We start from the raw sequence: 57,671 nt of genomic DNA on the forward strand, positions 1-57,671 counted from the left end.
GGGTCTCGACCGGGATGTACTCGACCTCGACCTTCGTGCCGTCGTGGGCCTTCTCGAAGGCCGTGACGACGGAGTCGACGACCTTCTCCTTCGGCTTGTTGCCGACTTCCTGGAAGAGCCAGACCCGCAGGGTGCCGGTCTTGTCGTCCTTGTCGGAGGAGGAGTTGGTGGAGGTCTGCGGGGCGCAGGCGGTGACGGCGAGGGCGGTGAGCAGTACGGCGAGTCTGGGGGCGAGCTTCATGGAGCGGTCCTCCGGGCGTGCGTTGCAACATATGCAATGACGGTTTCGCTCTGCACAACGCATCGGAGCCTAGGGACTGCGTGAACATGTCCACAAGAGGTCTCAACCACTTCGTGACACGCGAAGGCCCCCGGGGCGCGCCGAAACGCGCCCCGGGGGCCTTCGCCTTACGAACCTCAGGCCGAGGGGAGGACTACTTCTTGTCGCCGCCCTTGCCCTTGTCGTCGCCGCCGGCGCCCATGGAGTCGTAGATCTCCTTGCACATGGGGCACACCGGGTACTTCTTCGGGTCGCGGCCGGGCACCCAGACCTTGCCGCACAGCGCCACGACGGGGGTCCCGTCGAGGGCGCTCGCCATGATCTTGTCCTTCTGGACGTAGTGGGCGAAGCGCTCGTGGTCGCCGTCGCCGTGGGAAGTCTGCGGCGTGGGCTCGACGAGGGTCCCCGTACCAGTCCCGCGCTCGGGCTCGAGAGTGCTCATACCGCCAAGAGTACTGAAGCTCACACGCATCAGTTGAGCGAAGGGTCGTCCGGGTACGTGGCCACCATCGCGAGCTCGTTGCGCTGCCGGCGCAGGACCTCGCGCCAGAGTCTTTCCGGCGACGGCGAGGACACGTCACCGGGCTCGGACTCGACGACGTACCAGGCACCCTCCACCAGCTCGTCCTCCAGCTGGCCGGGTCCCCAGCCGGCGTACCCGGCGAAGATCCTCAAGGAGCCGACGGCCGAGGCGAGCAGTTCCGGCGGCGCCTCCAGGTCCACGAGCCCGATCGCGCCGTGCACCCGGCGCCAGCCCAGCGGTGCGCTCTCACCGTTCGCGTCACCGGGGATGACGGCGACGCCGAGTGCCGAGTCCAGGGAGACCGGGCCGCCCTGGAAGACGACACCGGGCTCACCTGCGAGGTCCGCCCAGCCCTCCAGGATGTCGCCCACGTCCACGGGCGTCGGACGGTTGAGGACGACACCGAGGGAGCCCTCCTCGTCGTGGTCGAGAAGGAGCACCACCGCGCGGTCGAAGTTCGGGTCCGCCAGGGCGGGCGTTGCCACGAGCAACCGCCCTGTGAGCGAGGACACCTCGGTCATGCCAGACATGATCCCGCATCTTCCCTTCGAGTGGGGAGGCAATGCCGGTTCGGGAGTGAATGCAGCTCAGGGCGGAAAGGAGCGTCCCCGGCGCACGAGGGGCGGCGGTGACCGCTCGTGCCCGACGGGGAACCGTTCGTGTTGTGACAGAGCTATGACGTTCCTGAGCCGTCCTTGGGCTTACTGAAGGGGGGTCGGCGGCGATTACCCTTTCCCTCCTGGCCCCTGCCCAACTCATCGGAACGCGAGATACATGACCGTCAACGACGATGTCCTGCTTGTCCACGGCGGAACCCCGCTGGAGGGCGAGATCCGTGTCCGCGGTGCGAAGAACCTCGTACCGAAGGCCATGGTGGCTGCCCTGCTGGGCAGCGCGCCAAGTCGACTGCGCAACGTGCCGGACATCCGTGACGTGCGGGTCGTCCGCGGTCTGCTCCAGCTGCACGGGGTGACGGTCCGTCCGGGTGAGGAACCGGGCGAACTGGTGATGGACCCCTCCCACGTGGAGAGCGCGAACGTCGCTGACATCGATGCCCACGCGGGTTCGAGCCGTATCCCGATCCTGCTCTGCGGTCCCCTGCTGCACCGCCTCGGGCACGCGTTCATCCCGGGCCTCGGCGGCTGTGACATCGGCGGCCGGCCCATCGACTTCCACTTCGAGGTGCTGCGGCAGTTCGGCGCCACCATCGAGAAGCGCGCCGACGGACAGTACCTGGAGGCTCCGCAGCGGCTGCGCGGCACGAAGATCCGGCTGCCGTACCCGTCCGTGGGCGCGACCGAGCAGGTCCTGCTGACTGCCGTGCTCGCCGAGGGCGTCACCGAGCTCTCGAACGCGGCCGTGGAGCCGGAGATCGAGGACCTCATCTGCGTCCTGCAGAAGATGGGCGCCATCATCGCGATGGACACCGACCGCACCATCCGCGTCACCGGTGTGGACAGCCTCGGCGGCTACACCCACCGCGCCCTCCCGGACCGCCTGGAGGCCGCCTCCTGGGCGTCCGCGGCGCTGGCGACCGAGGGCAACATCTACGTCCGTGGCGCCCAGCAGCGCTCGATGATGACGTTCCTCAACACCTACCGGAAGGTGGGCGGTGCCTTCGAGATCGACGACGAGGGCATCCGTTTCTGGCACCCCGGTGGCCAGTTGAAGTCCATCGCCCTCGAAACGGACGTGCACCCGGGCTTCCAGACGGACTGGCAGCAGCCGCTGGTGGTGGCCCTGACGCAGGCCACGGGCCTGTCCATCATCCACGAGACGGTCTACGAGTCCCGCCTCGGCTTCACGTCCGCCCTGAACCAGATGGGCGCCCACATCCAGCTCTACCGCGAGTGCCTCGGCGGCTCCGACTGCCGCTTCGGCCAGCGCAACTTCCTGCACTCCGCCGTCGTCTCGGGCCCGACCAAGCTCCAGGGCGCCGACCTGGTCATCCCCGACCTCCGCGGCGGCTTCTCCTACCTCATCGCGGCCCTCGCCGCCCAGGGCACGTCCCGGGTCCACGGCATCGACCTCATCAACCGCGGCTACGAGAACTTCATGGAGAAGCTTGTGGAGCTCGGGGCGAAGGTCGAGCTGCCGGGCAAAGCACTCGGCTGACACTGCCGAAATGCCGCTGGGGCGGCCACCCGAGTTCGGGTGGCCGCCCCAGCGGCGTTCAGTGCAGCGCCCCAAAGGGGCGCGGGGAACTGCGCGACCAGCCACAGTGGACCGGCAGACACAAGCGGCGCTCAGCCACCAACGGCGCCCAGTCCCCGGCGCTCAAAGCGGAGCGCTTACTTGCCCTTCGCGGCTTCCTTCAGCTTCGAGCCCGCGGAGACCTTCACGCTGTAGCCGGCCGGGATCTGGATCGGGTCGCCGGTCTGCGGGTTGCGGGCGGTGCGAGCGGCACGGTGGGTGCGCTCGAAGGTCAGGAAGCCAGGGATGGTGACCTTCTCGTCGCCCTTGGCGACAACCTCGCCGACGGTCTCGGCGAACGCGGCCAGCACGGCGTCGGCGTCCTTGCGGGTCACCTCGGCGCGGTCGGCCAGCGCGGCCACCAGCTCACTGCGGTTCATGTTGTTACTCCCGTGTTCATTTGCCTTGAGGCGTGCCACGCGGCGAGGCCGCATGTCGGGCACAGCGATGTCGATGCTGCCAGGGTCCTCGGTGAGACCCGGGACCCGGGTCCGTCGTCAGACCCTCGCGCCCAGAGACGCATCCTGCCCCTACCTGCGGCGGGAAAGCCAATCCGGCGCCCGGAGGAGTCGTGAGACAACCCTTGGGAGTCACACGAAGAGAGGGCCTGAGCTTGGCCGTCACGATAAACGGCGTCCCAAGGCCCCAGGTTCCACGACGCGCCGGTACAAGGGCTTGCCGTGGCGATCCTCACAGCCCGCTCACACTTCGCGGGCCGTGAGGCACTGATTCCGGATGACTACTCGCCCGCACCCGCGGTCGTGGCGGCCTTCGCGGCCTCGCGCACCGCGCCGGCGACCGCGCCCGCGACCTTGTCGTTGAAGACGCTCGGGATGATGTAGTTCGGGTTCAGCTCGTCCTCGGTCACCACGTCCGCCAGCGCCTTCGCGGCCGCGAGCATCATGTCGGTGTTGACCGTGCGGGACTGCGCGTCCAGCAGACCGCGGAAGACACCCGGGAAGACCAGCACGTTGTTGATCTGGTTCGGGAAGTCGGAGCGGCCGGTGGCCACAACTGCGGCCGTCTGACGGGCGATTGCCGGGTCGACCTCGGGGTCCGGGTTCGCGAGCGCGAACACGATCGCGTTCTCGGCCATGGCGGCCACGTCGTCGCCGTCGAGGACGTTCGGGGCGGAGACGCCGATGAAGACGTCCGCGTCGCGCACGGCCTCCTTCAGCGTGCCGGTCAGGCCCTCGGGGTTGGTGTTGTCGGCGATCCAGCGCAGCGGCGAGTCCGCGGGTGCCTCCCGCAGGTCCTCGCGGCCGGCGTGCACGACGCCGTGGATGTCGGCGACGACGGCGTTCTTCACACCCGCCGCGAGCAGCAGCTTGAGGATGGCCGTGCCGGCCGCGCCTGCGCCGGACATGACGACGCGGATGTTCTCAATCGCCTTGCCCGCCACGCGAAGTGCGTTGGTGAGGGCGGCCAGGACGACGATCGCCGTGCCGTGCTGGTCGTCGTGGAAGACGGGGATGTCGAGGGCCTCGCGCAGCCGGGCCTCGATCTCGAAGCAGCGGGGCGCGGAGATGTCCTCCAGGTTGATGCCGGCGAACCCGGGCGCGATGGCCTTGACGATCTCGACGATCGCGTCGGTGTCCTGGGTGTCCAGGCAGATCGGCCAGGCGTCGATGCCGGCGAACCGCTTGAAGAGGGCCGCCTTGCCCTCCATGACGGGCAGCGCGGCCTTCGGGCCGATGTTGCCGAGGCCCAGCACCGCCGAACCGTCCGTCACAACCGCAACGGAGTTGCGCTTGATGGTCAGACGGCGCGCGTCCTCGGGGTTCTCCGCGATCGCCATGCAGACCCGGGCCACGCCGGGCGTGTAGATCATCGAGAGGTCGTCACGGTTGCGGATGGGGTGCTTGGACGCCATCTCGATCTTGCCGCCGAGGTGCATCAGGAACGTACGGTCGGAGACCTTGCCGAGCGTGACGCCCTCGATGGTGCGCAGCTGTTCGACGATCTCGTCGGCGTGCGCGGTGGACGTGGCCGCGATGGTGACGTCGATGCGGAGCTTCTCGTGCCCGGAGGCGGTGACGTCGAGGCCGGTGACCGAGCCTCCGTGGGACTCGACGGCTCCGGTGAGCTGGGAGACCGCGGTTCCGCTCGCGGGCACCTCCAGCCGGACCGTCATCGAGTAGGAGACGCTGGGCGCCGTTGCCATGGCCGACTTCCTCTGCTTTCACCTGTGACGCTGGGTATGCCGTCCGATCGTCGCACCTACCGCCGAGTAGGAGTTAGCCGGGCTTGAATTGCGAACGTATTGTTCGCCACGTCTTCTCATGAAAAGGGACCCACGTCACTTGGTGACGTGGGTCCCTTCTCTACGTTCATGACACCGGCCCGCCATGCTCGCCTCGCGGCAAGTGGTCGCTCGTAGCGACGAAGGTTGGGCCCGGGGGCTTGGATCGAGCCGGTGCCACACCCAGGCTAACAAACGGATCCCATAAGGCCATTCCCGCACCGGGTGTTCATCCGAACCGGTCCGGCGAGTGGGCCGCCGGTCAGTCCCTGAGCAGGTCGGGCACCCCGGAGGCGTCCGGTTCGTCCCGCTCCCCCGACACCACCGTCAGCTGCTGGGTGGCCCGGGTCAGCGCGACGTAGAGCACGCGCAGTCCGGCCGGCGACTCGTCCGCGATCTCCGCCGGGGAGACGACGACCGTCGCGTCGTACTCCAGTCCCTTCGCCTCCAGGCTGCCGAGCGCCACCACCCGGTCGCCGAGCCCGGCGAGCCACTTGGCCGCCTCCTCGCGCCGCTGCATGGCGACGACGACGCCGACGGTGCCGTCGACTCGGTCCAGCAGACGCGCGGCCTCCTCGCGGACCGTCTGCGCGAGGGATTCTCGTACGACGGTGAAGCGGGGCTCGACGCCGGTGGAGCGGACGGCCGACGGCGAGGTCGAGCCGGGCATGGCCAGCGCCAGGACCTTCGCGGCCAGCTGGGCGATCTCGGCCGGGTTGCGGTAGTTCACGGTGAGCTGGAAGCGGCGGCGCGGGCGAGTGCCCAGCGCCTCGTCCCTGGCCTCGGCCGCCTCGTCGACGTCGGACCAGGACGACTGGGCCGGGTCGCCGACGACCGTCCAGGTGGCGTGGCGGCCCCTGCGGCCCAGCATCCGCCACTGCATCGGCGTGACGTCCTGGGCCTCGTCGACGATGACGTGGGCGTACTCGATGCGCTCTGCGGCCAGCCGCTCGGCGCGCTCGCGCTGCGACTCCTCGCGGACCGGCATCAGCTCCTCCAGGCCGGTGAGCTGGTCCAGCGGGTCGAGATCGCGCTTCTTCCTGGGGCGGGCCGGGGTGCCGAGGATCGCCTGGAGCTCGTCGAGCATGGCGATGTCGTGCACGGAGTACCCGTCCCGCCTGAGCGATCGGGCCACCTTGCGGACCTCGCCGGGGTTGAGGACACGGCGGGCCCAGCGTCCGAGGCGGCGCTCGTCGGCCATAGCGGCCAGGACGGCCCTCGGGGTCAGCTCCGGCCACCAGGCGTCCAGGAAGCCGATGAAGCTGTCCTCGGTGCTGACGTCCTCGTCGAAGGAGGAGCGCAGCTCGGCGGCGAGCTCCGGATCGCTGTGCCGGGTGGCGGCGCCCGACTGGGTCCACAGGGCGTCGAGCAGCAGCTTGCGGGCGCGCGGGCGCAGCAGGTTCACGGGTGCCGTGCCGCCGAGGGCGGTGCGGCGGATACGTTCCAGCTCGGCGGCCTCCAGTTCGAGGCGGCGACCGAAGGCGACGACGCGCAGTCGGGTGGGCGGTGCGGCGGGGGTCCGCGCGGGCGTGCCGGTGTCGTCGTCGCCGGGGTCGTCGCCGAAGGCGAGCTGGCCGGTCCGGTGCGCCGACGCGTCACCGGCGGCGGGTCGGCCCTGCGCGCTCCGGCCGCCCGGCCCGAGCTCCAGCGCGCCGCGCGCGGCCTTCCGCAGCACCTTGAGCATGCGGTACGAGCCCTTGGCGCGGGCCGTGGACGGCGCGTCGTACAACGTGGCCTCGGCGCCGTCGACCAGCGAGCCGATCGCCCGGATGGCGACCTGGCCCTCCTCGCCCAGCGACGGGAGCACGCCCTCGGTGTACGCGACGAGCAGCGGGGTCGGGGAGACGATCAGGATGCCGCCCGAGTACCGGCGGCGGTCCTGGTAGAGCAGGTAGGCGGCGCGGTGCAGGGCGACGGCGGTCTTGCCGGTGCCGGGGCCGCCCTCGACGTAGGTCACGGAGGCGGCGGGTGCCCGGATGACCAGGTCCTGCTCGGCCTGGATGGAGGCCACGATGTCCCGCATGGTGTGGCTGCGGGCCTGGCCGAGGGCGGCCATGAGGGCGCCGTCGCCGATGACGGCCAGCTCGTGGTCGCCGAGGAAGGCCTTGAGCTCGGGGCGCATGAGGTCGTCCTCGACGCCGAGCACGCGCCGTCCCTTGGAGCGGATGACCCGGCGTCGTACGACCCGCCCCGGGTCGACCGGGGTGGAGCGGTAGAAGGGCGCCGCGGCCGGGGCCCGCCAGTCGATGACCAGCGGGGCGTAGTCCTGGTCGAGCACGCCGATACGGCCGATGTGCAGGGTCTCGGCGATGTCGGCGGTGTTGTCCTCGCGGATCGCGCCCTCGGCGGGCTCGACGGCCGTGTACGCGCCGTCGGGCCCCTTCTTGCCGTCCTTGCCGAGGAGCAGGTCGATCCGGCCGAAGAGGAAGTCCTCGAACTCGTTGTTGAGCCGGTTGAGGTGGACACCCGCCCGGAAGACCTGTGCGTCGCGCTCGGCGAGTGCGCCGGGCGTGCCGACCTGGCCGCGCTTGGCCGCGTCGTTCATGAGGAACTCGGCCTCGTGGATCTTCTCCTCTAGCCGCCGGTACACCCGGTCGAGGTGTTCCTGTTCGACGCCGATCTCTCGGTCTCGCAGGGAGTCTTCGAGCGCGGTTTCCTGTTGCGCCTGAGCGGCCACCGGGCCCCCTTCTGACGTGCTGGGCAGCCGTCAACCGTACGCGAAGGGGACCCGGAAAAGCTACGGCGCGCTATACGTCGACCTCTGCGAGCTTGTTCCCGTCGAAGTCCATGACCTCCACGTGGTCCACGTCGTCGGGGGACATGGACACGCCGCCGCTGACGTAGAGCGGGTTCCTGGCCTGCTCGGTCTTGGCGTCCGGGATGCCGTAGCCCCACTTCGGGACGGACCAGGAGGCGGCCGTCTCGCGTTCGCCGTTCTTGCTGACGAAGATCAGGGAGCACTTGAGCGGTCCCTTGACGCCCTTGAGCTCCAGGGCCGTCTCGGTGCCCCAGAGCTTCTTTGACATGGCGACGGTCGCGCTGACGCCGGTCGTCGAGTCGTTGCCCGAGGCCTTGGTCCCGATGCTGTCGAACAGCTCCTTGGCGGGGTTGGCCGCCGCCACGGTGTTGCTCCCCCCGGTGCCACCACCACCGCCGCCGTCGCCGCCGCCGTTGGTCGCCACCGCCACGAACGGGCCGCCGACGATGAGCGCGGCCGCCGCGGCCACCATGTAGAAGCTGCGCCGGCGCTTCTGGGCGCGGCGCTCGGCGACCTCGTCGACCAGCTTGTTGACCAGGCGCGGGCTGGGCTTGGCGGACAGGGAGTCACCGATCGCGGGAGTGCCGGCGCCGGGCAGGTCCGCGAGCGCGGCCAGCATCGGCTCCATTCCGGCGAGCTCGTCCAGCTGCTGGGCGCACCATTCGCAGGTCGCGAGGTGAACCTCGAAAGCGGTTGCCTCGGCGTCGTCGAGGATCCCGAGGGCGTAGGCGCCGACGGTCTCGTGCTCGCTCGGGGCCGAATGTCCCTGCATGGGTCCAGACATACCCGAACCGCCCATCCCGAATCCCTGGTTTCCCCCGTAAACACTCATCACGCCGTCACCCCCCGCTCCTCCAGAGCCAGCTTCATCGAGCGCAGGGCATAGAAGACCCTGGAGCGAACGGTGCCGCTGGGTATGCCCAGCGTCTCGGCCGCCTCGTTGACCGTACGCCCCTTGAAGTACGTCTCGACCAGGACCTCCCGGTGGGCGGGGGTCAGGTCGTCGAGTGCGTCCGACAGCGTCATCAGCCACAGCGCCTTGTCGATCTCGTCCTCCGCGGGGATGACCTCCAGCGGCGACGGATCGACCTCCTGCGGCCGGGCCTGCCGGCTGCGGTGGCCGTCGATGACGATGCGCCGGGCGACCGTCACCAGCCAGGGGCGTACCGATCCGGTCGCTCGATTGAGCTGTCCGGCGTTCTTCCAGGCACGGATGAGCGTCTCCTGCACGACGTCCTCTGCTCGTTGCCGGTCACCGGCGACCAGTCGAAGGACATACGCGAGGAGGGGTCCGGCGTGCTCTCTGTACAGCGCACGCATCAGCTCCTCATCAGGTTCCGAGGGCTGGGACATGCGATGTCGGGCCCTCGATCCACGTTCATTGGCCACGACGGAATCCTTGCGCACGCCCACCTCCGATGTCCGGGGGTTCCCCCAGTCGGTCGCTCGACCACCCGTACGGAAGCGGCCCGTTGAGTGTTCAAACCGAGGCGACACTTTTCTTCGGAGTGACGTGACGAGCGGGACATGACAGCACATTCCCACCGTGCGATCTTTACATTTCCGTCACATCGACAAGATCGATCGAGGACTTCCCTACGGGTGCGTAGGTAAACGGCATGTAATCGAAATCACTTCGACAGCCGTTCCACAGAAGCCGCATAACGGACTGTCAGGCGCGCGCGAGAGCCGCCCGACGACGGTGCCGGGCCACTCTTTCCCGGTTCCCACAGACCTCACTGGAGCACCAGCGCCGCCTGCGCCCCCGGGACGTATCGACATAAACGATCGGGCAGTTGTCGCCCTCGCACTCCCGCAGCCCGGCCCGCGCGACGGGGTCGGTGAGCAGTTCGACGACGTCCCGGGCGACGGCACCGAGCAGGGCGGCGCACTCGGGCGGGTGATCCAGCTCGCGGACGAGGGTGCCGTCCCCGCCCCGTACGGCGCGGGGGGCCGGCGGCGCGGCGAGCGCGATGTCGTTCACCCGGCCGAGCGCGATGTCGTACGACGGCCAGGGCTCGGCACGGAGACCGCCCCGCACCAACTGTCCGACACGTCCGCGCAGTTCGCGGAAGTCGACGAGCCAGGAGGCGTCGGCGTGGCCGAGCGGGGTTCCCGCCGGAACCAGTCCGGCCCCCACTATCCAGGCGCACAACACCTCGACGGAGTCCAGATGTTCGTCGGGATGCGTGGTCGCCAGAAGATCCAGACAGAGCCGTCCCGCACCGAACCGCAACTCGTACGCGCCCGTGGCCGTACCCAGTGCCATGTGCCTGTCACCGCCTAGAGGTCACCCGCCGGGGGAACCGTTCCCTCTAACAGTGCCTGCCCGCTACCGGAGCCGGAACCCCTCGTACCCCAGCCCGTACGGAGTTCGAGGGGCGGCGCCCCTTCAGAGGATGGGACGGGTAAGGGCGGCGGGGGCGAGAAAGGGCGGGTCACACGTCCGCGTACTTGGAGTCCGCAGCGGGGTCCAGCGCCAGCCGGTACCCCCGCTTCACCACCGTCTGGATCAACTTCGGCACCCCCAGCGCCGTACGCAGCCGGGCCATCGCCGTCTCCACGGCATGCTCGTCCCGCCCCGCCCCCGGCAACGCCCGCAGCAGATCCGCCCGCGGCACCACCCACCCCGGCCGCCGCGCCAACGCCCGCAGCAGCGACATCCCCGCCGGCGGCACCGGCCGCAACACCCCGTCGACCAGCACGGCGTGACCGCGGATCTCCACCCGGTGCCCGGCGATCGGCAGCGCGCGCGCCCGACCGGGCAGCTCCTGGCACAGCAGCTGGACCAGCGGCCCGAGCCGGAAGCGTTCGGGCTGGACGGTGTCGACGCCGAGGGCCTGGAGGGGCAGCGCGGTGACCGGCCCGACGCAGGCCGGCAGGACGTCGTGGTTAAAGGCGGCGAGCAGCTCGGGAAGCAGGCCGCGTTCCTCGGCCCGCGAGAGCAGGGACGCGGCGGCGGGGGCGCTGGTGAAGGTGACGGCGTCCAGACCGCGGGAGACCGTGGCGTCCAGCAGCCGGTCGACCGGACCGATGTCCTCCGGCGGCAGCCACCGGTACACCGGCACCCCGAGCACCTCCGCTCCCCCGGCCTTCAACGACTCCACGAACCCGGGCAGCGGATCCCCGTGCAACTGGATGGCGACCCGGCGCCCGTCGACCCCCTCCTCCAGCAGCCGGTCCAGCACCTCGGCCATGGACTCGCTGGACGGCGACCAGTCCTCGGTCAGCCCGGCGGCCCGTACCGCGCCCTTGACCTTGGGCCCGCGGGCGAGCAGCTCGACGCCGCGCAGCCGGGCCAGCAGGTCCTCGCCCAGCCCCCACCCGTCGGCGGCCTCGATCCAGCCACGGAAGCCGATCGCGGTCGTGGCGACCACGACGTCCGGCATCCGCTGGATGATCTCCTTGGTGGCGGCGAGCAGTTCGCTGTCGTCGGCGAGCGGCACGATGCGCAGGGCAGGGGCGTGCAGCACGACGGCGCCGCGCCGCTGGAGCAGCGCCCCGAGCTCGTCGGCTCGGCGCGCGGCGGTGACGCCCACGGTGAACCCTTCGAGGGGCCCGTGTTCGGGTTGCTGCTTTTCGTCGTACATAACTCTCGTCCCGCACTCGAGTCGTGGTGCTTGCGCCAGGTGGTCGCATCGAGGGTGACCGGAAGCGGCTTTGATCGCACCCTTGGTGGTTACACCTGCATGCCGAGCGAGCCTGTCAACGGTGCGTGACAGGCTCGGTTCGGCTTGATGTCGGCAGTGTTACGTCACACCTCTGCATAGCTGAGCTGCGGTTTTGCCTCCGTCGCCACTGTGGCGTCGGTCTCGGAGGCCACCGGGCGGCGAAGGTATACGGCCCAGGTGACCAGGAAGCAGACGCCGTAGAAGGCGAGGAAGGCGACGAAGGCGCCGGTGCCGGAGCCCACGGTGAGGAAGGACTGGCGGAAGGCGAGGTTGATGCCGAGCCCGCCGAGCGCGCCCACCGCGCCGATGAGCCCCATGGAGGCACCGGACAGGCGGCGGCCGTGGGCGGCGGCCTCCTCACCGGTGAGCCCCTTGGCGAGGGCCTTGTTGTGGAAGATGCCGGGGATCATCTTGAACGTCGAGCCGTTGCCGAGCCCGCTGAGGACGAACAGGGCGATGAAGGCACAGGTGAACAGTGGCAGCGACTTCTGCATCGAGGCCACGATGATGACGGCGGTCGCGGCGGCCATGGCGACGTAGTTCCACAGCGTGATCCTCGCACCGCCGAACCGGTCGGCGAGCGAGCCGCCGACGGGGCGGATCAGGGAGCCGAGCAGCGGGCCGATGAAGGTGACGTAGGCGGCCTGGAGCGGCGTACGGCCGAACTGCGTCTGCAGGACCAGCCCGAAGGCGAAGCTGTAGCCGATGAACGAACCGAAGGTCCCGACGTAGAGGAAGGACATGATCCAGGTGTGGGCGTCCTTCACGGCGTCCATGGCGGCGCCGGTGTCGTTCTTCACGGACGAGATGCTGTCCATCTTCAGCCACGCGAGGACGGCGGCGATCACGATGAACGGGATGTAGATCCCCAGCAGCAGGCGCGGGCCACCGCTGGCACCGATCACCGCGAGACCGATGAGCTGCACCACGGGCACGCCGATGTTGCCGCCGCCGGCGTTCAGACCGAGCGCCCACCCCTTCTTGCGCAGGGGGAAGAAGGCGTTGATGTTGGTCATGCTGGAGGCGAAGTTCCCGCCGCCGATGCCGGCCAGCATCGCGCAGAACAGGAACGTGGTGAACGAGGTCCCCGGCTTCATCACGGCGAACGCGGCCACCGTCGGCAGGAGCAGCAGGCTCGCCGAGATCACCGTCCACATCCGGCCACCGAAGATGGCGATGGCGAAGGTGTACGGCACCCGGACGAGGGCGCCGACCAGCGTGGCCATGGAGACGATGGTGAACTTGTCCGCGGGGGTGAGCCCGTACTCCGGGCCCATGAACAGCACCATCACCGACCACAGGGTCCAGATCGAGAAACCGATGTGCTCGGAGAGGACGGAGAAGAACAGGTTGCGCTTGGCGACCTTCTCCCCGGTCTCGTTCCAGAAGGTCTCGTCCTCGGGATCCCAGTGCTCGATCCAGCGGCCTCCCCTGCTTGCGGCGGGGGCTGTGCTACTGGCTGTCATGACGCCTCCACGGTCTTCGGGCTCGGTCGCGTTACGGGTGACTGATCCCGAAGGTAGGGAGGGCTCGTTTCCGCACTGTGCCAACGAGTGACCGGAAAGGAACTTTGCTCTCACCCGGCGAGGTGGGTGGATGAGAGGTTTGCCGGCCGAGCCCTGTACAGGGGCGTGTGGAGGGGCCTTCCGAAGGGGCGCGCGTCAGTGCTGCGGGGGCGGCCAGTGGGGGTTCTGCTGCGGGTAGGGCTGGGGTTGGGGCTGGCCGTACGGCTGCGGCGGTGGCTGCTGGCCGTACGGAGGCTGCGGCTGGGGCGACTGGCCGTACGGAGGCTGCGGCTGGGGCGGCTGGCCGTACGGCTGCTGCTGCGGGACGCCGCCGTACGGGCCGGGCGTCCGGGGAGCGCTGTAGGGGCCGGGGGCCGGGGCGGCGTACGGAGCGGGCGGCTGCTGGCCGTGACCGGCGGGGGCGGCCGGGGGCTGGTGGCCGTAGGGCCCTGAGGCGAAGGGGTTGTGCTGCCCCGGCACCTGCGCGCCGGGCGGCAGATAGCGCACCCGCCCGCCCTGGTCGGTGATCGGCGTGAACCCCGCGGCCTGGAGGCGGGCCGCGAACTTGGCGTTGCGCTTACGGGTGACGGCGAAGCCGATGCCGACGATCGCCATGAAGAACGCCCAGGTGAGGAACGCGGCGACCCAGGCGGCACCGTCCGCGCCGAGCCGCAGCCCGAGGATCACGGCGCCGATGGTGAGACCGATCGCCGCGTAGCCCATCCGCTTCTCGGCGTTCTTGCCGGTGAGGTCGAAGTTGATCCGGGCCTTGAGCAGTTCGAAGGCGTCGGGGATCAGGGGCGGTACGGACACCCCGTCGGCGGCGTTCGGATACTGCGCCCAGTTCTGCCCGGCGCGGGCGCGGGCCTGCGGGCTGGGGTCGGGGGCGATCAGCATGACGAGCGCGTTGTTCCGCCCGGCGCTCTGCCGTACGTCCACGTACTCGTACCCGAACTGCTGGGCGATGAAGGCGAGCCTGGCGAGCTTCTTCACCGAGGCCAGGGCACTGGTGAGCTCGACCGGCTCCCCGCTCGCCATCAGCCGCAGCATCTTCTGCACCTGCCGCTTGCTCATCAGTCCTGCTCCCCACCGGCCACCAGGGCCGCCCCGTTCACTTCCGCAACGCGGTCAGTGTTCCACGAGGGTCTGACAGTCGGGTACGTCGGCCGGTGGGTGTTCAGGGTCGCCCGGCGCCCTTGGCCCTGCGGCCGCCCGTCCGCTTCGTGGAACCGTCCGGCCACAACTGCGGCCTCCTCTTCGCCGCCAGGTCCTCCGCCCAGCCGAACCACACGATGCAGCTTCCGATGAGCACCCAGGTGAGGGCCAGGACCGGCCAGGGGCTTTCCAGGAGCCACGAGAAGTGCATCCACATCATGTCGACGCCCCACAGCCGGTCCCACATCGTCGCGGCGACGAGGATGCAGGTGTTGTGCCAGAGGTAGATCGTCACCGCGCGGGAGTTGAGCAGGGTGATCAGTCGGTCCCAGCGGCGCAGGCGGCGTGGCCACTCGGACCAGGAGGGGCTGAGGTGGAGGAGGAGCAGGACCGTGCCGAAGGACCAGAGGGCCTGGGCCAGGGGCATGCGGTCCAGGTCGTTGCCTTCGCCGAAGTCGTGGTTGAGGGCGTACCAGAGCCCGACCGCGGCGAAGATCGGGGCGATCGACGGCACGACGTAGCGGGGCAGCCCGCGCAGTACGCCCTCCTGGTGTGCCATGCCGAGGATCCAGCAGGCGCCGAAGGTGCTGAAGTCCGTGAGGGCGGACGGGATCCGCTCGCCGGGGAGGCTGAGGTAGCCGAGTTCGAAGGCCGCCGACAGGGCGAGCGGCGCGAGGACGGTGGCCAGCGGCATCGCGCGCAGGGCCTTGAGCAGGAACGGGGAGAGCAGGACGTACCAGAGGTAGGCGCGGATGTACCAGAGCGGTCCGGCGAGGTCGGCGGCCCAGTTCTCGCCGACGAAGCCGTGGAGGCCGGGGAGGCCCTCGCCGTACGGCGGGTCGCTGAGCGGGACGACCCAGTAGGCGAGGTGGATCCACCACCAGCCGGGGTGGCCGTCGGCGTCCGGGCCCCAGCCCTGGATCACCATGCCGCTGACGCCGACCACGCCCAGCAGCCACAGCGGGGGCAGCAGGCGGCGTATGCGGCTCTTGATGACCTGGACGGCCGGGCGCTTCAGGGAGCGGGCCATGAGGTTGCCTGCGAGGGCGAACATCACGCCCATGGAGGGGAAGACCAGGGGGAGCCAGGCCCAGCCCGTCAGGTGGTAGAGGACCACGCGGAAGAGGGCGAGGGCGCGCAGGAGGTCGAAGTAGCGGTCGCGTGCCGGGGCTTCGCCGGCGGCCTGCTCGGGCGTCTCCGGCCGCGGCGGGGTGGTCGCCGTGTCGGACGACGGAGCGGTCGTGGGGGTGGGTGGGTTCATCGGACCGGCCTCTCGTCCGCGATCGGCCGACGCTGGGCCGGGACGGTCGGCGGGGCGGACACTCCGCCCTTGCGCCGCAGCTTCTGCCAGCGCAGCCGGCCGCCGGTGAGGGCGGTGATCCAGGACTGGAGCAGGACGACGTACATGAGCTGGCGGTAGAGGATCTGCTGGAGCGGGAGGGAGATCAGCGGGGTGAGGGGCTCGCGGTCCAGGACGAAGGCGTAGGCCGCGCAGACCAGCTGGATGGCGAGGACGCCGAACCAGGCCAGGATCGTCTTCTCGGTGGGGCCGAAGACCAGGCCGTAGACGAGGAAGACGTCGATCAGCGGGGCCAGCAGCGGGGCCAGGACCATGAAGAGGGAGACGAGGGGCAGGCCGACGCGGCCGAAGCGGCCCGACGGGCCCCGTTCCACGAGCGCCCTGCGGTGCTTCCAGATCGCCTGCATGGTGCCGTACGACCAGCGGTAGCGCTGGGACCACAGCTGCTGGACCGACTCGGGGGCCTCGGTCCAGGCCCGGGCCTTCTCGGCGTACACCACGCGCCAGCCGTCGCGGTGGATCGCCATCGTGATGTCGGTGTCCTCGGCGAGGGTGTCGTCGCTCATACCGCCGACCCGTTCCAGCGCCGAACGCCGGAAGGCTCCGACGGCGCCGGGGATGGTCGGCATGCACTGCAGCACGTCGTACATACGGCGGTCCAGGTTGAAGCCCATCACGTACTCGATGTGCTGCCAGGCGCCGATGAGGGTGTCCTTGTTGCCGACCTTGGCGTTGCCGGCGACCGCGCCGACGCGCGGGTCGGCGAACGGCTGGACGAGTTCGCGGACCGTGGACGGCTCGAAGACCGTGTCGCCGTCCATCATCACGATCAGGTCGTGCCGGGCGTTGGCCAGGCCGCGGTTCAGGGCCGCCGGCTTGCCCGCGTTGAGCTGGCGGATGACGCGGACGTTCGGCAGGCCGAGACCCTCGACGATCCGGGCCGTGCCGTCGCTGGAGCCGTCGTCGATGACGATGATCTCGACGGGGTGTTCGCTGCGCATCAGGGAACGCACGGTGTTCTCGATGCACTTGGCCTCGTTGTACGCCGGGACCAGCACCGACACCGGTTCGGTGACCGGCGCGTTCGGGCCCCAGCGGAAGTCGCGGCGGCGGGTGCGGCGGGCGTGGATGCCGGAGAGCAGCAGCATCAGGCCGAAGCGGGCGATGACGAGGGAGCCGATGACGGCGAGACCGACGACCAGGATCGCGGTGATGTTGTCGGAGGCGTCGACCAGGAAGACCCAGGCCTTGCCCTTCCACAGGTCGAGGCCGGTGACCCGGGTGTGCGCGCTGGGGGCGTCCAGGGCCTCGGTGAGGTTCTGGAACTCGTAGCCCTTCTCCTGGAGTCGGGGGATGAGCCGGTCCAGGGACCGGACCGTCTGGTGCCGGTCGCCGCCGGAGTCGTGCATCAGGACGATCGCGCCCTTGCCGGGCTTGGGCGTGGCGTTGCGGACGATGGCCTCGACGCCCGGCTTGCGCCAGTCCTCGCTGTCGGTGTCGTTGACGATCGTGATGTACCCGCGGCTGCCGATGTACTCGGTGACCGGCCAGGAGTTGTTGTCCATGCTCTCGGACTTGGACGAGTACGGCGGCCGGAACAGGGAGCTGCGGATGCCGACGGCGCCGGCGAGCGCGAGCTGGTTCTGGGACAGCTCCCAGTCGACGCGCTTCTTGGACTGGTAGGAGAGGTCGGGGTGGTTGAAGGTGTGCAGACCGATCTCGTGGCCCTCGTCCACCATGCGCTGGACGAGGTCCGGGTAGCGGGAGGCCATCGTGCCGGTGATGAAGAAGACGGCGTGCGCGTCGTTGCGCTTCAGGGCGTCCAGTACCTTCGGCGTCCACTCGGGGTCCGGGCCGTCGTCGAAGGTGAGGACGACGCTGTCGTCCGGCACCCGCAGCGTGGTGGCCTTTCCGCCGCGGGTGTCGATGACGGGGCCGCCCTTGAGGATGTCCTGCGGGACCTTGTCGTTGGCGGCGGCGGGCGCCACTCGGTAGTCGGCCAGGATCTCGCTGTGGACGTAGCCCCGCAGCATCAGCATCGCCATCAGCGCGACGAGGACGAGGCAGGGCAGCAGCAGGCGCATGGGTACGCGGCGGCGCCGGGAGCCGTCGGGGGCTCCCTTCGCGGGGCCGTGACGGCGGGTGCGGGATGCCATCAGAGGGTGTACTCCGGGGACGGGGCGGCGGGGGCGGAAGCGGTGTCGCCCGGTTCCTGGGCGATGGGCGACGGGTCGCTCGGACCGTCGGCGACCGTGCCGGTGCCGGGTTCGTCGGTGGTCGGGGTGTCGGTCGGCTCCTCGGTGGGGCCGCCGCCGTCCGTCGGGGTCGGTTCGGGGTCGGGGCCGGGATCGGAGGGCTCGACGGTCGGATCGGTGTCCCGGGTGGGGTCCGTGTCCGGTTTCACGGTGGGCTGCGTGGCGCTCGGCTTCGGGTCGGCGGACGCGGCCGGGCTGTCCACGCCGGCCGACGCGCCGGGCTCGGAGGCGCCGACGCCCGGGGACGGGGTCGTGTCGGCGCCGGCCGTCGGGGAGACGCCCGGGGAGACGCTGCCGGTGCCGGAGGGCACCGGTGCCGACTCGGCGGGCAGCGGCGGGGTGTCGACCTGACCGGCCGGCTGCTCCTTGGGTCCCTCCACGGGCAGCCACGGCGCGTCGGAGTTGCCGGACAGCACCGTGGCGACGATCACGACGGCGTACACCGCGCAGGCGAGGGCCACGGCCATGCCGATCCGGCGGAAACGACGACTACGACGCCCGGACTCGTCGACGAACACCGGCCCGTCGGACCCCTCGCCGCCCCCGCCCGGCGCGTCCTTGGCCGCGCGCAGCATGTTGTCCAGCTGTAGTCCGACGCCGTCGAGCTGGATGGTGACCTCGTGCGGGTCGTGGGTGGCACCGGGCGCGCCGGCCCCCGTTCCCGCCTCGGCCTCTGCCTCGGAGGACTCGTCGCCCTCGGCCCACGGGTCACGGACGGCGGGTGCGGCCCGTGTCTCACCGGGCGCCTGGAACGGGTCGTTCCGGGAAGCCGGGGACGCGTCGGCCCTGGCGGCCGGGGAGGCCGAGGACGCGTCGGCCCGGGAGGCCTGCGACGCGTGGCGCCCGGCAGCCGCGGACGCGCCGCTCCTGGAGGTCGAGTGCGCACCGCCGCCGGAAGCCCGAAAGGCACCGTTCCCGGAAGCCGACAACGACCCGTTCCCGGAAGCTCGGAACCCGCCGCTCCCGGAACCCGGGGCCGTCCCGTTCCCGGAAGCACCGAACACGCCACCCCCGGAAGCTGACGACGCGCCGCCCGTCGTGGCCGACGACCCGCCCCTCCCGGAAGCGGGAGACGGACCGCCGCCGGAAGCCGACGCCCCGTCGCCTCTCCGAGTCGGCGGGCGTCGGTCGAAGGCCGACCAGGGCTCCGTCTTCCCCGGGGGCCGAGCAGAGCCCGCCGCCGGTCTCCCGACCGCCGGAAGCACCGCGGTCTCGTCCACGTCGGAGGCGGACACACCGGAAGCGGACACACCGGAGGCGGATCCATTGAAGGAGGAACCGGAAGCGGACGAACCGGAACCGCCCCCCAGGACCCGCGTCTCGTCGGCGTCCGAGGACGCGCGTCCGCCATCGTGGAGTATCTCCGTCTCCCCTGCCTCGGACCGGGAGCGATGGCCCCGACCAGGGACCTCGGTCTCCCCGGTCGCCGGGAAGGCCTGGGTGTCACCCCGGGAGCCCCCCACGGAAGAGCCGCCTCCGGAGCCCCCAGCGATCTCGGGCCACTCCGGTTGGGCGTCTTCTCGCCACTTCTTCACACGCACGCACATCCCCCCACGGGACCGTTCTGGGTGCGCGTACGACACTGAGCACCCGTCGCCGTACCGAGCCCCCACCCGGCCGAGCGCCCCCCACTACCACACCGTGCTCAGGCCACGAATGTAGCGCACGCGGAGGTTTCGTGTTTGCGATGTGTCAATCCTGCGCGCCCATAGTGGCCGAATCCATGGCCGAAAGCCATCCCTCCGCGGGCCTTCGCAGCCAGCCCTCCTCGGCCGCGACCTGGGCCGCAGCCCGTCGAAGGGTGTCGAACGCGGGGTGCGCGAGCCCCTTTCGCCACACCAGGGAGACGGGTGACAGCGGCACCGGATCGATCAAGGGACGCAGCACCGTCCGGGGCATGGGCGGGAAGTCCACGACGACGAGCACCGGTGTCCGTGTCTTGGCCATGACCCGCTCGAACTCCTCGTCGCCCACGGCGAGCGGAGCGGGCGCGGCGACCTCGATGCCCCGCCCGTCGAACAGCCGGCGCGCGAGGTCGGTCCACTCCGGAGTACGGGGGTTCCCGGCGCCGGCGTAGACGACCTCCCCCGCGAGCGCGGCGAGCGGTACCGCCTCCAGCACCGCCAGCGGATGGTCCTCCGGGAGCAGGATCGCCATGGGCTCGTAGCGGACCGGCTGGTGGTCGAGCCCCGCCCGCAGCGCCGGGTCCAGCCCCGCGAACCGTCCGAAGGACGCGTCCAGCCGCCCCGCGACCATCTCACCGGCCGCCCACGTCAGGCCGCTCTCGTAGCGGGCCATCAGCTCGTACTCGGGGGCGAGTTCGCGGGCCCGGTGCAGGACCCGGCGCGGGGTGCCCAGGCCCGGCGAGTTGAGGTCCACCAGCAGGGCACGGGCCTGCCCGAAGGCGGCGAGCAGATCGTCCTGGGCCTGCAGGGCCCGGCGCGCGTACGGCACCAGCCGCTCGCCGTCGCCCGTCAGCGTGACCTGCCGGGTCGTCCGTACGAACAACTCGGCGCCCAACTCCCGCTCCAGCCGCCGCACGTCCCGGCTGAGCGCCTGCTGGGCGACGTACAGCCGCGCCGCGGCACGCGTGAAGTGCAGTTCCTCCGCGACGGCGAGGAACGCGCGCAGGAGCCGGGGGTCGAGGTGTGCGGGCATGCCGGGAAACATACAGCTCACGCCCGTCTCACAACACAGGTGCGTGAATCAGGGCCCAGCAGGTGTTGGACCCCGTGATCCACTGAGGGCGACGGTGGATCCATGCCGCAACCGTCGTACAGAGAAGCCCCGAAGACCCCGAAGAACCCGAACCTCCCGAACACGCCGAACAGCCCGAAAGCCCCCCTTCTCACCCTCACCGCCGACACGATCGTCGCCGTCGACTTCGGCAGCCGCACCAGGAACCGGCCCCCCGGCCCGTACCGCCGGCTCTTCACCCACCCCGGCACCCGCGCCTTCACCCTGGCGAATCTGACGGCCCGCCTGCCCATGGGCATGTTCAGCGTGAGCGCGGTCGTGATGATCGCCGGCACCCGGGGTTCGTACGCCCTCGCCGGCGCGGTCACCGCGACCGGTCTCGCGGCGACCGCGCTGGCCGCCCCCTGGACGGCGCGGCTCGTCGACCGGTACGGACAGGCCCGGGTCGCCGTGCCCGCCACGCTCTTCGCCGCACTCGGCAGCCTCGCGCTGCTGCTGTGCGTGCGCTACGACGCCCCGGCCTGGACCCTCTTCGCCGCGTACGCCGCCACCGCGACCACCCCCAACACCGGCGGGATGTCCCGCGCCCGCTGGGCGCACCTGCTGAAGGGCGACCCCGGGTCCCTGCACACGGCGAACTCCTTCGAGCAGGCCGCCGACGAACTGTGCTTCATGCTGGGCCCGGTGCTCGCGGCCTTCCTGTGCGGGACGTTCTTCCCGGAGGCGGGCACGCTGGTCGGGACGGTGCTCCTGGTGACGGGCGTGCTGGTCTTCGCGGCCCAGCGCGCCACGGAGCCGCCGCCCCGGGGACACATGGCCGGGAAATCGCCGCTGCGCGCCCCCGGCATGCCCTCGCTGCTGGCCGTCTGCCTCGCCATGGGCGCGGTGTTCGGCTCGACGGAGGTCGTCACCATCGCCTTCGCGGACACCTCGGGCCACCGCACGGCGGCGGGCGTGGTCCTCGCACTCCAGGCGGCCGGCTCCTGCGCGGCGGGGCTGCTGTACGGCCGGCTCAGGCTCTCGGGCCCCGCCGAGTACCGCTACCCGTGGTGCATAGCGGCGATGACCGCACTCCTGACCCTCCCCCTGCTGGCCGCCACCCTCACCGGCTCCCTGGCCCTGCTGGCCCTGGCCCTCCTGACAGCCGGCATGGCCACGGCCCCCACCATGATCACCAACATGGCCCTGGTCCAGCAACGCACCCCACCGACCCGCCTCAACGAGGGCATGACCCTCGCGGTGACCGCCCTCCTCGGCGGCATCGCCACCGGCAGCGCGATCGGGGGCTGGACAGCGGAGCACCTGACCCCGGCAGCCGCCTACGGAGTCCCCCTCACGGCAGCGGCCGTGGCCCTACTGGTCGCCCTCGCTGCAACGCCCTGAAGGGGCGCGGGGAACTGCGCGAGCGACCACGACGGCGCCGCAGACGACCAGGAACCCATCCCAAGGCCGCCCGCCCCCCACCGCTAAACCCGCGGAGCGACCCGCACGGCCGCCGGCCCCTTCGCCATCAACGTGATCCCCGCCCCGAGCGGCACCTCCCCCGCCCCCACCTCCTCGAACACGAACTCCCGCACCAACACGGCCAACCCCGACACCGACTCCAGCATCGACAGATGCTGCCCGATACACGCCCGCGGCCCTCCGCCGAACGGGAACCAGGCGTATCGCGGCCGCCGCGCCTCCGCCTCGGGAGTGAAGCGGGAGGGTTCGAACCGCTCGGCGTCCGGCCAGTGGTCGGGGTGGCGCTGGGTGACCCAGGGGCTGACCAGGAGGTCGGCCCCGGCGGGTATCCGTACGCCGTCGATCTCCGCCTCGGCCACGGCCCGGCGGCCGATCACGGGCGCGGACGGGTACAGCCGCATCGCCTCCTTCAGCACCATCGTCAGATACGGCAGCGCCTCCATGTCGTCCGCGGTGGGCTCCCGCCCGCCGGGGCCGCCGAGCGCCTGGTCGACCTCGTCCCGTACGCGCCGCTGTTCCTCGGGGTGCCGGGCGAGGAGGTGCAGGGCGAAGGCGAGTGCGGTGGCGGTCGTCTCGTGGCCGGCCAGCAGGAAGATGAGGACCTGTTCGCGGAGTTCCTCGGCGTCGAGGCTGCCGTCCTCGGCGTTCTCGGCGTGCACGAGGAGGGTGACCAGGTCCTCCCGGTCGTCCCGGACACGACGGTCCCGGCGGCCGGCGATGATCCCGTCGCACAGCGCGTGCAGTTCCGCCTGGAGGCGTCCGGCGCGGCGGTTGGCGGGGGTGGGCCAGGTGCGCGGCGGCTTCAGCGGGGAGAAGCCGCGCTTGAGGGAGTACTCCTGGAGGGCGGGCAGGGTGCGCTCGATGACCTCGAACGCCTGCTCCACATCCGTTCCGAAGAGGATCCGGCCGACGACGCGCAGCGCGAACCGGTGCATTTCACCGACCAGTTCGACGGTCCCGTAGCCGCCACCGTTGCCCGCCGTCCCCCGCCACGCGGCGGCCAACGCGGTCGCCTCCTCGGCCACCTGGCCGGCGTATCCGTTCACCCGGCGGCGGGTGAACAGCGGCTGCACGAGGCGCCGTTGACGCAGGTAGGCGTCGTCCTGGCTGGTGAGCAGCCCGTTGCCGACGGAGTGGCGCAGTTCCTCGTAGAAGGTGTTGTCCTTGCGGAAGTTGGCGGCCTGGGTGGCCAGCACCTGCTGGGCTCCCTCGGGTGAGAACACCGCGTAGATCTCGGACCGCAGTCCCGGTGGTCCGGCCCGGAAGCGCACCACGTCGCCGTGGTCGCGGCGGGCCCGCAGATAGGCGGCGAGAGGATCGTTCAGCAGGTCGCTCATCGAGCCGAGCAACGCGCTCCCCGTCACGATCGGCGCCTGGGCGGCCGTCGTCGTCATCGTCATGGTGCCCCCATTCCCGTGTCGCCCCATTGACTCACCCCCGGGTCGCACATACCTTCGCCAATCGAAGCGCTTCGACACTATTGATCGAAACGATTCGACAGAGGACCGAGGACCGGACGCTGCAAGGGATCCCCCACATGAAGTTCACCGACGGCTACTGGCTGCTGCGCGAAGGCGTCACCGCGGCCCACCCGGCCGAAGTCCTGGACGTCACCGAGTCGGGCGGCGCCCTGGAGATCCACGCGCCGACCCGGCCCATCCGCTCGCGCGGCGACCTGATGACGGGACCGGTCATGACGATCAACGCCCACACCCCGATGCCCGACGTCATCGGCCTCACTCTCACCCACTTCAGCGGTGAGCAGCCGCGCGGCCCCGAGTTCGAGGTCACTGAGTCGGCGGAGACGGTCCCGCAGATCTCGTACGACGACGAGCACGCCACCCTGACGTCCGGCGCCCTGTCGGTCCGGGTCGCCCGCGCCGGTTCCTGGCAGGTCGACTTCCTGGCCGACGGCCGCACCCTCACCTCCAGCGGCCCCAAGAGCATGGGCATCATGCGGGACGCGAGCGGGGCGCACTATCTGCGCGAGCAGCTGGGTCTCGGTGTCGGTACAGCCGTCTACGGACTCGGCGAGCGCTTCGGCCCGCTGGTCAAGAACGGGCAGGTCGTCGACATCTGGCAGGCCGACGGCGGCACATGCAGCGAGCAGGCGTACAAGAACGTGCCGTTCTTCCTGACGGACGCGGGCTACGGTGTCTTCGTCGACCACCCGGGCAAGGTCTCCTTCGAGGTGGCCTCGGAGGTCGTCTCCCGGGTGCAGTTCAGCGCGGAGACCCAGGAGCTGACGTACTACGTCATCTACGGCCCGACCCCGAAGGACATCCTCCGCAAGTACACGGCCCTGACCGGCCGTCCCGCGCTGCCGCCCGCGTGGTCGTTCGGCCTGTGGCTGTCGACGTCCTTCACCACGTCGTACGACGAGGGGACGGTGACGTCGTTCGTGGACGGCATGCGGGAGCGCGAACTGCCGCTGTCCGTCTTCCACTTCGACTGCTTCTGGATGCGGGAGTTCCACTGGTGCGACTTCCAGTGGGATCCGCGCGTCTTCCCCGACCCCGAGGGGATGCTGGCCCGGCTGAAGGCGAGGGACCTGCGGGTCTGCGTCTGGATCAACCCGTACATCGCCCAGCGCTCCCCGCTGTTCGCGGAGGGCAAGGAGCTGGGGTACCTGCTGAAGCGGCCGGACGGGAGCGTCTGGCAGTGGGATCTGTGGCAGCCGGGCATGGCGCTGGTCGACTTCACACTGCCGGCCGCCCGCGACTGGTACGCGGCGAAGCTGGAGGCCCTGCTCGCGCAGGGCGTCGACTGCTTCAAGACCGACTTCGGCGAGCGGGTGCCCGTCGACGTGGTGTGGTCGGACGGCTCCGACCCGGAGCGGATGCACAACTACTACACGTACCTCTACAACCGCACCGTCTTCGACGTGCTGCGCAAGCACCGCGGCGAGGAGGAGGCGGTGGTCTTCGCCCGCTCGGCGACGGCGGGCAGCCAGAAGTTCCCGGTGCACTGGGGCGGCGACTGCGAGGCCACGTACGAGTCGATGGCGGAGTCGCTGCGCGGCGGTCTCTCGCTGGGCCTGTCCGGGTTCGGGTACTGGAGCCATGACATCGGCGGCTTCGAGGGCACGCCGTCGGCCGCGCTGTTCAAGCGGTGGCTGGCGTTCGGGCTGCTGTCCTCGCACAGCCGGCTGCACGGGTCGTCGTCGTACCGGGTGCCGTGGCTGTTCGACGAGGAGTCGGTGGACGTGGCCCGCCACTTCATCCGCCTGAAGCTGCGTCTGATGCCTTATCTCTACGAGGCCGCCCGCACCGCCCACACCGAGGGCGTGCCGATGATGCGGGCGATGGTGCTGGAGTTCCCGGACGACCCCGGGTGCGCGCATCTGGAGCGCCAGTACATGCTCGGGCCCGACCTGCTGGTGGCGCCCGTGTTCAGCGACGAGGGGGACGTCTCGTACTACGTCCCCGAGGGCACCTGGACGGACTTCGTCGGCGGGCGGACGGTGACCGGGCCGCGCTGGGTGCGCGAGAAGCACGACTTTTCGAGCGTGCCGCTGCTGGTGCGGCCGGGTGCGGTGATCCCGGTGGGCGCGGTGGACGACCGGCCCGACTACGACCATGCCGACGGTGTGACGTTGCGGGCCTTCGGGCTGGAGCGGGGCGCACGGGTGACGGTGCGGGTGGGGGAGGTGGCCTTCACGGTCGTACGGGAAGGGGACACCTTGCGGGCGTCGTGCGGCGATCCGGCCGCGCCCTGGGGGCTGGCGGCGGGTGAGCGCGAGGTGCGGGCGCGGGCGGGGACCGGGTTTCTCTCCCTGGAGCTGGGCTGATGGTGAAGATCACGGACGTGGCACGGCATGCCGGGGTCTCCCCCAGCACCGTGTCGTACGTGCTCAGCGGCAAGCGTCCGATCTCCGAGGAGACCCGGCGCCGCGTCGAGGAGTCCATCCGCCTGCTCGGCTACCACCCGCACGCAGGCGCTCGCGCCCTGGCCGGCCGCAGGTCGAACGTGCTGGCCCTGGCGGTGCCGCTGCGGCCGGGCATCGACGTGCCGGTGGCGATGCGGTTCGCGGTGTCGGTGGTGACGACGGCCCGGCGCCACGGCCATGACGTGCTCCTGCTGACCCAGGAGGAGGGCGAGGAGGGGCTGCGGCGGGTCGTGGACACGGCGTTGGTGGACGGGCTGATCGTCATGGACGTGCAGCTGGACGATCCGCGGCCGGCGCTGTTACGCGGCCTGGACCGGCCGTCGGTGATGATCGGCTTCCCGGCCGATCCGGAGGGTCTGACCTGCATCGACCTGGACTTCAAGGCGGCGGGTGAGGCGTGCGTGGAGCATCTGGTGCGGCTCGGCCACCGGGCGGTGGCGCTGGTGGGGTCGCCGCCGGAGGTGTACGTCCGGGGCACGGCGTTCGCCCAGCGGGTGGTGCGCGGCTTCACCGCCGCCGCGGACCGGGGGCGGCTCGTCTCCGCCGTGCACCCCTGCGAGGCCTCGCCCACGGCGGCTCGCGCGCTCGCCGAGCGACTGCTGCGGGAGCAGCCCGGGTTGACGGGGGTCGTCGTCCACAACGAGGCGGTCCTGGAGCCCCTGATCGGGGCGTTCGAGGAGCTGGGCCTGCGGGTGCCGGCCGACCTGTCGGTCACCGCGATCTGCCCGGACGAGCTCGCCGCGTCGCTGCGGGTGCCGGTCACGTCGATCGCGCTGCCCGCCGACGAGGTCGGCGCGCGGGCCGTGGAGCTGCTGATGAGGAAGCTGGACGGGGCGGCCGTACCGGAGGCGACACTGCTGCCGCCGAGGATGACGGAGCGCGGGAGTACGGCGCCGCGGGCGGTCGCGTAAGGGTGGCTCTCAGGGAGCGCGCGTCGTCGCGATGAGTTTCGGGTGGGCCGGGAGTCTGGTGTGGTGACCGGCGTAGGACGGCTACGCCGGTGCCCGCGAAACGAGACGCCACGGAGGACGCCATGCCGACCACGCCGGACGAACCGACCACCGAGCTGCCCGGCCGCCCGCCCGTCGTCGACCTGGCCACCTGGCAGGCCGCCCGGGACGAGCTGCTGGTCCGCGAGAAGGCCCACACCCGCGAGGGCGACGCCATCGCCGCGGCCCGACGGCGGCTGCCGATGGTGGAGTTCGACGGGACCGTCGAGGTCGTCGGGCCCGACGGGCCGGTGCCGTTCCTGGACCTGTTCCAGGGGCGCGACGAGCTCGTGGTCTACAAGCACATGTGGTACGACGGCGCACCGCACCAGGGGCAGTGCGGGGGCTGCACCACCACGGCCTGGCACCTGAAGGACGCCGTCTACCTCGACGCCCGCGGTGTGTCGTTCGCCGTCCTGACCACGGGCCGCTGGGACGAGGTGGCCGCCTACGTCGAGTTCATGGGCTACACCCAGCCCTGGTACTCGGTGCGCGGCGTGGACGGGCCGGCCGGCGGCCACATGGGGTACCTCACCGGCTATCTGCGCGAGGGCGACCGCGTCTTCCTCACCTACTCCACGACGGGCCGCGGCAACGAACGGGTCAACGGCTCCCTCGGCCTGCTCGACATGACGCCCTACGGCCGCGGCGAGGCGTGGGAGGACAACCCCGAGGGCTGGCCCAAGGGCGGCAACGCGTGCTGGTCCTGGCGCTCGGACGCGGACGGAAACGCCACCTGGGGCCCGACCAGCCGCCCCGTCCCCCAGTGGACCCGCCCCGGCGCCACCCCTGTGGACACCCTCGGCCGGCGGGGCCACCACCACTGACGCGCCGGCGGCGCGGGCGCCCTACCTCTGTTCGCCCGCCGCGTCGAACTCCCGCCTGGCCCGCTCGACCTTCGGAAGGTGCTGCGCGGACCAGTCGGCGAGGTGGGCGAAGACCGGGGCCAGGCTGCGGCCGAGGTCGCTGATCTCGTACTCGACCCGCGGCGGCACCTCGGGGTGGTACGTGCGTACGACCAGGCCGTCGCGCTCCATCTGACGCAGCCGCTGAGTGAGGACCTTCGGCGTGATGGTGCCGATGGCGCGCTGGAGTTCGACGAAACGCTGCCGGCCGAACTCGTTCAGCGTCCACAGGATCGGCGTCGTCCAGCGGCTGAAGACGAGATCGACGACCGGGGAGATGGGACACGCCTGCTCCGAGTCACTGCCCATCAGGTCCCTCCCAGGGAAGTCACTTTCTTCTAGGTACCTACTATATCGAGGATGCTAGCGTCACGGCCATCGCTCAACTCCACCCGTTTTCCAGGACTTTGGGAGTACTCGTGATCGCTGTGACCGGAGCCTCCGGAAACGTCGGCCGTCCGCTCGTCGAGGCGCTCGCCCGCGCGGGCGAGAAGGTGACGGCCGTGTCCCGCCGTCCCCTCCTCCACGAACTCCCGGAGGGCGCACGGCATGTCCGCGCCGACCTCGCCGATCCCGCCACCCTGGGCCCGGCCCTGGACGGCGCGGACGCCCTGTTCCTCCTGCTCGCCGGTGAGCTGCTCGGCGGCGGGGCGCCCGCGGTCGAGGTGCTGGCGGCCGCCCAGGAGGCCGGCGTGCGGCGCGTCGTCCTGCTCTCCTCGCAGACCAACGGCACCCGCCCGGACGCCCTCTCGCACGTCCGGCTGCGGGAGTTCGAGGCGGCCGTACGTTCCTCGGGCCTGGCCTGGACGATCCTGCGCCCGGGCGGCTTCGCCTCCAACGCCTACGCCTGGAGCGAGACCGTCCGCACCCGGCGCACGGTCTTCGCCCCGTTCGCCCACGTCGCCCTGCCGGTCGTGGACCCGGCGGACATCGCCGAGGTCGCCGCCGCGGTCCTGCGCGACGAGGGCCACGCAGGACAGACGTACGTGCTGACCGGACCGGCCGCCGTCACCCCGCGGCAGCAGGCGGCGGCACTCTCCGCGGCGCTGGGCGAGCAGGTGGACTTCGTGGAGCTGACCCGTGAGCAGGCGCGTGAGCACATGGCGCGGTTCATGCCCGAGCCCGTGATCGACGGCACCCTCGACATCCTCGGCGCGCCGCTCCCCGCCGAACAGCGGGTCAGCCCCGACATCGAGAAGATCCTCGGCCGCCCGGCCGGCCCCTTCGCCCGGTGGGCCCGGCGCAACGCCCACGCCTTCGCATGACGCCGATGCGTCGCGTGTCTCAGCACTTCAGCGGCTTGCGCCATGAGCACTCGACGTCGGCCTTCGTGTCACTCCTGAGCGTGGCGGCCGGCGCCGCGGCCTCGGCGGTCGACCTGGCCAGCGTCACCACGATGGCGTCCTCCAGGGCCTTCACGGACGAGGCCAGATAGTTGTTCAGGACGATGCCGTAGACGAGTTCCCGTCCGTCGGCGCCGGTGACGTACCCGGAGAGAGCAGACGCCCCCGTCAACGACCCCGTCTTGGCGCGGGCGTTGAGCGCGGCGGGCGTGCCGCACATCCGTGAGCGCAGGGTGCCGCCGACGAACCGGTCGGGGTCGCAGGCGACGGGCAGCGAGCGGTACCAGTCGGCGTACCAGGGCTCGGCGCGCACGGCGAGGAGCAGCTCGACGAGTTGCCCGGCGGGGAAGTTGTCCATCCGCGAGAGCCCGGACCCGTCGACCTGCCGCACCTTTCCGGCGTCGACGCCGACGCCCTTGAGGTAGCCGCTGATCGCCGCCAGCCCGGCGCCCCAACTCCCCTGCCGCGAGACCTCGTACCCCATGGCCTTCGTGAGGATCTCGGCGTGCATGTTGTTGGAGAGTTTCATGAACGGGATGAGCAGTTCCCTCAGGGGCATGGACCGATGGGACGCCAACTCCACGGCCGCGCCGGGCGTCTGGCGCCCCAGCCGGGTGGGGCCGCTCACCCTGACCCCGTGCTCCGCGAGTGCGTCCCGGAACACGGCGGCGGCGTATCCGGTGGGCTCCCACACGGTGGCCCACTCCTTGGCACCGGCGCCGCCGACCGGGGTCGTCCCGCTGACCACGACCGTGTTCGTGCCGTGCTCCCGCTCGACGGTGAGATCGTTCGTCCCGCCGGCGGCGACGGTCGTGGCCCGTACGTCGATGTCGACGTAGTCGGTGTCGGGGGTGACGGACACGACCGGCTCGTCACCGGCCTCCTCCCCCGGCGCGACCGTGACGATCACGGTCCCGGTGTCGTAGTCGGTGTCGGGTGCCACGCTCAACGCGCTGATCTGCGCGGAGTAGTAGGAGGACTCGTCGTCGGCGGCCCAGGACCGCCCGAGCCGTACGTCGTCGAACCGGGTGTCGTCGGCGAGCAGCCGCCCGTCCACGCGTTTGATCCCGGCCGCGGCGATGCGCGCGGCCAGTTCGTCGTAGTCGTCGGCGAGCAGGGTCGGGTCGCCGGTGCCGCGCAGATACAGGTCGCCGCGGAGCACGGAGCCGTGCCGCCGTCCGGTGGCCAGCACATCGGTGGTGAACCGGTACTGCGGCCCGAGGATCTCCATGGCCGCCGCCGAGGTGGCGAGCTTGGTGTTGGAGGCGGGCATCAGCCGGGTCGAGGGCAGATGCTGGTAGAGGAGCTCACCGGTGCCGGCGTCCGCGACCACGACGCCCGCCACGCCGCCCTCCATCCGCGCGTCGCCCAGGATGGTGTCGACGGCCTCCGGCAGGCCGGTACGGTCCGCGTCCGCACCGGCCTGCGCGCCGGGCCCCAGGACGGCGGCGACGAGCGCCACCGCGACGGGCCAGATCCACGTTCTTCCACGGGAGTTGAAGCCTCTCCCGGACGTTCTCACGGGTCCGCTCATGCTTCAGCAGCATCCCGGACAACCGCCCCCGGCAACAGAGCGCCTCGGTCCCTCGGCCGGCTCAGCCCAGCCCCCAGGCCCGCCCCATCCGATACGCGCCGCACAGGTTCACGTCCAGGACATACGCCCCCGCGCTCCCGCACTGCTCGCTCCCGCTCCCCGGATCGACGGGCTGGCCGTGCCCCATCCCGGTGACGCCGTACGTCTCCACGACCGCACGCCCGCCCGCGTCGCGGAAGACCTGGTGCGGATACCCGGCGACGGTGTCGCTGACGTCGGCGGCCTGATCGGTCCCGTGCACCTCGGTCCACTGCCTCGCCAGGTCGGTCATGTTGACCGGCTTCACGGTGTGGTCGGCCGTGCCCTGGAAGGCGACGAGCGTGGGCCAGGGCCCGGTGAACCCGGGCCGGACGGCGCGCACCCGGTCGCCCCACTGCTTCGGGGTCTGCGTGGCCCCGACGTACATGCACACGTACGGCGACCCGGCGGCCTGCGCGCACCCGTACGGCAGCCCGGCGACGATCCCGCCCGACGCGAACTTCTCCGGGTACGCCGCCATCATCACGGCGGTCATCCCGCCCCCGGCGGACAGCCCCGTGACATACACCCGTGACCCGTCCCCGGTGGCGTCGGCGAGCTGCCGGTCGACCATCTGCGCGACGGACGCGGCCTCGCCCTGGCCGCGCGTGATGTCGCCGCCGAGGAACCAGTTGAAGCAGGAGGAGGCGTTGTTGGCGGTCCGCTGCTGCGGCAGCACGACGGAGAAGCCCCAGCGGTCGGCGAGCTGGAGCCATCCGCTGCCGGTGCCGTATCCGGAGGCGTTCTGGGTGCATCCGTGCAGCGCGACGACCACGGGCCGGCCGGCGGGCAGCCCGTCGGGGACGTACCGGAACATGCGCAGGGCACCGGGGTTGGTGCCGAACCCGGTCACCTCCTGGAGTGAGGCGGCCGTGGCCCGGCCGGGCGAGAGGAAGGCGGCGATCAGGGCGGCGACGAGAAGGGTCGCCCCCAGGAGGATTCGACGGCTTGCGGCTCTGGTCTGTGTCATGCGGAGGGACCGTAGAAGCACGAACGACCCGTCGATATGGAGTCGGACACCACAACCAACGCGTCCGCCATGGTGGTTCACTCGGTGAGCGAGCCGTCCTTACGGAACTGCCGCACGAACGTCCCCGGGTCGCGTACGACCTCCCACAGGCTGGCCCCGAGCAGCAGCAGGCTGCTGACGAAGCACACCCAGAACACGAACTGGGCGCCCGACGCGAGGTTGTCGGTGCCGCCGCCCTCATGGAGGCAGTACGCCTGCGGGGGAAACGCCTTGGAGACGCCGACACCGCCGTAGTACATCGAGCACGGGTCCTCGCCGGGATCCTTGGCCGTGTCGTCCGCCGTGACGACCACCAGCCAGGCCAGCGCCGCCACCGGGACCGTGACGAACACCGACATCTTCGTCCAGAGGGGCAGGCGCGGGTGGCCCAGTAGTCCGTTCAGTGCGATCAGTACGGCGACGAAGACCGCGCCGACGACCACGGCGGCGAACGTCTTACCGAGCACCGTGTGCAGCAGCCAGACCACCCCGGCCACGGGAGGCGTGGTGAGGACGACGACCTTGACGCCGGGCGGGATCCTCGGGTGCGCGAGCAGCCCCAGCGCGACCGCACACCCGAGGGCGAACAGGAAACCGGTCACCGGGGGCCGCGCTTCACGGGGAGGGGAAGGTCGGCGAGACGAGGGACGGAGGCGGCGGCGTCGGCCGCTCGGCGCCGGTGCCGGTCGCTCGGGAGGTCTCGTCCTTCTGCCACGGCCCGACGCCGAGCTGCCCCGTCGTCCCGAGGTCCAGCTCCGGCTGCACGATCACAGGGGCGGCACCGGACTTCGCCCGCACCCGGACGTACGGCACGTTCACCGGGTCGCCGACCCCGGCCTCGGTGGTGTTCCGCCAGGCGAGCGTCGACTGGGCGGCCTCACCGGGCCGCAGGGCCACGCGCTGCGGGCTTTCGCCCCCTCCGACGGCGGAGCTGATCCGACCGGTCCCCTGGAGGATCCGCACACCGTCCACCGAGCCGTGGCGCTCGTCGAGGAGTTCGAGCTCCGGGTAGCCGTTGAGCTCGTAGGTCTTGGTGCCGCAGTTGACGAGATGCAGTCCGACGACACGCAAGCCCATGGCGCCGTCCCCCTGGTCCGCGTAGACGTGCACGCCGGACGCGGGGCACGGCCCCGAGGCGGACGCCGCCTCGTCGGCGGGAACGCTGCGCACCTTGAGCACGTCGATGCCCGACACCTCGGGGGCGTGCGTGACCGACTGCCTCATGGCGACGGCTCCCTTGACGGTCCGCCCCGGTCCGACGGCCTGGACGGTCTGCTCGACGTTGTCGACCGCGCCGCCGGACGGCGAGAGGAAGGTGAAGGTCACCGTGTAAGTGACCGTCTTCGTCCCGGAGTTGGTGATCTCGAACGCGGCCGAGTAGTCGGCCTCGCAGCCGCTCCCCACGTCCCAGGCGTACAGGCCGGTGACCTGCACGCCGTCCTCGTCAGGACCGGTGGCAGAGGGCAGGGGCAGCGGCGTCGGCGTACCGGACGGGGTGACGGACGGGTCGTCCCTCACGGAGGACGGCAGGCTGCCGTACTGGGAGTAGCCCGAGGGGCACAGCGCGGCGGCGTTGACCGACACCCCGGAGCCGCGCGCCCCGGTCGCGTCATCCCCTTGCGTGGCGCTCTGGGAACCACACGCGGTGAGCAGCAGGACCCCGGCGAATGCGGCGGGGACGGTACGCGAGGCGGTAGGCATCCGCCCAGCTCACCAGGCTGGGGACGCCCAGGCTGTGACGGAAGCCATACCTCCGGTCACAGCGCTGTCACAGATCACGAAGGACACAGATCACGAAGGACACGGTCCGGGCGTGCCGGCCGAGGCCTGGCCCGGCCCCTGGCATGACAAAGGCCCCGCTGCCCGAAGGCGGCGGGGCCTTTGCCCACATGGGTGACTGGAGGTCCGAAAACCTCCTGATCGTGGAGATGGCGGGAATCGAACCCGCGTCCAACGGTGCAGAATCAGGGCTTCTCCGTGTGCAGTCCGCTGCGATTTTCTCGGCCCCGGCGATCACGCGAACAAGTCGCCGACGGGCCCAGTCACTGTTTGGTTTCCCTCTTCACCCCGTGACCGGGATCAAGGTTTAGTTCCCTAGCTGATGCCAGGATCCGGGTCGGGAACAGCCCCGGGCTGACACTTCGCAAGTCGTTACTTAGGCAACGAGGGCGAAGGAATCGCGCTTGGTATTGGCGATTATTTTTTGCGACATATGGTTTACGAGATCATTGCCGCTTCCTCGACACGCTTCCCCTGCTTCAACAGCCGCTGTCGAAACCGATCATCCCCATGTTGTTTTTTCAATCCTCCGGAGAACCGGAGGGGCGCGCACCCGCTGTGAGGTGCAGTGCCATCGTACGTGACCAACGCACGACGATGCCAGCGTATTCCCGGCGACCGCCCGCGGCCGCCTACTGGCCCCGCTGCCGCCGTTTCGCCGCCGCGATGGCCCGGTCCGACTCCCGCCGGTCCTGCTTCTCCCGCAGGGTCTGCCGCTTGTCGTACTCCTTCTTGCCTCGCGCGAGAGCGACCTCGGCCTTGGCCCGGCCGTCCTTGAAGTAGATGGCGAGGGGCACGATCGTGTGACCCGTCTCCTGGGACTTGGCCTCCAGCTTGTCGATCTCCTCGCGGTGCAGCAGGAGCTTGCGCTTGCGGCGCGCGGAGTGGTTGGTCCAGCTGCCCTGGTGGTACTCCGGGATGTGGGCGTTGTGCAGCCACGCCTCGCCCCGGTCGATCTGGACGAAGCCGTCGGTCAGCGACGTACGGCCCTCGCGCAGCGACTTGACCTCGGTGCCCATGAGCACCAGACCGGCCTCGTAGGTGTCGATGATCGCGTAGTCGTGGCGGGCCTTCTTGTTCTGGGCGACGATCTTGCGCTTGCCGCCCCTCTCGCCGTCCCTGGCCTTCGCGGCCGTCCCGCCCTGCTTGGGCTGGGACTCCTTCGGTACGTACATTCCCTTGCTCATAGTGCCGTCCATTTTCGCACTAGGGAGGGGGTGCGTGGAAAGCCGGTTTACGCGTCGCTACGACTCGCCGAGGCCGCTGAGGACCGTCTCGGCCCGCTCCAGGACGTCCCGGTCGGCCTCCAGGTCGGGGGTGATCCCGCGGCCGTCGACGGCCCGCCCGGAAGGGGTGCGGTAGTGCCCGACGGTCAGCTCGGCGACGGAGCCGTCGGGGAGGCGACTCGGCATCTGGACCGAGCCCTTGCCGAAGGTGCGGCTGCCCACGACGACCGCGCGGCCGCGGTCCTGAAGGGCCCCGGTGAGCAGCTCGGCCGCGCTCATCGTGCCGCCGTCGACCAGCGCGACCAGGGGTCTGGTGGTCTCGCCGCCGGGTTCGGCGTGCAGGGCGCGCTGATCGCCGTCGACGTCGTAGGTGGCGACGAGGCCGCCGTCGAGGAAGGCGGAGGCGGCGGTGACGGCCTCGGTGACCAGACCACCGGAGTTGCCGCGCAGGTCCAGGATGAGACCGGCGCCGACGGGGGCCTGCTGTGCGGCCTCGCGGACCGCGTCGCCGGAGCCCTTGGTGAAGGAGGAGATCCGGATGACGGTGATGCCACCGGGGAGTTCCGAGACGGTGACCGAGTCGGTGGACAGCCGGGCGCGGCGCAGCGTGAGGTCCCACGCGCGCGTGCCGCGCTCCAGGCCCACCTTCACCGGCGTCCCGACGGTGGCGTCCTTCGCGTCGCCCCGCAGTAAGGAGACGACCTCGGTGACCGGACGCCCGTCGACCGCCTTGCCGTCGACGCTGCGCAGCAGATCACCGGACCGGATCCCGGCAGTGGCCGCGGGCGACCCGGCCCGCACCTTCGTCACCTCGATACCGCCGTCCCGCTCGCGCCGGGCCCACAGCCCGACGCCGGTGTACTCGCCGTCGAGGGCCTCCTCGAACTCCTCGTACTCGCCCTCGGAGTAGACGGCGCCCCAGCGGTCCCCGCTGCGGCTGACCGCGCGTTCGGCGGCCTCCACGGGGGACTTGCCCGCGGCCATGGCCTCGGCGGCCGCCGCGGCGACGTCCACGTGCCGGCCCGCGGGGGCGGCCGAACCGGCCGCGTCGGCCGAGGATTTCCGGTCACCGGGCAGGGAGCCGGTCGCGGCACCGGCGACGAGCACGCTCGCGAACACCAATGTCAGGGCGGCCCCGCGGCCGAAGCGGCGGGGCTGACAGAACAGGTCACGACCTGACATGCCGGTGAGTCTAGGACAACGCGAAGGGGCCGTACGGTCCGTTGCCCGTACGGCCCCCTTGGCGTTGGTCACACCTTCAGATACTTGCGCAGCGCGAAGAACGCCGCCAACGCGGGCATCAGCAGGCTCGTCGCGAGGATGAGCGGCAGCTTGGTCAACACCGCTTCCCAGCCGATGAAGTTGACCAACGTCAGCTGGTCGGCCAGGGCCAGCCCGTGGTCGATGAGGAAGTACCGCGCGATGACCAGGAACGCGCAGGCGACCGTGCCGCCGATGAGCCCTGCGACCGCGGCCTCCATGATGAACGGCGCCTGGATGTAGAAGCCGGAGGCGCCGACCAGGCGCATGATCCCGGTCTCCCGCCGACGGCTGAACGCCGAGACACGCACCGTGTTGACGATCAGCATCAGCGCGACGACGAGCATCAGCGCCATCACCGCGCGTGCCGCCCAGTTCATGCCGTTGAGCAGCTTGAACAGGTTGTCCAGGATGCCCTTCTGGTCCTGCACGGACTGCACGCCGTCGCGCCCGTTGAAGGCGGTCGCGACGACCTGGTACTTCTCGGGGTCCTTCAGCTTGATCCGGTACGACTCCTGGAGCTGGTCCGGCGTGAGCGAGGCGGCCAGCGGGGAGTCGCCGAACTGCTCCTTGTAGTGCTTGTACGCCTGGTCCTGCGACTCGTACGTCACCTTCTCGACGACCGTCATCTTGTCCAGGTCGGAGAGGATCTGCTTCTTCTGGTCCTCGGTGACCGCGCCCTTGGCGCAGTTGGGGTCGGACTCGGCGTCGGCCTTGTTGCACAGGAAGACCGAGACGTTGACCTTGTCGTACCAGTAGCCCTTCATGGTGTTGACCTGGTCGCTCATCAGGAGCGACCCGCCGAACAGGGCGAGCGACAGGGCGACGGAGACGACGACGGCGAACGTCATCGTCAGATTGCGGCGGAGACCGACACCGATCTCGGAGAGTACGAACTGGGCGCGCATGGCGGCTTCTTCAGGCCTTTCCGGACTTCTACGGGGGTCAGTGCTGGTAGCCGTAGACGCCGCGCGCCTGGTCGCGGACGAGGCGGCCCTTCTCCAGCTCGATGACGCGCTTGCGCATCTGGTCCACGATGTTCTGATCGTGCGTGGCCATCACGACGGTCGTACCGGTCCGGTTGATCCGGTCGAGCAGCTTCATGATGCCGACGGAGGTCTGCGGGTCGAGGTTGCCCGTGGGCTCGTCCGCGATCAGCAGCTTCGGCCGGTTGACGAACGCGCGCGCGATCGCCACTCGCTGCTGCTCACCACCGGACAGCTCACCGGGCATCCGGTCCTCCTTCCCGCCAAGACCGACGAGGTCGAGCACCTGCGGGACGGACTTGCGGATCTCGCCGCGGGACTTGCCGATGACCTCCTGCGCGAAGGCCACGTTCTCGGCGACCGTCTTGTTCGGCAGCAGCCGGAAGTCCTGGAACACCGTCCCCAGCTGGCGGCGCATCTGCGGCACCTTCCAGTTGGACAGGCGCGCGAGGTCCTTGCCCAGAACGTGCACCTGCCCGTGACTGCACCGCTCCTCGCGGAGGATCAGCCGCAGGAAGGTGGACTTTCCGGAGCCCGAGGACCCCACGAGGAACACGAACTCACCCTTCTCCACTTCCAGGGACACATCCCTGAGTGCGGGGCGGGTCTGCTTGGGGTAGACCTTGGAGACGTTGTCGAGTCGGATCACGGGTGCACCATGGGTCGCCGGGGGTAGATGGGGGGACCATACGCGAACCGGGGGCGGGGGCGCAGTCGCCGGGAGGGTTGCGCGCCCCTTGTGCACTTTTGTACGAGGTTCGCTCTTTGACGGACGGCGGAAGCCAGCGCCCCTTCAGGGGCGCGGGGCTGTATCGATGTGCGGCTCCGCCGCGTGGGCGCGACAAGCCCCACACGACCCGCAGCCGCGCAACAATGGGAACCACCCCTCCCAGAGCGCCCGAGCCCTTTCTGGAGGAACCTGGCACAGTGGAGAGGGGAACATTGACGGGGTCCGACCCGTTGAACCCCCGGAGGGACCCGGCTAGGAGGGCGGCGGATGACGTACGACCGGCTGGTGTGCGCGAACTGTGCCGCACCCGTGAATGAGGGCCGCTGCCCCGTGTGCCGGGCGAACCGAGAGCGGCTCCAGCAGGAGAACCCGTTCGCGGGTCTGAACCCGATGACGCTGATCGCCCTGCTGGCGGTGCTGATAGCGGCGGTGGCCCTACTGGCGCACCAGACCGCTTAGGCGGACATGACGAGGGGCCCGGAGCGAGCGCGCTCCGGGCCCCTCGGCCGTTACGGCGTGAATCACGCAGCGTGGACGACCGGCTACCGTCAGGCAGCCGCACCGCCGCGGCCGCTCACGAGGCGCGGCAGGATACGGAAGCCGATACCGCCGGCGATCATCGTGGCGGCGCCGACCAGCAGGAAGGTGGTCTGAGCGGCACCCGTCTCGGCGAGCTCGTCACCGCCGCCGCCCTGGGCCGAGGTGCTGGCACCCGTGCCCGTACCGGTACCGGTACCGGTACCGGTACCGGTGGTCTCCGTGCCGGTGTCCGTCAGCGAGGAGGAGCCCTCCTCCTGCGGGGACGTGCCACCGTCGGGGTCGGTGTTGTCGTTACCGCCGCCGTTGTTGCCGTTCCCGTTCCCGTTGCCGTTCCCGTTGCCGTTCCCGTTGTCGTCGTCACCCGGGTCGGTGGGGTCGACGGTCGGGTCCTGGGTGGGGTCCACCGTCGGATCGGTGGTCGGGTCCTGGGTGGGGTCCACCGTCGGATCGGTGGTCGGGATATCCGTCGGGATCGGGTTCGTCGGCTCCGGGTCCGGCGCCGGCGGGTCGGTCGGGTCCTCGCCGCCCAGGCACAGAATGCCGATGATGCAACCCTCGCCCGGCTCCTCGGCGGCGGATGCGGCACCCGCGGCGGTCAGCGAGGCGCCGGCCGCGATCACCGTGCCGGCCGCGAGGCGCGCGATACGGACCCGCGTCTTCTTCGTCATGTGGTTGCTACCCCCAGTAGCTGAATCGTCAGTGAGGCGGCGCTCGGGGGCCGTGATCGACGGAGGTAGTGCTGCAACTCAAGCCCCCCGGTTCACATGCGCCCCAGAGATACGCATGCCACGCTTTACCCTTCCCATTTTTCAAAGACACGTCAAGGCCGTTTGCGGCCGCCATGTCCAAATACGGGAGCTATGACAGGGGTTGGAGCCTGTGAGTGTGATGTAAAACCCAGACATGCAGGCACAGAAAAGGCAACTGCCGCCGGGGTGGCGGCAGTTGCCTTGTCGACAAAGTTACTTCTCCTGCTGCTTGCGCCAGCGAATTCCGGCTTCGAGGAACCCGTCGATCTCACCGTTGAACACGGCCTCGGGGTTGCCGACTTCGAACTCGGTGCGCAGGTCCTTGACCATCTGGTACGGGTGCACCACGTACGACCGCATCTGGTTGCCCCAGGAGTTGCCGCCGTCGCCCTTGAGGGCGTCCATCTTGGCCTGCTCCTCCTGGCGGCGCCGCTCCAGCAGCTTGGCCTGGAGGACGTTCATCGCGGTGGCCTTGTTCTGGATCTGCGACCGCTCGTTCTGGCAGGAGACGACGATGCCGGTGGGGAGGTGGGTGAGCCGCACCGCGGAGTCGGTGGTGTTCACGCCCTGGCCGCCGGGGCCGGAGGACCGGTACACGTCCACGCGCAGCTCGGACTCGTCGATCTCGATGTGGTCGGTCTGCTCGACCACGGGGAGCACCTCGACGCCCGCGAAGGAGGTCTGCCGCCTGCCCTGGTTGTCGAAGGGCGAGATACGGACGAGCCGGTGGGTGCCCTGCTCGACCGAGAGGGTCCCGTAGGCGTACGGCGCCTGGACGGCGAAGGTGGTCGACTTGATGCCGGCCTCCTCGGCGTACGACGTCTCGTAGACCTCGGTCTTGTAGCCCTTCTGCTCCGCCCAGCGCAGATACATCCGCTGGAGCTTCTCGGCGAAGTCGGCGGCGTCGACGCCACCGGCCTCGGCGCGGATGTTGACGAGCGCCTCACGGGCGTCGTACTCACCGCTGAGGAGCGTCCGCACCTCCATCTCGTCCAGCGCCTTCTTGACGGCGGCGAGCTCGGACTCGGCCTCGGCACGGGTGTCGGGGTCGTCCTCCTCCTCGGCCATCTCGAAGAGAACGCCGAGGTCGTCGATACGACCGCGGAGGGCCTCGGCCTTCCTCACCTCCGCCTGGAGGTGGGACAGCTTGCTGGTGATCTTCTGCGCCTCGTCCGGGTTGTCCCACAGGGACGGCGCGGCCGCCTGCTCCTCGAGCACGGCGATGTCTGCCCTCAGCTTGTCGAGGTCCAGAACGGCCTCGATCGACTCCATGGTCGAGGAGAGGGACTTGAGCTCTTCGGATACATCGACGACTGCCACGCCTCCAGCGTAACGGCTCCGCCAAGCGCCGAGCCCCGCTGCCCTTGGCCGAGACGCACCCGGCACCACGAGGTTCTCAGCCCGTCCGGCGTTTGAGGACGAGGCCCCTCCAGGGCCGATGCGGGGGTCTGGGGGCGCAGCCCCGAGGGCTGGGACGGGTAGGGGCGGCGGGGCGAGGAAGGTCAGGGCGTCGCCGGTGCCGAGTTGTTCGTGTCCTGCGGGGTCTCATCCGCGTCGTCCCCCGCGGTCGCCAGCCACGTCCCCACCCCGGCCGCCGCGATCAGCGCCACCGCGGCCGCGCCGAGAGCCACCCGCCGCCGCCGGGCCACCGCCCGATGCCGTGCCGACCCCGGCCTAGGCGCCCCGGCGGCCCGCGGCACCCGAGCGGTACCCCGCGCACCTCCGGCCAGCTCGTCGGGCCCCGGGACCCTCATCGACGTATGCGTGTCCCGGTTGGAGTCGGCCGGCTTCGCCCCCGGCACCAACGGCACCGCACCCCGCCGCCGCACCCGCTCCCCCGCAGGCGCCGCTTCCTCCGCCGCCTCCGGAGCCTCGTCCTCCGCGGACTCCGCGTCCGGCTCGTCCACGTCGAGCGGCGGCATCCCCGCCACCAACGGCAGCAGTTCCCGCAGCCGCGCCCCGAGCTCCGACGCCCGCAGCCGCGAGGCCGGTGCCTTCGCGAGGCATTGGATGATCAGCTGCCACAGTTCGTCGGGGATGCCGGGCAGGGGCCCGACCGTCTCCGTGACATGACGGCGGAGGACCGCTCCGGGGTGGCCGCCGCCGAACGGCGTGAAGCCCGCCAGCAGCTCGTACAGGACCGTGGCGAGGGCGTAGATGTCGACCGCGGCCCGAGGGGGCAAACCCTCCACGATCTCCGGCGCCAGGTAGTCCGGCGTCCCGATGATCTTCGTGGCGCGCGTACGACGCGGTGAGTCGATGAGCTTCGCCACACCGAAGTCCGTCAGCAGGGCGGGGTGGGCGCCGCCAGGGCCCAGCGGGCCCTGCATGTCCAGCAGGACGTTCTCCGGCTTGACGTCCCGGTGCACGACCCCGGCCGCGTGCGCCGCCGCCAGCCCGTCCGCGACGTCCGCGACGATCGCCACCGCCGCCTCGGGGGCGAGCCGCCGGTCGCGGTCGAGCCGGGTGCGCAGGTCGGTGCCCCGGACCAGGTCCATGACGAGCGCGAGGTCGTTGCCGTCGACGACCAGGTCGCGCACGGAGACGACGTTCGGGTGCTCAAGGCCGAGCAGTGCCGTGCGCTCCTGCACGAAGCGTCCGACGAGCTCCTGGTCGGACGCGAGATCCTCGCGCAGCAGTTTGACGGCGACGGGCCCCTCGGGCCCCTCGCCCAGCCACACCGTGCCGGCGCTGCCCCGCCCCAGGATCTGGTTGGCGGTGTACCGGCTGCCGATCTTCCGTGCCAAGGCTGCTCCTACAGACGCGTGTGTCGCTAAAACTACGCGTCCGAAGAGCCAACCTTCACCGTCGAGGCGGAAATCACCCGCCAGATGTCGACAAATAACCAAACCAGTCGACGCCGGCCGGGTGGTGACCGAGGGTCAGCTGGTGCCCGAGCCCCCGCCCAGGTCCCCGATCCACCCGGTCACGGTGGTGAACCAGTCGCTGAGCTGCTGCCAGTAGCCCTTGCCCGTGCCGATCCAGTCCTGCAACGGGCTCAGCTCCCAGATCAGCCAGCCCGCGACGAAGAGGATGATGATCGTGAACAGGCAGCCCTTGAGGCAGCCGAGCCCGGGGATCCGCATCGGGTTGGCGCTGCGCTGCCGGGGCTGACGCGGCTCGCGCTGCGGCCGCTGCGGCTCCGGCGTGGGCGGCGGGGCGTACCGCTGGGGCTGCTGCGGCTGCTGCTGGGGCTGGCGCGGTGGGGCGTACGGCTGCGGCTGGTGCTGTTGCGGATAGCCGTAGCCCTGCTGTCCGCGGCCCTGCGGCGGGCGCTGCGGCTGCTGCTGCGGGCGGGCGACCTGGCGCTGGGGGCGGCGGCGCAGCGGGTCCTGGTTGGGGTCGAGGTACTGGACCTGGGTCTGCTCGTTGCGGTCCCGGGCGGCCCGAAGCTGGTTCTGCCAGGGGTGCGGCTCCTCGGGGCCGGGCTGACCGGGCTGCTGTCCGGGCGGGCCCGGCGGCATCGACGGCATCACGGCCGTCGGGTCGGCGGCGCCCGCCGGGCCGGGGGCACCGGTGTGCGGCAGGACGCTGGTCGCGCCGTTCGGGTCGTACGCCCCCGGCGCCGCGCCGTGCTGCAGCACCTGGGTGGGGTCGGCCGAGCCCGGCACGGTGGCCGGCGCGGGGTCGGGCGCGAGCAGCGCGGCGACGCCCTCGGCGGCGGCGATCTGCGCGGAGTTCGCGTGCACGCCGATGCCCTCGGCGACGACGCGCAGGCCACGGGCGAGGTTCTCGGCGCTGGGCCGTTCCTCGGGGTTCTTGCGCAGGCAGCGTTCTATGACCGTCCAGAGCGGGTCGGGGACCGTGGACGGGCGGCGCGGCTCGGCGCTCAGGTGCTGGTGCAGGACTTCCAGGGCCGAAGCGCCGGCGAACGGCGGACGGCCGGTGACCAGCTCGTAGAGCAGGATTCCGGCGCCGTAGATGTCGACCGCCGAGGTCTGCGGGCGACCCTCGGCGGACTCGGGCGCGATGTACGCGGGCGTGCCGACGAACTCGTGGGTGCGCGTCAGGCCCGGGGAGTCGGCGAGGCGGGCGATGCCGAAGTCGGTCAGCATCGGGTGCATCTGGCCGCCGTTCTGCTCCAGCAGGACGTTGGCGGGCTTCAGGTCGCGGTGGACGACGCCGTCGGCGTGGCTGGCGGCGAGGGCATCGGCGATCTGCGCGGTGAGCAGGGCGGCGGCGACCGGGGTGAAGGGGCCGTTCTCGCGCAGGTAGCGGTGCAGGTCGGGGCCGTCGACGAGGTCCATGACCAGGGCCAGCAGCTCGCCCTCGACGACCAGGTCACGGACCCGGACGATGTTGGGGTGGGTCAGCCGGAGCAGGACGGAGCGCTCCCGCAGGAACCGCATGACGATGTCCGCGTCGCTGGCGAGCTCCTCCTTGAGGACCTTGATCGCGACGGTCTCGCCGGGCTGACCCTGCACGGCCGCCTCGGCGCCCGCGGTCTCCCGCTGGCGGGCTCGCCAGACGGTCCCCGTGGCGCCGCGACCGAGCGGCTCCTCGAGGAAGTACTTGCTGCCTACCGGCCGCACGTCGCGCTCCCTGCTGCTTGCCTACGTTCCGAACCACTGTAGTGCCGTGCCCCCGGGCACCGGCCTGTCGTCATTCTGTGCGTCTTACGTATGGCTTCCCGTACATGTTCGAAGGAAAGACGCTCGGCTCTGTCTCGTGGTTGCCGCAAGCGGAAGTGAGCGATCTCAACTGATCGCCGACGGTGCACTTGTCAGGCACTTTTGCGGGCAGAGCCGACCAATCAAGATCACTTGCCTTCGGCCGGGGGGCGCGTTGTCAGTGGCAGGTGCGAGGATGCGTGCAGTGCGTGGAGTACTGGCCGATGTGCTCGTGTGGGGTGGGGGTGGTTGGCGCCCTCGCAGAAGGGACCGCTGACGCCGATGCAGATCCGGCTGACCGTCGTAGACCCGCTGGCCCCGTCCGCCCCGGCGCGAGGACGCGCCGCGAGCTGCGACGTGCTGGTCACGGCGCCAGCGGGTACGGCCCTGGCAGCGGTGGCGTCGGCGCTCGCCTCGGCGGTGTCCGCGGGCGACGGCCCCATCGTGCTGTACGCGGGCGCGGAGCGGCTCGACGACCGGCGCAGCACCCTCGGCGAGCCCCCCTTGATAGACGGCGCGGTGCTGTCCCTGGGCGCCCCGCCGGCGCCCGAACCCCACCCCGAGCTGGACGACGCCCCGACCCAGCTCCAGGTCGTGGCCGGCCCGGACGCGGGCGGGGTTCATCTGCTGCACGGCGGCGAGATCCGCATCGGGCGCTCGGCCGAGGCCGACGTACCGCTCGACGACCCGGACGTCTCCCGGCTGCACTGCGCGGTCACGGTCGCCGCCGACGGCCGCGTCTCGGTGACCGACCTCGGCTCCACCAACGGCACGACGCTGGACGGCACCCGCGTGACCACCCGCCCGGTGCGGTTCGTACCGGGCGCGCTGTTGCGGATCGGGGAGTCGGCGCTGCGGCTGGCTCCGGCCGGCGGCCCGGGAGCGCGCGTGCGGACGGAGCCGGACGGCGAGGGGCACACCCGCGTCCCGGCCGTCGGCCAGGGCGTCGACGCGGTGGCCGGCCCGCCCTCGGGAGCCGGTGCGCCGGTGCCCCACGCGCGCGTGGCGGACGGCGGAGACACGACCGCCCGTGACCACGGCCCGGTCGAGCCGCCCGTCGTGCCGGGGCAGGGCGGGGCGCCGCGGATCGAACGGGACGGCGGGTCCGGCAGAGCGCTCCCGGCACCGCGCGCGGGCGACACCCATGGCGCGGGCTTCGGAGTGGGCGCGCTAGACGGGGGTTTCGAGGACGAGGACGGGAGCCCCGAGGGCGGAGCCGTCGGCAGCCGCCGCAAGGGCACCCCGCTGCGGGGCACCGACGTGCCGCCCGGCGTGCGCAGGCGCGGCGGGCTCACGGCATGGGCGCGACGGCTGACGGGCGGCCGCGGCGAGCAGGGCGCGGCGACCGGGCATGAGGCGTACGACGACGAGATGCCGCCCGCCGAGGCGTCCGGGCTCCCGAAGGCGACGACGGGCTCCCGGCAGCCGGAGACCTGGCCGGACCCGGCGACACTGCTGCTGACGGCCCTCGGCCCCGGCCCCCGGCTGTGGGAGCGCGCACCGGGTCACCCGGAGGCGCTCACGGTGCGGCTCGGCACCGCCGACCGCGCGGCACCCGACGGCTCGGGGCTGCTGCCCGCCGTACCCATGACCGCCGATCTGCGGGAGGTCGGGGCGCTGGGGCTGGCAGGTCCGCGCGAGCGGCTCGCCGGGCTGGCCCGCGCGGTGATCGCCCAGCTCGCCGCGCTGCACTCGCCGGACGTGCTGGAAACGGTCCTGATCAGCGCGGACCGCTCCCGCCCCCTGGAGGAACGCACCGCCGAGTGGGCCTGGCTGGGCTGGCTCCCGCATGTCCGGCCCGGGCACGGCCAGGACTGCCGGCTGCTGCTGGCCTACGACCGCGAGCAGGCGACGGCCCGCACGGAGGAGCTGCTGCGGCGGCTGGACGACCTGGCGGAGGGGCCGGGCGACGGGGCCTGCGGCGCGAGCCCGGCCCGGACGCCGTCCGCCGTCCCGGACGGCCGGGACCCGGACCGGCGTGGCGATCGCCGGCCTTCCTGGGCGCGGGACGACGAGTCGGGCGAAAGGACGGCGGACGGGTTCGCGGGGCCGTACACGGTGGTCGTCGTCGACGGCGATCCCGGGGGCGCCGATCTGCGGGAGGCGGTGGCCAGGCTGGCGCTGGAAGGCCCGCGGGCCGGTATTCACGTGGTCTGCCTCGCCGAGACGGCCGCGGCCTCGCCCGCGTCACCGGTGACGGAGACCTTTGAGGCGGCGTGCACGGCGGCGCCGGCGTTCCGCGAGTGCGGGGCGGTCGGGCTGCTGAGCGGTGATGTGGCGACGGCGCTGCGGCTGGTGCGGGTGGCCCGGGGCGGGGCGGTCCCGGCATTCGCGCAGGCAACCGGTGACACGCCCGACCACGGCTCGGGCGCCGTCCCCGACCCGCCCGGCCACAGCTCCCCGGACAACGGCCCCGCCGCCTCCCCCGTCCACGGTCCCGTCGGGCACGGCACCGTCGCCGCGGTGGACGCCGTCTCCCTCGCCTGGGCGGAGCGGTTCGCGCGGGCCTTGGCGCCGTTGCGTACGGAGGGAGCCGTAGGGGAGCGGCACGCGCGCGTGTCGGTGCCGTTGCCTCAGGCGGCGCGGCTGCTGGACGAGCTGGGGCTGGCCCGGGCCACCCCGGCGTCGCTGATGGCACGGTGGGCCGACGCCGCCGACGATCCGCAAGCCCTCGGCGGGCGGGCGTGTGCCGTGCTCGGGGCCGGGCCCCGCGGCCCGGTCGGCGTGGACCTCGCGGCCGACGGACCGCACCTGCTGATCGAGGGGCCGCCCGGCAGCGGGCGTACGGAGCTGCTGCGGGCCGTCGTCGCCTCGCTGGCCGCGGCCGAGCGGCCGGACCGGCTGGGCGTCGTGCTGATAGACGGCCGGGACGGCGTCGGCGCGGGCGGCGCGCACGGCGACGGGCTGCGGGTCTGCACGGACGTCCCCCATGTCACCACCCATCTCACCGCCAACGACCCCGTCCGGATGCGGGAGTTCGCCCAGTCGCTGAGCGCGGAGCTGAAGCGGCGCGCCGAGCTGCTGGGACGGTCGGACTTCACCGAGTGGCACACGGGGCGTGCGCTGTCGGGCCGGGTGGTCGCACAGCGCGCGGCGGGCGGCGCCGGAGCCGGTGCGGGGGGCCGTGACTTCACGGGGGATCTGGACTCGCCGCCCAGTTCGACGATCCGGCTGCGGCCGGGTGCGGCCCGTCGGCAGGCCGAGGCGCAGGCCGTGCCGCCGCTGCCCCGGCTCGTCGTGGTCGTGGACGACCTGGACGCGCTGCTCTCGCCCGCGCTGGGGTCGACCGGCAGGCCCGCCGCGGGTTCGGTGATCCGCGCGCTGGAGGCCGTGGCCCGGGAGGGCGAGCGGCTCGGGGTGCATCTGGTGGCCGCCGCGGGTGTCGGGGGCCGTACGGCGGAGTCGGAGCCGGCCCGCCGGGCGACGCTGCGGGTGACGCTGGACGCGGTCACGTCAGGGCCGGACGAGCCGGCGCCTGGGCGTGGGCGGCTGACCCGGGCGGACGGGAGAGCGGTGTCGTTCCAGGGCGGCCGGGTCACGGGGCGTATCCCGCGGACGGCGACGCTGCGGCCCACGGTCGTGCCGCTGGAGTGGCACCGCATGGGCGATCCGCCGGCCCGCCGTCCGGTCCGCGAGCTGGGCAACGGGCCCACGGATCTGGCGTTGCTGGCCAGCGCGCTGGAGCGGGCGGCTCGGGAGGTCTCCGCAGCCGAAGTGCCCTCGCTTCTGTAGCGCCGGTCAGCGACATTCAGTCCGTCCGGCGATTGAGGACGAGGCCGTTCAGGCCGATAGCGGGGGTCTGGGGGCGGCAGCCCCCAGCGACGTTCACACGAACGCAGGCCCCCTGGTCACGAGGCGGTCACGATCCCCTGCTTGACAGCGGACGCGGTCTTGCCGCCCCCAAACCCAGGGCGTAGACCAGATCGCACGGGACAGCGCTCGAACGTTCGACGAGGCACGAAGAACGGGGCAGTCATGCGCAGCACGAGCAGCAGGAACCGGACAAGCAGGGCCGCACGGGCCGCGGCGGCCGTACTCGCGGGCGCCCTCGCGGTCTCGCTCACCGCATGCGGCGGCGATGGCGACAACGGCAGCGGCAACGAAGAGGGCGGGACCGGTAAGGAGACCGGCAGCACCGTCACCCTTCCCAAGTTGAACGGCGAGTCCCTGGAGGTCGCCGCCGTCTGGACCGGTGCCGAACAGGCGAACTTCAAGAAGGTCCTCGCGGAGTTCGAGAAGCGCACGGGCGCCAAGGTGACCTTCGTGCCGGCACAGGACCCGATCATCAACTTCCTCGGCTCGAAGGTCGCGGGCGGCCAGCCGCCGGACATCGCGATGCTTCCGCAGCCCGGCGCGATCAAGCAGGCCGTCGAGAAGAAGTGGGCCAAGCCCCTCGGCGCCGACGCGATCAAGGAGCTCCAGGAGAACTACTCGCAGGGCTGGCAGGACATCGGCAAGGTCGGCAACAAGCAGTACGGCGTCTACTACAAGGCCGCCAACAAGTCCCTGATCTGGTACAACAACCAGGTCTTCGAGAACGCCGGGGCCACCGAGCCCAAGACGTGGGACGAGCTGCTCACCACCGCCCAGACCGTCTACGACTCCGGTGTCACGCCGTTCTCGGTCGGCGGCGCCGAGGGCTGGACCCTCACCGACTGGTTCGAGAACGTCTATCTCTCCCAGGCCGGTCCGCAGAAGTACGACCAGCTGGCCAGGCACGAGATCAAGTGGACCGACCCGTCCGTGAAGGACGCGCTGACCACGCTCGCCCAGGTGTGGGGCAAGAAGGACTATGTGGCGGGCGGCGCGACCGGCGCCCTCCAGACGGACTTCCCGGCCTCCGTCACCCAGACCTTCACCGGTGGCGACCAGCCGAAGGCCGCCATGGTCTACGAGGGCGACTTCGCGCAGGTCAACATCGTGCAGGCCAAGGCCGAGGTGGGCACGGACGCGAAGGTGTTCCCGTTCCCGACCGTCGGTGACACGGCGCCCGTGGTGTCCGGCGGCGACGCGGCCGTCATCCTCCAGGACTCCAAGGCGGCGCAGGCGCTGGCCACCTGGCTCGCCTCCCCGGACGCGGCGACGATCCAGGCGAAGCTCGGCGGCTATCTCTCACCGAACAAGAACGTCGACAACTCGGCGTACCCGAACGACGTCCAGCGGAAGATCGCCAAGGCGCTCATCGACTCCGGTGACGACTTCCGCTTCGACATGTCGGACCAGGCCCCGCAGGCGTTCGGCGGCACTCCCGGCAAGGGCGAGTGGAAGGCCCTGCAGGACTTCCTGAAGAACCCGTCGGACGTCGCGGGGGCACAGGCGAAGCTGGAAGCCGACGCGGCCGCGGCGTACGGAAACTGACGCGGTGGCGTCGACTGAAACGGCAGGGGGCGGCGCGCCTCCTGCCGCACCCAAGTCGCGCAGGAGCGTGACCGGCACCCGCAGGGCCGTGGCGGCGCTGTTCCTGCTGCCCGCCCTCGTGCTGCTCGGCGCGCTCGTGGTCTACCCGATCGGGTACTCGGTCCTCCGCAGCTTCTACGACCAGTCCGGCGACGGCTTCGCCGGGTTCGACAACTACCAGGCGCTCTTCACGGACGACGGCATCCGCACGGCCCTGAAGAACAACGTCATCTGGGTGGTGTTCGCCCCGACCGTCGCCACCGCGCTCGGTCTGATCTTCGCGGTGCTGACCGAACGGGTCCGCTGGGGCACGGCGTTCAAGCTGGTCGTCTTCATGCCGATGGCGATCTCGATGCTGGCGGCGGGCATCATCTTCCGGCTGGTCTACGACCAGGACCCGGACAAGGGCGTCGCGAACGCGGTGTGGGTGGGCGTCCATGACACCTTCGCGCAGGCGTCTGCGTTCCCGAAGGCCCACCCGGGCCGGGAGTCGCCGCTCGAAGCGGCGCCGGGCGGCGGCTTCATCACGAAGGCCACCGTCAGCGCCGGCACCCCGGTCTCCCTGCCCCTCGTGGGCGTCGCCCCCGACCTGATGCCGGACGACGCGAAGAAGGCCGTACAGGCGAAGGCCGATCCGGCCGGCATCACCGGCACCACCTGGCAGGACTTCACACGCGGCAAGGGCGTCGGCACGCTCGGCGGGGTCGACGCGTCCGAGCTGGGCTACGCCGGGATGAAGATCGAGGCCGTCAAGGACGGCAAGGTCGTCGCCTCCACGAACGCCGCCGACGACGGTACGTTCACGCTGCCGGCCGCCGCCGAAGGGGCCCAACTGCGGCTGCCGCCGGACAACTTCAAGGAGCCGTACAACGGCGTGGACTGGCTCGGCCCGTCCCTCGTCACGCCGTCCATCATCGCCTCGTACATCTGGATGTGGGCCGGTTTCGCGATGGTGCTGATCGCGGCCGGGCTCGCGGGCATCCCGCGCGACCTGCTGGAGGCGGCCCGCGTCGACGGCGCCAACGAGTGGCAGGTGTTCCGCAGGGTCACCGTGCCCCTGCTGGCGCCGGTCCTCGCGGTCGTCACCGTCACCTTGATGATCAACGTCCTGAAGGTCTTCGACCTGGTCTTCATCATCGCCCCGGGCTCCTCCCAGGACGACGCGAACGTCCTCGCCCTGGAGCTCTACCGCAAGGGCTTCTCCGAGGACCAGCCGGGCATCGCCAGCGCCATCGCGGTGTTCCTGCTGCTGCTGGTGATCCCGGTGATGTGGTTCAACGTGCGTAGGCTGCGGCGGGAGGTGCGGCGATGAGTTCCGATGTCGGCGGGCTCGGCAAGGGGGCGTCGGAGCCGCTCACGGTCGTGAAGGGGGAGCAGTCGCTCGGCGGGCGGCTCGCGGGGTTCGTCAGCGGTGGGCTGGTGCGGGTGTTCCTCATCGTCGTCGGCCTGTTCTGGCTGGTCCCGACGATCGGTCTGCTGCTGTCGTCGCTGCGGCCGCCGGAGGAGATGACGGTGAGCGGCTGGTGGGAGGTCTTCAGCAAGCCCTCCCAGCTCACCTTCGAGAGCTACGACAAGCTCCTCGGCAACAGCGACATCACCGACTCGATCCTCAACACCGTGCTGATCACCGTCCCGGCGACGGTCCTGGTCGTGGTCATCGGCTCGCTCGCGGGCTACGCGTTCGCCTGGATGGAGTTCCCTGGCCGCGACTGGTGGTTCCTGGGCGTGGTCGGGCTGCTGGTGGTGCCGGTGCAGGTGGCGCTGATCCCGATCGCCGAACTGTTCGGCAACATCGGCATCTTCGGCTCGCTGATCGGCGTGATCCTCTTCCACGTCGGCTTCGGGCTGCCGTTCGCCGTCTTCCTGCTGCGGAACTTCTTCGCGGAGATCCCACGGGAACTGCTGGAGGCCGCGCGCCTGGACGGCGCCGGTGAACTGCGGTTGTTCTTCCGTGTCGTGATGCCGCTCGGCGGTCCGGCGATCGCCGCGCTCGGCATCTTCCAGTTCCTGTGGGTGTGGAACGACATGCTGGTCGCGTTGATCTTCACGGATGCCGACAGCCAGCCGATCACGGTCGCGTTGCAGACCCAGGTACGGCAGTTCGGCAACAACATCGACATCCTGGCGCCCGGCGCTTTCATCTCGATGGTGATCCCGCTGGTCGTGTTCTTCGCGTTCCAGCGGCAGTTCGTGTCCGGCGTGATGGCGGGCGCGGTCAAGTAGCGGCAGGCACAGCACACTTGAGGGGGGCGGACCGTCGTCGGGCCGCCCCCCTTTAGCTCATCCGTGATCCCCCGTATGCCGTACCTCTCCGTAACCAAGTCACTCCATTGGCCGTTGCCGGGCAAGGCGCGCTCACCGCCCACCGTCCCGGTCGACCAAGTGGATGTCCCTTGCCCAGGTTCAGTGTCATCGTCCCCGCGTACAAGGTTCAGGCCTACCTGCACGAGTGCCTGGAGTCTGTGCTCTCCCAGTCGTACCCCGATCTCGAAGTGATCGCCGTCGACGACTGCTCGCCGGACGCGTGCGGCGCGATCATCGACGAGTTCGCGGCCCGCGACCAGCGCGTACGTCCCGTGCACCTCACCGAGAACCAGGGCCTCGGGCCGGCTCGCAACGCCGGTGTCGCGGCGGCCACCGGCGACTACCTGATCTTCCTGGACAGCGACGACACCCTCACCCCCGACGCCCTGCACGCGATCGCCGACCGGCTGAAGGAGACCGGTGAGCCGGACGTCCTGGTCTACGACTACGCGCGGACCTTCTGGACCGGCGAGACGATCCGCAACCAGGTCGCGACCCTGCTCTCGGAGGAGGGCCCGGCACCGTTCCGGCTGGCGGACCGGCCGGGGCTGCTGCGGCTGCTGATGGTCGCCTGGAACAAGGCGTACCGCCGGGAGTTCGTCGAGGAGGAGGGCTTCGCCTTCCCGCCCGGCTACTACGAGGACACGCCGTGGACGTACCCGGTCCTGATGACGGCGGAGTCGATCGCGACCCTGGACCGGGTGTGCGTGCACTACCGGCAGCGGCGCCGGGGTGCCATCCTCGGCACGGTCAGCCCCCGGCACTTCGACATCTTCGAGCAGTACGAGCGGGTCTTCGCGTACGTCGACCGGAACCCCGAACTCGACCGCTGGCGGCCGATGTTGTTCCGTCGGATGGTCCATCACCTGGTGGTGGTGTTCGCCCGGCGCGACCGTCTCCCGCGCCGCAGCCGCGCCGCGTTCCTGCGCAAGGCCCGCACCCACTACCGCCGTTACCGCTCCCCCGGCGTCCCCGTACCACCGCGCGCCCGCGTCCACCACACCCTGGTCCGGCTGGGGCTGCACCGCACGTACCGCGCGCTGCAGCTGACGTTCTCCGTGGTCCGGCGTACCGCCAAGGTCACGGACCGGCTGCTGAAGGGCCTGCGCTCGGCCGTCCTGCGGCTGCACTACCGGATCCAGCGCGGCCTCCCCGTGCGCGCCGACCGTGCCGTGTTCGCCGCCCGGGGCGTCCGCGGTCACGGCTGCCACCCGGGCGCCCTGGAGCAGGCCTTCCGCACCCACGCGCCGCACATCCGCACGGCCTGGGTCGCCGAAACCGAGCAGACCGACGCCGTACCGTCCGGCACCCGCCGTCTGCGGCCCGGTTCAGCCGCCTACTGGACGGCCCTGGCCCGCTCCAAGTACCTCGTCCACAACGCCGGTTTCGACCGCCGTCTGGTCAAGCGCCCCGGCCAGGTCTTCGTACAGACCCAGCGGGGCACACCGCTCAAGCACCAGGGCCTGGACCTGCGGGAACGCCCGGCCGCCGCGGGTGACCTGGACGTCGACGAGCTCCTCGACAACGTCGACAAGTGGGACTACGTGGTCTCCGCCAACCGCCACTCCACCCTGACCTGGGAACGCGTCCACCCGGGCACGTACCGGACCCTGGAGTACGGCAGTCCGCGCGACGACGTCTTCCAGCAGGCGACGTCGGCGGACGTGGCCCGGATCCGTGACCAGCTCGGCATCCCCGAGGGCTCGGTGGTGATCCTCTACGCCCCCACCCACCGCGACTACCGCCGCACCCAGCGCACCGCGCTCGACCTGCCCCGCGTCCTGCGCCGCCTGGGCCCCCGCTACGTCGTCCTGGCCCGCGCCCACCACCGGCACGGCGGCCCGCTCACCGACGCCACCGAGCCCGGCCGGCTCATCGACGTCACCGACCACCCGAGCGTCGAGGCGCTGTGCCTCGCCTCGGACGCCCTGGTCACCGACTACTCGTCCCTCATGTTCGACTACGCCAACCTCGACCGGCCGATCGTCATCCACTCCGACGACGCCGAGGCGTACGAGGCCGCCCGTGGCACCTACTTCGACCTGCGGTCCTTCCCGCCGGGCGCGGTGGCGCGCAGTGAGGACGAGCTGATCGACATCTTCGCCACCGGGCACTGGCGGGGCTCGCGGTCCGTGCAGCTGCGGTCGGCGTTCCGGGAGCGGTTCTGCCCCCACGACGACGGGCGCGCCGCCGAGCGGGTCGTACGGCATGTGGTGCTGGGCGAGACCGGCTTGCCGCCGGTCGTGCCCCTGGACCGGCGCCACCCGGTGCCAAGTGCTCCGCAGGGGACGGTCATCAATCCGCGGGCCGGTGGGGGCTGGTCGCGCCCACGCGGCGGAGCCGCAGATGGACACGACCCGCGCCCCTTGGGGCACTGCCCAACCGGAGCGGACTTCGCTCGGCCGGCTTCGGTCGACGGAGGGCGTCCCCCTGCCTCCTGAAGAACCCTGCCGCCAGACCACTGACAGAAAGAGCAGTATGCCCCGCTTCAGCATCATCGTTCCGTCCCATGGGGTCGCCGGCCGGCTGTCCCAGGCGCTGGACTCGGTGCTCGGCCAGTCCTTCGGCGACTTCGAGCTGATCCCGGTCTGTGACGCCCCGGGCTCACCGGCGGCGGACGTGGCCGCCGGGTACGCCGAGCGGGACTGCCGGGTGGCGCCCGTGCACGCGCCGCCGACGGCCGGTCTGGCGGGGGCGCGCAACGCGGGGCTGCGGGCGGCGCTGGGCGACTGGCTGCTGTTCCTGGACGGCGACGACGTGCTGGTGCCGGGCGGGCTGGCGGCGCTGGACGCCCGGCTGCGCGAGACCGGTGACGTGGACGTCCTGTACTTCGAGCACGAGCGGACCCCGTGGTGGACGGGTGAGCCGAGCAATCCGGCAGCGCCGCTGCTGGCGCGGGCGCCGGGCGGGGTCTTCGCACCGCGCGAGGCGGCCGGGCTGACGGGCGTCCAGCTCCCGGCGTGGAGTGCGGCCTACCGGCGGGTCTTCCTGCTGGACCAGGAACTCACCTTCCCCGAAGGCCACTTCACCGACGTCGGCTTCGGCGGGCTGGTCGTGCTGTGCGCCGAGCGCATGGCGGTGCTGCGGCAGGTGGTCGTCCGGCATCTGCTGCGGCGGCAGGGCAACCGGCTGAACCTCCCCGGGGAGCACCACTTCGAGCTGCTCGACCAGGCCGAGCTGGTGCTCGCGCGGGCCGCCGAGCACGGGCTGTCCGCGCGACGGTTCGGTCCGTTGTTCGAGCAGCTCTTCGCCGCCGTACTGAAGACGGCCGCCCATCCGCGCCGGCTGCCGCACCGGCGCCGTGCCTTCTTCCGGCGGGCGAGCGGGCTCTACCGGCGGTACCGGCCCGCCGGGTTCCGTGCGCCGGGCGGAAGCGTCGGGGTCCAGCACCGGCTGCTGGCGCAAGGGGCGTACACGGTGTTCCGGGTGCTGCGCGGTGCCAACCAGGCCGCGCTGAGGGTCACTTCGTCCGTTCCGCGCCCGCGCGGGCTGCGCACCCGGCTGCGCTACCGCCTGCAGCTGCGCCGCCGCCTGGACCAGAACCTCGCCGTGTACTGCACGTACTGGGGCCGGGGCTACACCTGCAACCCCGCCGCGATCCACGCCAAGGCGCGGGAGCTGGCCCCGCATCTGCGCTCGGTGTTCCTGGTCGAGCCGGACGCGGTGGACAGCATGCCGAGCGACGTGGAGTACGCGGTCATCGGCAGCCGGAAGTACTGGGACGTGCTCGCCCGCGCCAAGTACCTGATCAACAACGCCAACTTCGCGGACGCCGTGGTCAAGCGCGGAGGCAGCGTACATCTGTCGACCCAGCACGGCACCCCGCTGAAGAAGATGGGCGCCGACCAGGCGACCTACCCCGTGGTGGCCGCTGCCACCGGCAGCTTCGCCAAGATGCTGGCCCGCGTCGACCGCTGGGACTACAACCTGACCTCCAACCGGCACTCCACCCAGATGTGGGAGAGCGCGTTCCCCGCCGCGCACGAGACCCTCGAGTACGGCTATCCGCGCAACGACGCCTACTACACGTCGACCGCCGCCGACGTCGCCCGCGTCCGCCGCGAACTCGGCGTCCCCGAGGGCAAGAAGGCCCTGCTCTACGCGCCGACGCACCGCGACCACACCACCGGCTTCGAGACCAGCCTGGACCTCGACGCGCTGTGCGAGGAGATCGGCGACGAGTACGTGGTGCTGCTGCGCGCCCACTACTTCTACGACCGGGGCGGCGCGCGCGGCGGCGGCCGGGTCATCGACGTCACCGGGCACCGCTCGTCGGAGGACGTGTGCCTGGCCGCCGACGCGCTGATCACCGACTACTCCTCGATCATGTTCGACTACGCCAACCTGGACCGGCCGATCGTGGTGTACGCGGACGACTGGGAGGTCTACCGGGAGCTGCGGGGCGTCTACTTCGACCTGCTGGAAGAGCCGCCTGGGCGGGTGGCCCGGACGCCGGGGGAGCTGGCGGCCGTCTTCCGTGACGGCTCGTGGGCGGACGAGGAGGCAGGGGCCCTGCGGGCCGCGTTCCGGGAGCGGTTCTGCCAGTTCGACGACGGACAGGCCGCCGAGCGGGTCGTACGCCGGGTGCTGCTGGGCGAGCCGCCCGAGGCGATCCCGCCGGTGATCCCGCTCGCCGAGCGCATCCCCGCCCCCGCCGCCGCGACCCTCGTGAGGAACTGACGTGCCCCGCTTCAGCATCATCGTCCCCGTCTTCAAGGTGCAGGGCTTCCTGCGGGAGTGCCTGGACTCGGTGCTCGGGCAGTCGTACACCGACTTCGAGGTGATCGCGGTCGACGACCGCTCCCCCGACAGCTGCCCCGCCATCCTGGACGGCTATGCCGAGCGCGACGCACGCGTGCGCGTGCTGCACCTGCCGGAGAACGTGGGCCTCGGCCGGGCCCGTAACGCCGGCCTGGCGGAGGCGAGCGGCGACTACGTCCTGTTCCTCGACAGCGACGACTGCTACACACCGGGTCTGCTGGCCGCCGTGGCCGCGCGTCTGGCGGCGAGCGAGGACCCGGACATCCTGGTCTTCGACCACGTACGCACCCACTGGTGGGGCCGCGGCGGCCGCAGTACTGCGGCGGACCTGCTGGCCGCGGCGGGTACGGGCACCTTCAGCGTCCGCGAGAACCCGGAGTATCTGCGTCTGTTCCTGGTCGCCTGGAACAAGGCGTACCGGCGGGACTTCTTCCTGAAGCACGAGCTGTGCTACGCGCCGGGCCTGTACGAGGACGCGCCCGTCACCTACCGCTCGATGGTGCTGGCCGACCGCGTCGCCTGTCTGGAGCGGATCGGGGTGGAGTACCGGCAGCGTCGGCAGGGGGCGATCACCAGGACGCCGGGGCGGCGGCACTTCGACATCTTCCCGCAGTACGAGGGCCTGTTCACGTTCGTCGAAGCGCGGCCGGACCTGGAGTGGGCGCGTCCGCTGCTCTTCGAACGGGCCCTGGACCACATGCTGTTCGTGCTCGCGCGCGAGGACCGGGTGCGGCCCGCCGACCGGCCCGACTTCTACCGCGAGATCCGCTCCTTCCACGCCCGTCACGTCCCGGAGGGGGGCTTCACCCTGCCCGACGGATGGCGCGGCAAGGAGATGCGGCTGCTGGCGACGGCGCCCTACGCGTCGTACGCCGTGGCACGCGGGCTGCGCGAGGTGCGCCGGGTGGCGGGGGCCGGGAAGCGACGGGTGACGCGGGCGGCGTCACAGCGGGCCCAAGGGGCCTGGTACGCCGCCCGGTCGAGGCTGCCGCTCGATCCCGACCTGGCCGTGTACTCGGCGTTCTCGCATCGCGGGGTGCTGGGTGATCCGGCGGCGATCCACGCCAAGGCCCGTGAGATCGCGCCGCACATCAAGGGCGTGTGGGTGGTGCGGGAGGACGCGGTGGACGCGCTGCCGTCCGGCACCGACTTCGTGATTCCGGGCTCGCGGCGCTACCACGAGGTCATGGCGCGGGCCACGTACTGGGTGAACAACGTCAACTGGCCCGGCACCCTGGCCAAGCGCCCCGGCAGCGTCCACGTCCAGACCCACCAGGGCACCCCGCTCAAGTACATGGCGGCCGACCTGCTGACCAAGCCCGGCGCCCGGCACGGGTTCGACGTGCCGAAGATGCTGTGGCGGGCCGACCGCTGGGACTACAGCCTGGTCGCCAACCGGCACTCGGAGCTGGCGTGGGAGCGGGCGTACCCGTGTCACTTCACCTCGCTGCGGACGGGCAGCCCGCGCAACGACGTGCTGGTCGACGCGGGTCCGCAGGCCGGTGAGGCCGTCCGTGCGCGGCTCGGTGTGCCCGCCGG

The 57,671-nt window shown here is 71.3% G+C and carries 44 protein-coding genes and 1 other RNA gene (2 of these 45 only partly in view); 14 read left to right on the forward strand and 31 right to left on the reverse strand.

Going from position 1 to position 57,671, the window contains the following annotated elements; translation table 11 throughout:
- The 3 genes from ACZ4UU_RS15475 to ACZ4UU_RS15485 form a co-directional block, all read right to left on the reverse strand.
- Positions 1 to 241 carry the 5' end (the start) of an extracellular solute-binding protein gene (locus ACZ4UU_RS15475; protein WP_468040057.1) on the reverse strand. Its footprint begins 1,052 nt before the window's first position, so only the first 241 of its 1,293 coding nucleotides appear in the window; it begins with the start codon at positions 239 to 241; its stop codon lies beyond the left edge, outside the window.
- A gap of 193 nt (positions 242 to 434) precedes the next feature.
- Positions 435 to 722 (reverse strand): DUF3039 domain-containing protein, encoded by a 288-nt coding sequence (locus tag ACZ4UU_RS15480; protein ID WP_221752642.1) that lies wholly within the window; start codon positions 720 to 722, stop codon positions 435 to 437.
- Between the two features lie 29 nt (positions 723 to 751).
- Complete coding sequence (locus ACZ4UU_RS15485; RefSeq protein WP_030054423.1) at positions 752 to 1,324, reverse strand: YqgE/AlgH family protein; 573 nt, start codon at positions 1,322 to 1,324, stop codon at positions 752 to 754.
- A 253-nt stretch (positions 1,325 to 1,577) separates the two neighbouring features.
- On the opposite strand from ACZ4UU_RS15485, the gene murA reads away from it, so the two are divergent.
- The gene (gene murA, locus ACZ4UU_RS15490; RefSeq protein ID WP_217214737.1) at positions 1,578 to 2,918 is read left to right on the forward strand and encodes a UDP-N-acetylglucosamine 1-carboxyvinyltransferase; all 1,341 of its coding nucleotides are present in this window, start codon (positions 1,578 to 1,580) and stop codon (positions 2,916 to 2,918) included.
- Positions 2,919 to 3,094: 176 nt separating this feature from the next.
- Here the strand turns inward: murA and ACZ4UU_RS15495 are convergent, their stop codons facing one another.
- The 13 genes from ACZ4UU_RS15495 to ACZ4UU_RS15555 all read right to left on the reverse strand — a co-directional run bounded on the left by ACZ4UU_RS15495 (position 3,095) and on the right by ACZ4UU_RS15555 (position 20,540).
- Positions 3,095 to 3,376, reverse strand: coding sequence for an HU family DNA-binding protein (locus tag ACZ4UU_RS15495; RefSeq protein WP_007498188.1), 282 nt, complete (start codon positions 3,374 to 3,376; stop codon positions 3,095 to 3,097).
- 359 nt (positions 3,377 to 3,735) lie between these two features.
- Entirely contained in the window at positions 3,736 to 5,160 is a 1,425-nt protein-coding gene (locus ACZ4UU_RS15500) for an NAD-dependent malic enzyme (protein ID WP_468040060.1), read from the reverse strand.
- A 340-nt stretch (positions 5,161 to 5,500) separates the two neighbouring features.
- A complete protein-coding gene (locus tag ACZ4UU_RS15505) occupies positions 5,501 to 7,915 on the reverse strand; it encodes a HelD family protein (protein ID WP_468040062.1) in 2,415 nt (804 codons plus the stop codon).
- A 70-nt stretch (positions 7,916 to 7,985) separates the two neighbouring features.
- A complete protein-coding gene (locus tag ACZ4UU_RS15510; RefSeq protein WP_468040063.1) occupies positions 7,986 to 8,828 on the reverse strand; it encodes an anti-sigma factor family protein in 843 nt (280 codons plus the stop codon).
- On the reverse strand, positions 8,828 to 9,349 hold the full coding sequence (locus tag ACZ4UU_RS15515; RefSeq protein ID WP_010039908.1) for a sigma-70 family RNA polymerase sigma factor: 522 nt from the start codon (positions 9,347 to 9,349) through the stop codon (positions 8,828 to 8,830). Before ACZ4UU_RS15515 ends, ACZ4UU_RS15510 begins: the two co-directional genes overlap by 1 nt.
- A gap of 319 nt (positions 9,350 to 9,668) precedes the next feature.
- Positions 9,669 to 10,265, reverse strand: a complete 597-nt coding sequence (locus ACZ4UU_RS15520; RefSeq protein ID WP_468040064.1) for a CGNR zinc finger domain-containing protein — start codon at positions 10,263 to 10,265, stop codon at positions 9,669 to 9,671.
- 169 nt (positions 10,266 to 10,434) lie between these two features.
- On the reverse strand, positions 10,435 to 11,586 hold the full coding sequence (locus ACZ4UU_RS15525) for a uroporphyrinogen-III synthase (protein ID WP_468040066.1): 1,152 nt from the start codon (positions 11,584 to 11,586) through the stop codon (positions 10,435 to 10,437).
- Positions 11,587 to 11,750: 164 nt separating this feature from the next.
- Positions 11,751 to 13,133, reverse strand: coding sequence for a nitrate/nitrite transporter (locus ACZ4UU_RS15530; protein ID WP_468040067.1), 1,383 nt, complete (start codon positions 13,131 to 13,133; stop codon positions 11,751 to 11,753).
- Positions 13,134 to 13,328: 195 nt separating this feature from the next.
- Positions 13,329 to 14,246 (reverse strand): hypothetical protein, encoded by a 918-nt coding sequence (locus ACZ4UU_RS15535; protein WP_468040069.1) that lies wholly within the window; start codon positions 14,244 to 14,246, stop codon positions 13,329 to 13,331.
- A 103-nt stretch (positions 14,247 to 14,349) separates the two neighbouring features.
- On the reverse strand, positions 14,350 to 15,588 hold the full coding sequence (locus tag ACZ4UU_RS15540) for an acyltransferase family protein (protein ID WP_468040070.1): 1,239 nt from the start codon (positions 15,586 to 15,588) through the stop codon (positions 14,350 to 14,352).
- Positions 15,585 to 17,783 (reverse strand): bifunctional polysaccharide deacetylase/glycosyltransferase family 2 protein, encoded by a 2,199-nt coding sequence (locus ACZ4UU_RS15545; RefSeq protein ID WP_468040071.1) that lies wholly within the window; start codon positions 17,781 to 17,783, stop codon positions 15,585 to 15,587. Before ACZ4UU_RS15545 ends, ACZ4UU_RS15540 begins: the two co-directional genes overlap by 4 nt.
- On the reverse strand, positions 17,783 to 18,811 hold the full coding sequence (locus ACZ4UU_RS15550) for a hypothetical protein (RefSeq protein WP_468040073.1): 1,029 nt from the start codon (positions 18,809 to 18,811) through the stop codon (positions 17,783 to 17,785). Before ACZ4UU_RS15550 ends, ACZ4UU_RS15545 begins: the two co-directional genes overlap by 1 nt.
- Positions 18,812 to 19,574: 763 nt before the next feature.
- On the reverse strand, positions 19,575 to 20,540 hold the full coding sequence (locus ACZ4UU_RS15555) for a LysR family transcriptional regulator (RefSeq protein WP_468040074.1): 966 nt from the start codon (positions 20,538 to 20,540) through the stop codon (positions 19,575 to 19,577).
- A gap of 102 nt (positions 20,541 to 20,642) precedes the next feature.
- Between ACZ4UU_RS15555 and ACZ4UU_RS15560 the strand changes: the two genes are divergently transcribed.
- Positions 20,643 to 21,962: an MFS transporter gene (locus ACZ4UU_RS15560; RefSeq protein WP_468040075.1), complete on the forward strand. Its 1,320-nt coding sequence runs from the start codon at positions 20,643 to 20,645 to the stop codon at positions 21,960 to 21,962.
- 83 nt (positions 21,963 to 22,045) lie between these two features.
- Here ACZ4UU_RS15560 and ACZ4UU_RS15565 read toward each other — a convergent pair whose 3' ends face one another.
- A complete protein-coding gene (locus ACZ4UU_RS15565) occupies positions 22,046 to 23,443 on the reverse strand; it encodes a cytochrome P450 (protein ID WP_468040077.1) in 1,398 nt (465 codons plus the stop codon).
- A gap of 137 nt (positions 23,444 to 23,580) precedes the next feature.
- Here ACZ4UU_RS15565 and yicI point away from each other — a divergent pair, with 137 nt between their 5' ends.
- The 3 genes from yicI (at position 23,581) to ACZ4UU_RS15580 (ending at position 27,748) form a co-directional block, all read left to right on the forward strand.
- The gene (gene yicI, locus ACZ4UU_RS15570) at positions 23,581 to 25,833 is read left to right on the forward strand and encodes an alpha-xylosidase (RefSeq protein ID WP_468040078.1); all 2,253 of its coding nucleotides are present in this window, start codon (positions 23,581 to 23,583) and stop codon (positions 25,831 to 25,833) included.
- Positions 25,833 to 26,843, forward strand: coding sequence for a LacI family DNA-binding transcriptional regulator (locus ACZ4UU_RS15575; protein ID WP_468040079.1), 1,011 nt, complete (start codon positions 25,833 to 25,835; stop codon positions 26,841 to 26,843). The genes yicI and ACZ4UU_RS15575 overlap by 1 nt, the downstream gene beginning before the upstream one ends.
- Before the next feature lie 122 nt (positions 26,844 to 26,965).
- A complete protein-coding gene (locus tag ACZ4UU_RS15580) occupies positions 26,966 to 27,748 on the forward strand; it encodes a DUF899 family protein (protein ID WP_468040081.1) in 783 nt (260 codons plus the stop codon).
- A gap of 21 nt (positions 27,749 to 27,769) precedes the next feature.
- On the opposite strand, the gene ACZ4UU_RS15585 is transcribed toward ACZ4UU_RS15580, so the two are convergent.
- Positions 27,770 to 28,135, reverse strand: a complete 366-nt coding sequence (locus tag ACZ4UU_RS15585) for a winged helix-turn-helix transcriptional regulator (protein WP_468040082.1) — start codon at positions 28,133 to 28,135, stop codon at positions 27,770 to 27,772.
- A 110-nt stretch (positions 28,136 to 28,245) separates the two neighbouring features.
- Between ACZ4UU_RS15585 and ACZ4UU_RS15590 the strand changes: the two genes are divergently transcribed.
- Positions 28,246 to 29,091 carry an SDR family oxidoreductase gene (locus ACZ4UU_RS15590; protein ID WP_468040084.1) on the forward strand — a complete coding sequence of 282 codons (846 nt, stop codon included), beginning with the start codon at positions 28,246 to 28,248 and terminating at the stop codon, positions 29,089 to 29,091.
- A 19-nt stretch (positions 29,092 to 29,110) separates the two neighbouring features.
- On the opposite strand, the gene dacB is transcribed toward ACZ4UU_RS15590, so the two are convergent.
- From dacB to ftsE, 9 genes are all read right to left on the reverse strand, one after another.
- Positions 29,111 to 30,703, reverse strand: coding sequence for a D-alanyl-D-alanine carboxypeptidase/D-alanyl-D-alanine endopeptidase (dacB, locus tag ACZ4UU_RS15595; protein ID WP_468040086.1), 1,593 nt, complete (start codon positions 30,701 to 30,703; stop codon positions 29,111 to 29,113).
- 61 nt (positions 30,704 to 30,764) lie between these two features.
- Positions 30,765 to 31,751, reverse strand: a complete 987-nt coding sequence (locus ACZ4UU_RS15600) for an extracellular catalytic domain type 1 short-chain-length polyhydroxyalkanoate depolymerase (protein ID WP_468040088.1) — start codon at positions 31,749 to 31,751, stop codon at positions 30,765 to 30,767.
- A 77-nt stretch (positions 31,752 to 31,828) separates the two neighbouring features.
- Complete coding sequence (locus tag ACZ4UU_RS15605; RefSeq protein ID WP_468040090.1) at positions 31,829 to 32,392, reverse strand: hypothetical protein; 564 nt, start codon at positions 32,390 to 32,392, stop codon at positions 31,829 to 31,831.
- Positions 32,393 to 32,405: 13 nt separating this feature from the next.
- Positions 32,406 to 33,491, reverse strand: coding sequence for a DUF4232 domain-containing protein (locus ACZ4UU_RS15610; protein ID WP_468040091.1), 1,086 nt, complete (start codon positions 33,489 to 33,491; stop codon positions 32,406 to 32,408).
- A gap of 219 nt (positions 33,492 to 33,710) precedes the next feature.
- Positions 33,711 to 34,079, reverse strand: a transfer-messenger RNA (tmRNA) gene (ssrA, locus tag ACZ4UU_RS15615).
- A gap of 122 nt (positions 34,080 to 34,201) precedes the next feature.
- Positions 34,202 to 34,744 carry an SsrA-binding protein SmpB gene (gene smpB / locus ACZ4UU_RS15620; RefSeq protein ID WP_468040238.1) on the reverse strand — a complete coding sequence of 181 codons (543 nt, stop codon included), beginning with the start codon at positions 34,742 to 34,744 and terminating at the stop codon, positions 34,202 to 34,204.
- A 69-nt stretch (positions 34,745 to 34,813) separates the two neighbouring features.
- Positions 34,814 to 35,977 (reverse strand): S41 family peptidase, encoded by a 1,164-nt coding sequence (locus ACZ4UU_RS15625; RefSeq protein WP_468040093.1) that lies wholly within the window; start codon positions 35,975 to 35,977, stop codon positions 34,814 to 34,816.
- A 68-nt stretch (positions 35,978 to 36,045) separates the two neighbouring features.
- Positions 36,046 to 36,963, reverse strand: a complete 918-nt coding sequence (gene ftsX, locus ACZ4UU_RS15630; protein WP_383831860.1) for a permease-like cell division protein FtsX — start codon at positions 36,961 to 36,963, stop codon at positions 36,046 to 36,048.
- Between the two features lie 37 nt (positions 36,964 to 37,000).
- Positions 37,001 to 37,690, reverse strand: a complete 690-nt coding sequence (gene ftsE / locus ACZ4UU_RS15635; protein ID WP_062721007.1) for a cell division ATP-binding protein FtsE — start codon at positions 37,688 to 37,690, stop codon at positions 37,001 to 37,003.
- 348 nt (positions 37,691 to 38,038) lie between these two features.
- Here ftsE and ACZ4UU_RS15640 point away from each other — a divergent pair, with 348 nt between their 5' ends.
- The gene (locus tag ACZ4UU_RS15640; protein WP_217214758.1) at positions 38,039 to 38,230 is read left to right on the forward strand and encodes a hypothetical protein; all 192 of its coding nucleotides are present in this window, start codon (positions 38,039 to 38,041) and stop codon (positions 38,228 to 38,230) included.
- A gap of 89 nt (positions 38,231 to 38,319) precedes the next feature.
- Here ACZ4UU_RS15640 and ACZ4UU_RS15645 read toward each other — a convergent pair whose 3' ends face one another.
- The 4 genes from ACZ4UU_RS15645 to ACZ4UU_RS15660 form a co-directional block, all read right to left on the reverse strand.
- On the reverse strand, positions 38,320 to 38,979 hold the full coding sequence (locus ACZ4UU_RS15645; protein ID WP_468040094.1) for an LPXTG cell wall anchor domain-containing protein: 660 nt from the start codon (positions 38,977 to 38,979) through the stop codon (positions 38,320 to 38,322).
- A gap of 294 nt (positions 38,980 to 39,273) precedes the next feature.
- Positions 39,274 to 40,380, reverse strand: a complete 1,107-nt coding sequence (prfB, locus tag ACZ4UU_RS15650; protein ID WP_468040096.1) for a peptide chain release factor 2 — start codon at positions 40,378 to 40,380, stop codon at positions 39,274 to 39,276.
- Between the two features lie 182 nt (positions 40,381 to 40,562).
- Complete coding sequence (locus ACZ4UU_RS15655) at positions 40,563 to 41,807, reverse strand: serine/threonine-protein kinase (RefSeq protein ID WP_468040097.1); 1,245 nt, start codon at positions 41,805 to 41,807, stop codon at positions 40,563 to 40,565.
- Between the two features lie 135 nt (positions 41,808 to 41,942).
- Positions 41,943 to 43,592, reverse strand: a complete 1,650-nt coding sequence (locus ACZ4UU_RS15660; protein ID WP_468040099.1) for a serine/threonine-protein kinase — start codon at positions 43,590 to 43,592, stop codon at positions 41,943 to 41,945.
- A gap of 360 nt (positions 43,593 to 43,952) precedes the next feature.
- Here ACZ4UU_RS15660 and ACZ4UU_RS15665 point away from each other — a divergent pair, with 360 nt between their 5' ends.
- From ACZ4UU_RS15665 to ACZ4UU_RS15695, 7 genes are all read left to right on the forward strand, one after another.
- Positions 43,953 to 47,402 (forward strand): FHA domain-containing protein, encoded by a 3,450-nt coding sequence (locus ACZ4UU_RS15665; protein ID WP_468040100.1) that lies wholly within the window; start codon positions 43,953 to 43,955, stop codon positions 47,400 to 47,402.
- A gap of 243 nt (positions 47,403 to 47,645) precedes the next feature.
- Positions 47,646 to 49,028, forward strand: a complete 1,383-nt coding sequence (locus tag ACZ4UU_RS15670) for an ABC transporter substrate-binding protein (protein WP_468040102.1) — start codon at positions 47,646 to 47,648, stop codon at positions 49,026 to 49,028.
- 67 nt (positions 49,029 to 49,095) lie between these two features.
- Entirely contained in the window at positions 49,096 to 50,379 is a 1,284-nt protein-coding gene (locus ACZ4UU_RS15675; RefSeq protein ID WP_468040240.1) for a carbohydrate ABC transporter permease, read from the forward strand.
- Positions 50,376 to 51,290 (forward strand): carbohydrate ABC transporter permease, encoded by a 915-nt coding sequence (locus ACZ4UU_RS15680; protein ID WP_468040104.1) that lies wholly within the window; start codon positions 50,376 to 50,378, stop codon positions 51,288 to 51,290. Before ACZ4UU_RS15675 ends, ACZ4UU_RS15680 begins: the two co-directional genes overlap by 4 nt.
- Before the next feature lie 170 nt (positions 51,291 to 51,460).
- Positions 51,461 to 53,812, forward strand: a complete 2,352-nt coding sequence (locus tag ACZ4UU_RS15685; protein ID WP_468040105.1) for a bifunctional glycosyltransferase/CDP-glycerol:glycerophosphate glycerophosphotransferase — start codon at positions 51,461 to 51,463, stop codon at positions 53,810 to 53,812.
- Between the two features lie 37 nt (positions 53,813 to 53,849).
- Positions 53,850 to 56,051 carry a bifunctional glycosyltransferase/CDP-glycerol:glycerophosphate glycerophosphotransferase gene (locus ACZ4UU_RS15690; protein WP_468040107.1) on the forward strand — a complete coding sequence of 734 codons (2,202 nt, stop codon included), beginning with the start codon at positions 53,850 to 53,852 and terminating at the stop codon, positions 56,049 to 56,051.
- Position 56,052: 1 nt separating this feature from the next.
- Positions 56,053 to 57,671 carry the 5' portion of a bifunctional glycosyltransferase/CDP-glycerol:glycerophosphate glycerophosphotransferase gene (locus ACZ4UU_RS15695; RefSeq protein ID WP_468040108.1) on the forward strand. 634 nt of this gene lie beyond the right edge of the window, so only the first 1,619 of its 2,253 coding nucleotides appear in the window; it begins with the start codon at positions 56,053 to 56,055; its stop codon lies beyond the right edge, outside the window.

The organism is Streptomyces sp. NPDC028907 (genome assembly GCF_055564995.1).

Excerpts from the sequence above, each read along its gene's own strand:
- ACZ4UU_RS15545 (WP_468040071.1), bottom strand. The coding sequence starts at position 17,783 with ATGGCATCCCGCACCCGCCGTCACGGCCCCGCGAAGGGAGCCCCCGAC.
- ACZ4UU_RS15520 (WP_468040064.1), bottom strand. The coding sequence starts at position 10,265 with ATGGCACTGGGTACGGCCACGGGCGCGTACGAGTTGCGGTTCGGTGCG.
- ACZ4UU_RS15680 (WP_468040104.1), top strand. The coding sequence starts at position 50,376 with ATGAGTTCCGATGTCGGCGGGCTCGGCAAGGGGGCGTCGGAGCCGCTC.
- ACZ4UU_RS15625 (WP_468040093.1), bottom strand. The coding sequence starts at position 35,977 with ATGTCAGGTCGTGACCTGTTCTGTCAGCCCCGCCGCTTCGGCCGCGGG.
- ACZ4UU_RS15575 (WP_468040079.1), top strand. The coding sequence starts at position 25,833 with ATGGTGAAGATCACGGACGTGGCACGGCATGCCGGGGTCTCCCCCAGC.
- ACZ4UU_RS15690 (WP_468040107.1), top strand. The coding sequence starts at position 53,850 with ATGCCCCGCTTCAGCATCATCGTTCCGTCCCATGGGGTCGCCGGCCGG.
- ACZ4UU_RS15600 (WP_468040088.1), bottom strand. The coding sequence starts at position 31,751 with ATGACACAGACCAGAGCCGCAAGCCGTCGAATCCTCCTGGGGGCGACC.
- dacB (WP_468040086.1), bottom strand. The coding sequence starts at position 30,703 with ATGAGCGGACCCGTGAGAACGTCCGGGAGAGGCTTCAACTCCCGTGGA.
- ACZ4UU_RS15640 (WP_217214758.1), top strand. The coding sequence starts at position 38,039 with ATGACGTACGACCGGCTGGTGTGCGCGAACTGTGCCGCACCCGTGAAT.
- ftsX (WP_383831860.1), bottom strand. The coding sequence starts at position 36,963 with ATGCGCGCCCAGTTCGTACTCTCCGAGATCGGTGTCGGTCTCCGCCGC.
- ACZ4UU_RS15495 (WP_007498188.1), bottom strand. The coding sequence starts at position 3,376 with ATGAACCGCAGTGAGCTGGTGGCCGCGCTGGCCGACCGCGCCGAGGTG.
- ACZ4UU_RS15585 (WP_468040082.1), bottom strand. The coding sequence starts at position 28,135 with ATGGGCAGTGACTCGGAGCAGGCGTGTCCCATCTCCCCGGTCGTCGAT.
- ACZ4UU_RS15535 (WP_468040069.1), bottom strand. The coding sequence starts at position 14,246 with ATGAGCAAGCGGCAGGTGCAGAAGATGCTGCGGCTGATGGCGAGCGGG.
- ACZ4UU_RS15565 (WP_468040077.1), bottom strand. The coding sequence starts at position 23,443 with ATGACGATGACGACGACGGCCGCCCAGGCGCCGATCGTGACGGGGAGC.
- ACZ4UU_RS15645 (WP_468040094.1), bottom strand. The coding sequence starts at position 38,979 with ATGACGAAGAAGACGCGGGTCCGTATCGCGCGCCTCGCGGCCGGCACG.
- ACZ4UU_RS15610 (WP_468040091.1), bottom strand. The coding sequence starts at position 33,491 with ATGCCTACCGCCTCGCGTACCGTCCCCGCCGCATTCGCCGGGGTCCTG.
- ACZ4UU_RS15580 (WP_468040081.1), top strand. The coding sequence starts at position 26,966 with ATGCCGACCACGCCGGACGAACCGACCACCGAGCTGCCCGGCCGCCCG.
- ACZ4UU_RS15560 (WP_468040075.1), top strand. The coding sequence starts at position 20,643 with ATGCCGCAACCGTCGTACAGAGAAGCCCCGAAGACCCCGAAGAACCCG.
- ACZ4UU_RS15485 (WP_030054423.1), bottom strand. The coding sequence starts at position 1,324 with ATGACCGAGGTGTCCTCGCTCACAGGGCGGTTGCTCGTGGCAACGCCC.
- ACZ4UU_RS15530 (WP_468040067.1), bottom strand. The coding sequence starts at position 13,133 with ATGACAGCCAGTAGCACAGCCCCCGCCGCAAGCAGGGGAGGCCGCTGG.
- ACZ4UU_RS15665 (WP_468040100.1), top strand. The coding sequence starts at position 43,953 with ATGCAGATCCGGCTGACCGTCGTAGACCCGCTGGCCCCGTCCGCCCCG.
- ACZ4UU_RS15540 (WP_468040070.1), bottom strand. The coding sequence starts at position 15,588 with ATGAACCCACCCACCCCCACGACCGCTCCGTCGTCCGACACGGCGACC.
- smpB (WP_468040238.1), bottom strand. The coding sequence starts at position 34,744 with ATGTACGTACCGAAGGAGTCCCAGCCCAAGCAGGGCGGGACGGCCGCG.
- ACZ4UU_RS15515 (WP_010039908.1), bottom strand. The coding sequence starts at position 9,349 with ATGTCCCAGCCCTCGGAACCTGATGAGGAGCTGATGCGTGCGCTGTAC.
- yicI (WP_468040078.1), top strand. The coding sequence starts at position 23,581 with ATGAAGTTCACCGACGGCTACTGGCTGCTGCGCGAAGGCGTCACCGCG.
- ACZ4UU_RS15555 (WP_468040074.1), bottom strand. The coding sequence starts at position 20,540 with ATGCCCGCACACCTCGACCCCCGGCTCCTGCGCGCGTTCCTCGCCGTC.
- murA (WP_217214737.1), top strand. The coding sequence starts at position 1,578 with ATGACCGTCAACGACGATGTCCTGCTTGTCCACGGCGGAACCCCGCTG.
- ACZ4UU_RS15525 (WP_468040066.1), bottom strand. The coding sequence starts at position 11,586 with ATGTACGACGAAAAGCAGCAACCCGAACACGGGCCCCTCGAAGGGTTC.
- ACZ4UU_RS15500 (WP_468040060.1), bottom strand. The coding sequence starts at position 5,160 with ATGGCAACGGCGCCCAGCGTCTCCTACTCGATGACGGTCCGGCTGGAG.
- ACZ4UU_RS15480 (WP_221752642.1), bottom strand. The coding sequence starts at position 722 with ATGAGCACTCTCGAGCCCGAGCGCGGGACTGGTACGGGGACCCTCGTC.
- ACZ4UU_RS15670 (WP_468040102.1), top strand. The coding sequence starts at position 47,646 with ATGCGCAGCACGAGCAGCAGGAACCGGACAAGCAGGGCCGCACGGGCC.
- ACZ4UU_RS15510 (WP_468040063.1), bottom strand. The coding sequence starts at position 8,828 with ATGAGTGTTTACGGGGGAAACCAGGGATTCGGGATGGGCGGTTCGGGT.